The organism is Hymenobacter edaphi, from assembly GCF_003258365.1.
GTDB lineage: Bacteria > Bacteroidota > Bacteroidia > Cytophagales > Hymenobacteraceae > Solirubrum > Solirubrum edaphi.
In genome coordinates this window covers 168,474-224,918 of sequence record NZ_QHKM01000006.1, presented here as the reverse complement: position 1 = coordinate 224,918, position 56,445 = coordinate 168,474, and the positions used below count along the sequence as shown (strand labels likewise).

Below are 56,445 nucleotides of genomic sequence, written 5' to 3'. Positions count from 1 at the left end.
GCACCTTTACCGGCCGCTCGTTGCCGCCCCGGCCCCAAAAAAGCCGCCCCGACCTGGAGTCGGGGCGGCTTTTTTGGGGCCGGGGCGCAGGCTGACTCGATGGCTGCAACGAGTGGGCCGCCGCAATTAGGGCGTTGGGGCGGCCGTCCACTCCAGCTTGTAGGAGTCGCAGTTCAGGGCGTTGATATTCATGCGAAACGTGCCTTTGGCGGCCTTCCTGCCAATGTCGCCGTCGAACTCGAAGCGCCAGGCGGTGGCTCCGCCGTTGGGCGGGTCCACGACTACGCCGCTGGCCCGGCCGTTCTGAATCGGGAAGCGGTGCGTGGGGCCGGCGGTGGTTAGCTCCAGTTTGCCGGCGCAGCGCCAGTACCCCTGAAACGTCAGATCGGACAGGCTCTTGCCGTCGGGGGACACGTCGAAGCTGATTTTGGCGCCTTTCATGCCGTTGCTGAACGTGCCGGTCCAGCGGGTAGGTTTGGGCGGGGCGGTTACCACGGCTACGCCGAGCAGCAGGGGAAATACAAGAACTTTCATGAACGGTGGGCGGGTAGGCAGAGAACGAAGCGCCCAAAATAAGAAGCTCGACCATTCGGGGCAATAAAAAAACGCCACCAGTTACCGCGCGGTAGCTGGTGGCGTTTGTCGGGGCCGAAGGGCCACCGCCGTTACGCGGCCTGGTCTTCGCCGTTGTCCTTGCCGGTTTCCCCGGGCTTCTCCACGGCGTACTTGCTGACTTTCAGTTCCTCGGCCAGGAAGCGGGCCGTGTGGCTTTTCTTCACCTTGGCCACCTGCTCGGGCGTGCCCTGGGCCACGATGGTGCCGCCACCCGCCCCGCCCTCGGGCCCGAGGTCGATGATGTGGTCGGCCACTTTGATCAGGTCCAGGTTGTGCTCGATGATGAGCACCGAGTTGCCCTTGTCGGCCAGCTTCTGCAGCACGTTGGAGAGGTGGCGGATATCCTCGAAGTGCAGGCCGGTGGTGGGCTCGTCGAGGATGTAGAAGGTCTGGCCGGTGTCCTTCTTGCTTAGCTCGGTGGCCAGCTTCACGCGCTGCGCCTCCCCGCCCGACAGCGTGGTAGCCTGCTGCCCGAGCGTGATGTAGCCCAGCCCCACGTCGTCCAGGGTCTTGATCTTGCGCAGGATACGCGGCTGATTCTCAAAGAACTCCACCGCCTTCTCGATGGTCATATCGAGCACGTCGGTGATGCTCTTGCCCTTGAACCGCACTTCCAGCGTTTCGCGGTTGTAGCGGCGGCCCTTGCAGGTTTCGCACTGCACGTGCACGTCGGGCAGGAAGTTCATTTCGATGGTGCGGATGCCGGCGCCCTCGCAGGTTTCGCAGCGGCCGCCCTTCACGTTAAAGGAGAAGCGCCCCGGCCCGTACCCGCGGATTTTGGCCTCGGGCAGGTTGGAGTACAGCTGCCGGATTTCGGTGAACACGCCGGTGTAGGTGGCCGGGTTGGAGCGCGGCGTGCGCCCGATGGGCGACTGGTCCACCTCAATCACCTTGTCCAGGTGCTCCAGCCCTTCGATGGTCTGGAACTGCAGCGGCTCCTTCTTGGCGTTGAAGAAGTGCTTGTTCAGAATCGGGTACAGCGTGTCGTGGATGAGCGAGGATTTGCCCGAACCCGACACGCCCGTCACGGCCACGAGCTTACCCAGCGGCACTTTCAGGGTCACGTTCTTGAGGTTGTGGCCCTTCGCGCCTTTCAGCAGCAGCTCGGTGCCGTGGCCTTCGCGCTTTTTCTTGCGCAGCTCGATGTGCTTTTCGCCGCTCAGGTACTGGGCCGTGAGCGAGCCGCTGCGCAGGAAGGTGTCCGGGTCGCCCTCGGCCACCACGTGCCCGCCGTGGATACCCGCGCCGGGCCCGATGTCGAGCACGTGGTCGGCGTGGATGATCATGTCCTTGTCGTGCTCCACCACGATGACCGAGTTGCCCAGGTCGCGCAGGTGCTTCAGGGCGTTGATCAGCCGCTCGTTGTCGCGCTGGTGCAGGCCGATGCTGGGCTCGTCCATGATGTAGAGCACGCCCACCAGCTGGGTACCGATCTGCGTGGCCAGGCGGATGCGCTGCGACTCACCGCCCGAGAGGGTGCGCACCGAGCGGTGCAGGTTCAGGTATTCCAGGCCCACTTCCAGCAGAAAGCCGATGCGCTTGCGGATTTCCTTGAGCAGCTCGCGGGCAATCAGGTTCTGGCGGTCGGTCAGGCGCTCCTCCAGCCCTTCAAACCAGCGGCTTAGCTCGCCAATGTCCATCACCGACAGCTCGCCGATGTGCCGCTGGTCGATTTTGAAGTGCAGCGACTCTTTCTTCAGGCGGAATCCGTGGCACTCAGGGCACTCGGTGGCCTGGGTGTACTGCTGAATCCACTCGCGGATGTTATCCGATTCGGACTCCATCTGCCGCCGCAGGAACGGGATGATGCCCTCAAACGGCTCGGAGTAGGCGGCTTTTTTCTTGTCGTCCTCGTCCTCCGGCTCGGGCACACCGTTCAGGAGCCGCTCCACCAATTCGCGCGGCAGCTTCTCGATGGGCGTGGTCAATGACACCTTGTTCTTCTTCAGAATCAGGTTCATCTGCTGAAAAATCCAGATGTCGCGGTACTCGCCCAAGGGGGCAATGCCACCGCGGCTGATGCTCAGCTTGGGGTCGGGAATGACGGATTCCTCGGTAATCTGCTGAATCTCGCCCAGGCCGTTGCACACCGGGCAGGCGCCGTAGGGCGAGTTGAAGGAGAAAGTGTTCGGGGCCGGGTCGTCGTAGGCAATGCCGGTCGACGGATCCATGAGGAAGCGCGAGAAAAACTGCGTCTTATTCGCGTCCGGATCGAGTACCAGCGCGGTACCCTTGCCGTGCGTCAGCGCCGACTGCATGGAGCCCGAGAGGCGAAACCGGTCGTCCTCCTTCACCACCAGCCGGTCGATGACGATTTCGATGTCGTGGATTTTGTAGCGGTCCACCTGCATCTTGCTGGTGATATCCAGCAGCTCCCCGTCGACGCGCACCTTGGTGAAGCCCAGCTTAGCCACTTGCTGAAACAGCTCGCGGTAGTGGCCCTTGCGGCCCTTCACCACCGGCGCCAGCACCACCAGCTTGCGGCCTTCGAAGTGCTTGAGGATGTAATTGATGATCTGGTCGTCGCTCTGCCGGATCATCTTCTTGCCCGTCACGTAGCTGAAGGCCTCGGCGGTGCGGGCGTAGAACAGGCGCAGGAAGTCGTAAATCTCGGTAATGGTGCCCACCGTGGAACGCGGGTTGCGCGAGGTCGTCTTCTGCTCGATGCTGATAACCGGCGAGAGGCCCTCAATCTTGTCCACGTCCGGCCGCTCCAGGCCGCCCATAAATGAGCGGGCGTAGGCCGAAAACGTCTCCATGTAGCGGCGCTGCCCCTCGGCGTAGATGGTATCGAAGGCCAACGAGGATTTGCCCGAGCCGCTGATACCCGTGAAAACCACCAGCTTGCCGCGCGGAATCTGCACCGACACGTTCTTCAGGTTGTGCTCCCGGGCCCCGTACACCTCAATGAACGGCGCCTCGATGGTGGCCGCCGAGGAGTGCGTGGCCGAGGTGGCCGGCGCCGCCACGGCCGTGGGCGCCGGCACGTGGCCGTTGCCGCCGGGCGCGGGTTCCTCCGTCAGCGCGGCCACCGGGGTGTCGGCTTTGGGGGCGGCCGCCTTGCGGGGCTTGGCGGCAGCGGTGGACGTTTTGGGCGCCTTGGCCGGAGCTTCGGCTGCGGCCGGAGCCGCTGGTTTTTTCTTAGCCATGCAGTGCGTAGCAGATAAGCCCGCGAAAGTACGTTAAAAGCCTCCCGCATGCCAGCCGCAACAAGTTATTTGCTAGCGGAATTAGCCAGGTTGGCTAAGCGGGTTGCAGAAGGATTTAACCCTGTTGCCGGGATTTTCGTTCGGGCTTTCCGAGTTGCTTCCCAGCGGTTTCAGCCGCCGGACGTTAGAGCTACGTACCCGTTGCTGTCTGGTTTGGCGCTGTTCTTGTCAACTGCTCCCCAGCTTCGTTTTCTCTACCCCACTCATTTCCCATGAAACGCACTTCCCAAGGTTTTTTGGCCGCCCTGCTGCTTGCCGGCGCGCTAGCCGCCGGCACCCCGGCGCAGGCCCAGGTCAACGTGAACATCAACGTGCCGAGTTGGGGCGTGGCCGCCCCGGCCGGCACCCAGTACTACTACGTGCCCGAGTACGGCGGCTACTACGACCTGCGCGCCCAGCAGTACATCGTTCAGCGCAACGGGCAGTGGGCCCGCGTGGCTTCCGTCAACGGCTACGACCCGCGTGGCTTCCACCCCGTCGTCATCGACTACGTGGGGGCGCAGCCGTGGGTGTACGTGACCCAGCACAAGGCCAAGTACGGCCACCCGCACGGCATGCCTCCCGGCCAGGCCAAGAAAATGAAAGGCGCCTACGTGGTGCCCGCCGGCGGCAACGTTATCGTGGTGGACGACCACGGCGGCAAGGGCAAAGGCAATGGGAACGGCAAGGGCAAAGGCCACGGCAAGCACTAAGCCCTGCGGTTCCTGCTCCTTGGCTGATAATCAAACCGGCGCTGCCTGCTCAGGTAGCGCCGGTTTTTTTATTGCCCCGAACAAGGGCCGTTCCGGTTTGCATCAACCTCGGCCACGTAGCCGGGGGCAGCCCGGCCGGGCACCTCGATTTCCGTCCAGCCCTTGCCCGCTGCGCTGGCCTGCGGCCGGATGCGGGCGTAGCTACCGGTCGGTATCATGCTTATCTGCGGGGAGTTACCCGCCGGGCGGGCATGCACCGGGACCGGGTGCGTAGCCATCAGCAGGCACCCAGCGGGCGGAGCCTGCACCAGCGGCAGGTCGGCGCAGGCCTGGTCGGCGGCTCCGAAGGCCTCGGCGGCCCGCACCCAGCGCAGGCGGAAAATGCCCACGTTGGCGGCCTGGGCCGTGGCCGGGTCGAAGCCCACCCAGCCATCGGCAGTGCGGGCGGTCAGCGTCAGTTTCTCGCCGCTCGTCACCTGGCCAAACTTTGGGGCTTTCATCCCGGGCCGCTGGTAAATGGTAACGGCCCGCGTGGCCACCCGCTGGCATTGGCTACCAGCAGCGAGCTGAAACGGAGCGGGCCACGCAACGGCCGCCGCGGAGTCGGCGGTGCCGCTGCTGATGGCGGGCGGCACCGGCGCAACCGGCGAATCGGGGGCGGAAACCGCGGAATCGGCGGGTACGGGCGGCGGGCCGCTATCGACGACGGAATCAGCGGGCTTTTCCGGGGAGCAGGCCAGCAGCAGGCAGCTGCTCAGCCGGAGCAGGTATGAGCGAAACATGGTTGATTATCAGCAATAAGTAGCATGACCCGGCGCACGGCGGCCGGTCCGAGCGAGTCTTCATACGAAAGCCAACGGCAGGGTGGTATCTTGCTTTGAACGCTCCATTCGCGGGTGGAAAATTGTGGTGCCGTTTTTGCGTTGACGGTGAACAACTTCTTTGTTTTCTCAGCTCATGAAACCATTGCTCAAATCAGCCCTGCCGCTGTTTCTGCTGGCGCTGCTCTACGGCGGCCCTGCGCAGGCCCAGGTGCAGGTCAACGTGAACGTAGGCGCACCCGCCTGGGGCCCGCCCATCGGCCCCGGGGTGCAGTACTACTACATTCCCGAAATCGACGGCTACTACGACCTCTACACCCAGTCGTACGTGTACTTCGACCCCTACTACAACACCTGGGTCAGCGCCCCGGCCCTGCCGGCCGCCTACTACGCCGGCTACGACCCGCGCTATTTCCATCCGGTGGTGGTGCAGTACGTGGGCCGACAGCCCTGGGGCCGGATCTACGACCACCGCTCCTACTGCAACACGCGCGGCTGGCGCCCCGGCTACTACCGCTCGGCACCCGGCCCGCGCTGGCAGGGCGGCTACGGCGGCAACGGCTACCGCAGTCAGGGAGACGGCCGCTACGACAACCAGCCCTACGCCCAAAACGGGCCCGGCCGCGGCGGCTACCAGGGCGGCAACGCGCCGGGCGGCCGCGGCGGCTACCAGGGCGGCAACGCGCCGGGCGGCCGCTACGACAACGATGACCGCCGCGGCGGGGGCTACGACGGCCGCCGCGACCAGCCCAACGGCGGTGGCCGCCCCGACTACGGGCAGGGCCAACCCGGCCGGGGCCAGGGCGGCTTCGGCGGCAACAGCAACGGTGGCAACGGCCCCGGGGGTGGTCGGGGCCGCGTGCGCTAAGTCCGCCACGTACTCCGCGTAAGAAAAGCCGCTTCGGCCATTTGGCCGGGGCGGCTTTTTTATGGTCCCTGCTCAAACCGTCGAACGATGCAGAAACGCCCACCCACGGCCCACCGGCTGTGCCAGCGAGGCAGTTCCAGCTTGGGGGCTGGCCGCGCGGCAGCGTAGTGCCCCAACGGCCAATCATCACCCAAATAGCTATGCACAAGCAGATTATGTATCCGTCGTACTCCTCCAGGCTCCGCACCCCGGAAGCCCGCGCTACTGCGCCTGCGCCGCCTTCAGCCGCCCGGCCCAGTCGACCTCGTGGCGGGCTTCGGCGGGCGCGGGCATGCGGTCCAGTGCCAGCAGCGCTTCGATGCAAATCAGGTCCGGGTCACGGTTCATGCCGGCGGCGGCCAGAATGCGGCCTTCGCCCACGTACAGGGCCAGGAAGTTCTGTTGCTCGACCGGGCCGTGGTAGATGATGTCGTCCCAGTGCTTGGCATGGCCGGCGTAGCGCAGGCTTTTGCCGAACTGCTGCGTCCAGAAAAAGGGCACCTTGTCGAACCGGACGCCCCGGCCCAGCATGTTCAGCGCGGCCACGCGGCCCTGCTGCTGCGCCACGCGCCAGTGTTCGATGCGCGTGCGGCCGCCGGCCGGGTGCAGCTCGAACGTGGCCACGTCGCCGGCGGCCCAGATGGCGTCGCCAACGCGCAACTGCTCGTCGACGGCCAAGCCGCCGTCGGGTTCCAGCGGCAGCACCTCGCGCAGAAAATCGGTGGCGGGGCGTACGCCGATGCCTAGCACGACCACATCGGCCGGCAGCGAGTCGCCCGATTTCAGCACCACCGTGCCCAACTGCCCGCCCGGCGCGGTGCGCAGCTCCGCCAGCCCGTCGCCCCCGCGAAACGATACGCCCTTCTGCTGATGCAGCTGGCGGAACATGGCCCCGATGCGCGGCCCCAGCACCTTTTCGAACGGCTCGGCTTCCTGGGCCACCACCGTCACGGTGCGCCCTGGCTGCCCGGCCAGGCTGGCCGCTGCTTCCATGCCGATGAAGCTGCCACCGACTACCACCACGTGCCGGGCGTCTTTGGCCGCGTCGCGCAGCCGTTGCGCGTCGGCATGGCTGCGGAGCACGAACAGGCCCGGCAGGTCGTGACCGGACACGGCGGCGGGCAGGGTGCGCGGCGTGCTGCCGGGGCTCAGCAGCAGCGCGTCGTAATGGAGCGGCGCCCGGCCATCGGCGAAGTGCAGCTCGCGTCTGGCCGCATCCAGCCCGCTGATGGATGCCTCAGTGAGGCGCTCGATGTGGTAGTCGCGGTAAAACGAATCGTAGCGCAGCGGCAGGTGCGCGTCGTCGGTCTTGCCGGCGAGGTAGGCTTTGCTGAGCTTGGTGCGGTCGTAGGGCGCACTGGCCTCGGCCCCGACGAGCACCACGCGCCCGGCGAAGCCCTCGGTGCGCAGCGTCTGGGCGGCCATTTGCCCAGCAGCCCCGGCTCCCACGATGACGAACACGCTGGCGTCGGTGGGGCGGCCCTGGCGCAAGGCGGGTGCGGCTCCGCCGGTTTCGGCCGTTGGCGTGGCGTCGGGCGACTCGGGCACGCGGGGCGCGGCGGCGGGCAGCGTCACCCACAGGCGGCCATCGGCTTCGCGCAGCGGGTAGCGGGGCAAATCGTCCAGAGCCGGCGGTTCGCAGAGCTTGCCATCGGCCGCGCGGAAGCAGGCGTGGTGCCAGGGGCAGACTAGCTGCTCGCCCACCAGCCGACCCTTTTCCAGCGGGGCGCCGTAGTGCGGGCAGTGCGCGGCGAAGGCGTGGTACTGCCCGTGGTGGCGCAGCAGCAGCACCTGGGTGTCGGCGGCAGGAAAGGCTTTCAGCTCCCCGTCGCGCAGGGCGTCGGCGGGGGCCAGATCAAACTCCGGGGAATCGGCCATGAGAACGGGGCGGCAGGGGTGACAACTGCTACTCCCAACGTTTTCCGGCCCGCCCGGGTTAAGCAGCTAAATAGCTACCGCCATGAGCGACTACCGCCCCATCAGCTGCTCCTTCTACGACGAGCTGGAAGCCCGCGCCACCACCCGGCAGCCCTGCGTCCTGCACTACCGCGAGACGCCCGATGCCCCGCTCAGCACCCGCGAAGGCGTCATTCAGGACCTCTACATCCGCGCCAAAGTGGAGTACCTGCGCCTGACCGACGGTTTCGAGTTGCGCCTCGACAAGCTGGCGGCCGTCGACGACCGGGAGCTGCGCAACTACTGCTAGCTTTGGCGGCATGGCCCCCAGCCCCACTCCTCCCGCCGGCCGCCCCCACGCGGCGCACTACATTGCCTCCTTGGTGGCGGCGGGGTTCTGCGTGGTGCTGCTCTATCTGGCGGCGCGGGAGGCCCGGGGCGTGCTGGTCCGGCGCACCGAGGGAGTACCGCTCATCGGCACCGTTACGCAACGGCGCGTAATTCCCCCTGCTCCCGATAAAAACGGCAAGCGCGCCACCACCCGCAAGCCCGGCGACGCCACCATTGAATACACCGTCGCGGCTAGCTACCAAGGGCAGGAGGTGCGGCTGGTCAACCGCTTCCACCATTCCTCGGCGACTTACCAGGTAGGCGACAAAGTGCCCATTATATATGTACAGACTCAGCCCGAGCACAGCCGCCTGGCCACCACCACCGAGCAGTACGGGCAGCTGCTGCAGCTCACGGGCTTTGGCCTGCTGAGCGGCTTTGCGGCGGCGCTGCTGTGGCTGCGCCGGGTTACTGCCGGGGCGCTGTTTGCCGACTCGCCTAAGCGGCCAGGTAGTACGCGCTGACAGTCGGTGTTGCATTATTCAAGCCACTAACCTACAGACTGTTCCACATTAGCTTTAATGCTCTAGTTACGCTCGTTATGTCTGGCTCTACACATTCCGCCGAAACAAACCACACCGGCCGATACTACATGTACGCCTTTATTGCATTTTGGGAAATCATTGTGCTCTGCGCTGCCGGCTGCGAAGGCCACCATTCCTACCGCCGCTACTCCCGTGGCGTTGTTGCGCCGGCCGTAGTGGTCAACGACTCCATGACCGAAGGCGACACCCGACTGTACGTGGTGCAGTTCAGGGCTCAGGACCAGCAGACTTATACCGTGCAGAGCCACTTCAACACTCTGGGCCACCGATACTACCGAGGACAGATGGCTCGGGTCGTGTACCTGCCCGAGGACCCGGCCGACGGGCGCATCGACGACAATGCGGAGAAGTATGGCGTGGCGGGCGGCTGCTTGCTGATGGCCGTGTTCGGGCTACTGTTCGGCGGAGCCGTGTACTACTTCTTCGACCGGCCACAGCGCCTAAGCGCATGACCCGCAGCGCAGACTTCAACCTGCGTGTGAACAGCAACGCCCGGCTATCATAGCTTGTCCTTACCCAAAACTTAAGCCACGTCGGCCTACCGGCCGGCGCTGCCTATTTACATGGTTACGTCGGCGCGCAAATGGGCCCCGGGCTGCCGCACCCAGCCCGCTGCCAGCCGCACCACCCGCCGCGTGCGTCGCACGTCGCCCAACGACGCCCCACCAACATGCGTCTGCGCCCGCTGCTGCGCTGCGCCAAAACCTGCTGATATGCTCATCCTGCAAGCTACCCATGACCAACAAAAAGCGCTGGCCCGTGGGCCAGCGCTTTTCGCCTTTGGGGTAAGAACAAGGCCGGTTGGTCGGCGCTTTATATCGGCGGGTAGTAGAACGGTTATTGCCGGCTGATAATCCACCAGTTGGTGCCGTCACTTTGCACGACGATGCCCCGGGCACCGGCACTGTTGTTCAGTCCGTAGGTGCCAAAGGCGCCGCTCGCGTCGCGGAAGACCCCTGTTACCACATAGCCGCCGCCCGTGGTCAACAGATTGTGGATCCGGCCAGTGTTAGCAGCACTCGGAGCAGGTAGGGCAATGCTGCCGCCCACCAGCACGGTATAGTCATTGTCGGCCACCGAGCCGCTGCTGAGGGTGCGAATGCGGGCGGCCACCGAGCCGGCCACCTGCAACGTGCTGGTGGGGCCGGCAGCGCCGATGCCCACGTTGCCGGTGTTGCTGATGGCAATGCCCGCGCTGCCGCCGTTGCCCACCAGGGAGTACGAGCCCAAGTTGAAGTTGCCCCCGGCCGTCGTGGGGGCGGGCACCGGCTGCCAGGTACCGTAGCCGCTGCCGTCCGACATCAGCACCTTGCCCGCGCCCTGGGTGCCATCGACGATGCGAATGGCCGAGCCGGTGCCGTTGTAGCCCGGGTTCTGGCAGATGCCCACCCAGCGCAGCGGCGTGGTGGTGCTGCCCGCGGAGAAAAAGCCGGCCCAGCCCCCACCGCGGTAGGCAGTGGCCCAGATGCCGTAGTCGTTAGCGGTGCTGGTGCCCTCGGGCAGCTTGCCGTAGCCCGAGAGTATAACGCGGGAGTAGCGGGCCCCGAAACTGCTGCGGGTGATGAGCGCCGTGCTCTGCGTGCCCACGCTGGCGTTCAGCTCCACCTGGGCGGTAGAGTCGCCCAGGGAGGTGCCCACGGTGCCCAGCAGGCGCTGCTCGTTCAGGTTGAGGGTCTGGGTAGCCGAGTGGTTGCCCAGGTTGTCGCCAGTACTGCTGCCGGCGCTGAGGGAAGTCCAGCCGGCAGTGGCTTCGTAGTACCAGAAGCCGGGCGTGCCATCAGTCTGGTACACCAGCAGGCCCACGGGCACGGGTGCGGCAATGGCGGTGCGCTGGGCCTGGGTCAGGCGCGGCACCAGCACGCCCTTGTCGGTGGCCGTTACGTCGAGGGCGGCTTTGGCATTGGGAGTGGCCGTGCCAATGCCCACCGAGCCGGTGGTCTGGGCCAGCGCGGCGGGCGCGGCAGCCGTCAGCAGCAGGGCTGCTAGCAGGTACTTATGAATCATGGCAAGAGGTGTGGAGGTAGAGCGTGATGGTGACCCCGATACACGGGCACGATAAAGGTAAAGCGGATAAGAGGGCGGTTTTGTCGCATGTTGATGCGACAAAACCGCCCGCCCTAGGTGCAGCAGGACGGGCTTGGGCGGGCACGGCGGGCGGACTTCCGGTAAAGCCCGCGCGGCGGGGCCGCTCGTTACGCAGCAGCGGGCACGGGTTCGGTGGCCTGAGCTTTCTTAGCCAGCCAGGACGCATGCAGCGGGGGTATCACCCAGTCGTTTATCTTCCCTTCTTGAAAACACACTATATCCTCCGCTCCCGCTGGCCCGGCTGCTCCGCGGCTGCGGCGACGGGTCGCTAAGGCATGGATTGGGACGGCTTGGTTCAACTTTCCAGCAGCGTAGAACAGCACCTGGTCTTGTGGTTTGACCACTACCACTAGTGTGTCTTGCCGCTCCTGTCGCCCGTCGGGTTCAGGCAAACGGGCAGTTAGGTAAGCTCACCAAGACTTTTCTATGCGGATAGTATTTAAAAAGAGGTATATCCCGACAAAGAACACGGCCAGTATCTCGAAACCAATCCGATGCCCGTCACGGGTAGCAGGATCATGAGCGGCATCAAGGCCGCATAGCGACCCAACATAACGGCCACGGCCAGCCCGTCCACGAGCCGGAGGCCCCACACGATGCCGTTGAAACGCCATGCTCCGGCGCGGATTCTGGCAGGAAACTCGGCAGTATGCCTTAAGGACATACCGAGCAGCAAGTAAAGCTCAAGCGTCCAATATACATTCATCCATGGCCAGTCATCCTGGCTGCCGCGCCCAGCCGGCGGCCAAGCGGTAGACGCGGCGCGTACGACGAACGTCTCCCAACTGCACGGCGCCGAAATGCCGCTGCGCCCAGATTAGGGCATCCCAAAATCAGTTGATACCCTCATGCCCACAACATGCAAAAAAGCCGCTCCGGTCAAGTGACCGGGCGGCTTTGAGTGTTGGCTAAGGATAAGCTATCATAGCCGGGCGTTGTTGTTTAGCGCCTGAGCGCTTAAAACTCCGCGTTCTTGGGGAAGCGCGGGAAGGGAATTACGTCGCGGATGTTGGTCATGCCGGTCACGAAGAGCACCAGGCGCTCGAAGCCCAGGCCGAAGCCCGAGTGCGGGGCCGTGCCAAAGCGGCGCGTATCGAGGTACCACCACAGTTCCTCGGCGGGCACGTGCATTTCCTGCATCCGCTGCTCCAGCTTCTCCAGGTCTTCCTCGCGCTGCGAGCCGCCGATGATTTCGCCGATGCCGGGGAAGAGCACGTCCATGGCGCGCACGGTGCGACCGTCCTCGTCGAGCTTCATGTAGAAGGCCTTGATGTCCTTCGGGTAGTTCGTCAGGATAACCGGCTTCTTGAAGTGCTTCTCCACCAGGTACCGCTCGTGCTCCGACTGCAGGTCGGTGCCCCAGTCCACCGGGAATTCAAACTTCTGCTTGGCCGTTTTCAGGATGTCCACCGCCTCGGTGTAGGTCAGGCGCTGGAAGTCGTTGTCGATAACGAAGCGCAGGCGCGTGAGCAGCTCCTTGTCGTACTGGTCGTTGAGGAATTGCAGATCGGCCGGGCACTTCTCCAGGGCGTAGCGCACGAGGTAGCGCAGGAAATCCTCCGCCAGGTCCATGTTGTCCTGCAGGTCGTAGAAGGCCATTTCCGGCTCGATCATCCAGAACTCGGCCAAATGGCGGGCCGTGTTGGAGTTTTCGGCGCGGAAAGTCGGCCCGAAGGTATACACCTGGCCCAGGGCCATGGCGGCCAGCTCGCCCTCCAGCTGCCCCGAAACGGTCAGGTTGGTGGCTTTGCCGAAGAAGTCCTCCGAGTAATCCACCTGCCCGGCTTCGGTGAGGGGCGGGTTCTGGTCGGGCAGGGTGGTCACGCGGAACATCTGGCCGGCGCCCTCGGCGTCGGAGCCGGTGATGATGGGCGTGTGCACGTAGAAGAAGCCCCGGTCGTTGAAGTACTGGTGCACGGCAAAGGCCAGCGCGTGGCGCAGGCGCAGCACCGCCCCGAAGGTGTTGGTGCGGGGGCGCAGGTGGGCAATTTCGCGCAAGAACTCCAGCGAGTGGCCTTTTTTCTGCAGCGGGTAGGTTTCGGGGTCGGCCTTGCCCAGCACCTCGATTTCGAGAGCCTGCACTTCGGTGGCCTGGCCCTTGCCCTGCGAGGCCACCAGCTTGCCGCGCACGGCGATGCACGAACCGGTGGTGACGTCCTTGAGCGTCTCTTCCGGAAACTTCTCAGCGTCGGCTACTACCTGCAGATTATTGATGGTCGAGCCGTCGTTGACGGCAATAAACTGCACGTATTTGTTGCCGCGGCGGGTTCGCACCCAGCCTTTTACGAGCACTTCGCGGTCCAGCTCCTGGCTGGTCAGCAGCGCCTCTACGCTTGATCTTCTGACGGACATCGTCTTAGCAATGAAGTTGAGCCGGCAAAAATACGCGGCTTGCATGTCATTCCCGCCTCCCCCGCCGGTCATTCCGAGCAAATCAGACCGTTATGTCGAGCTTGTCGAGACATCTCGCGTGCTGACGGCTTGTGGTATTGTCATGTCGAGCGAAGCGAGACATCTGGGTGAACGACATTGACATTGCCCCAGATGTCTCGCTTCGCTCGACATGACAGCCCTACCAACCTTTCCGCCCCAACTCAAGTACACAGTAGGCTATATTTGGCAGGGCTGCGCCTGCTACTTTTGGCGCCCCGCACCGCTTACCGCTGCCATGCAAAGACTGGACATGAAGCAGCTTCTCTCGCAGAAGCTGTCCCCCCAACAGATCCAATTCATCAAGCTCCTCCAAATTCCTACGGCGGAGCTGGAAATGCGCATCAAGGAAGAGCTGGAAATGAATCCGGCGCTGGAAGAAGGCGACGCGGAGGAAGCCGACCTGGCCGACGAGGACGCGGACGACGAGTTCGGCGACGACGACGCGGACGACGATACCCCCGACGAGCCGGCCGAGGGCGAAGAGTACGACAACGAGGAAAACATTCTCGACGAGGATTTTGACGAGGTGCCGGAGCCCGAAATCGAGCTGCCCAAGGACGAGGATACCAGTGAAACCAAGGACTCCGACGACCTCGACATCGACGACTACCTCAACGACGACGAAATAGCCGGCTACAAGATGCAGGGCGACAACGGCGGCGACGAGGAGGAGCGCGACATGCCCCTGGCCGATACCAGCAGCACGCTCACCGACTCGCTGTTCGAGCAGCTGCGCTTCATGGACCTCGACGACAAGGAAGAGGCCATCGGGCGGCAGCTCATCGGCTCCATCGACGCCGACGGCTACATCCGCCGCGACCTGGGCGCCATCGTCAACGACCTGGCCTTCTCGCAGAACATCGACGCCTCGGAGGCCGAAATCGAGCTGGTGCTGCGCCTGATTCAGACCTTCGACCCGCCTGGCATCGGCGCCCGCGACCTGCGCGAGTGCCTGCTGCTGCAGCTGGACCGCCGCCCCCACGACGACGTGGTGGACCACGCCCAGCACATTCTGATGGACACGTTCGACGAGTTCACCAAGAAGCACTACCAGCGCATTCAGCAGAAGCTGGACCTGGAAGACGACGAGCTGAAAGACGCCATCAGCCTGATTCTGAAGCTCAATCCCAAGCCTGGCGGCTCGGGCCCCACCGGCGGCGGCCGGGTGCAGTACATCATCCCCGACTTCATCCTGACCAACGACAACGGCGACCTGAACCTGACGCTGAACGCGCGCAACGCCCCCGACCTGCGCGTGAGCCGCGACTACCAGGAGATGTTTCAGGCCTACGACAAGGGCGCCCGCAAGGACAAGAAGCTTAAGGAAGCCGTGACTTTCGTGAAGCAGAAGCTGGACGCGGCCAAGTGGTTTATCGACGCCATCAAGCAGCGCCAGAACACCCTGCTGCGCACCATGGACTCCATCGTACGCTACCAGCGCGAGTTTTTCCTCGACGGCGACGAAAGCAAGCTGCGCCCGATGATTCTGAAGGACATAGCCACCGAAATCGGCATGGACATCAGCACCGTGAGCCGGGTGGCCAACTCCAAGGCCGTGCAGACCGAATTCGGCATCTACCCGCTGAAGTACTTCTTCTCCGAAGGCATTGCCACCGACTCGGGGGAGGACGCCAGCTCGCGCGAGGTGAAGCACATCCTGAAGGAAATCATCGAAGCCGAGGACAAGCGCCGCCCGCTCTCGGACGACAAGCTGGAAAAGATGCTCAACACCCGCGGCTACAACATTGCCCGGCGCACCGTGGCCAAGTACCGCGAGCAGTTGAACATTCCGGTGGCGCGGCTGCGCAAGGAGCTGTAGTCGGCCCCAATAGATTGGCGCATCAGCCCCGCATCTATGCCACTCCTCTGCGCAAAAGCAGCCTTCTTTCGGCCTATAACTGGGCTTCTACTGATACCAACAGCAATGGGATGCGAGCAGACTGCTCCGTCCCATTTTGCTTTTACCTCTAATTCGGTTTCGCCTCCCCCACCGCCGTTGCGTGGGTGTGCATTTGCGGGGTACTTGCCCACCGCGGACGGCGACAGTACCCAGACCGATGTCGATTTTGTATCTGCTACCGAGTATTTGTATTCTCCCCGTGTTCAGCAACGACCGGGAGTCGCACCATCCCCATCCGGCACCTGGTCGGCCGATACCACCGCACCGTTCTTCTGGACCGGGCAGCCCCTGCTCATCAGCTTGGTCGATTATACCTCACAAGACACGCTGCGTTTTCACTTGCAATACCGCCCGGCAAGTGCGGGCTGGCGCACTCGCCTCTTTTTAACTCCCGCTTACCGGCTGGGTGTTAGCAATGCCGATTCCCGCTTCCGGCTACGCCTCTTGCCAGGAATGTAATGGACTGACGCAGCGGCCCGCGGCAACGTCTATTTTTGCCGCTGTGTCCCACCGTTTGGCCCAGCTGCTCTCCATCGTCTTCCACCCGCTGCTGGTGCCCACGTACCTGGTGCTGCTGCTCTGCTACGGCTGGCCTAGCCGGCTGCCGGTGCCTGGCGTGGCCCCGGTACCGGCCACACTGCTGCTGCAGGCCTGGGCGCTGAGTTTCTGGCTGCCCAGCCTGCTGATTGGCCTGATGGCCCGCTTCGGCCTCATCAGTTCGGTGGAGCTGCCCGACCGGCGCCAACGCACCGCGCCGCTGCTGCTGGCCGCCGGCGGCTTTGCGGCCGCCGCCGTGCTGCTGGCCAGCTACGCCCCGCAGGCCGAGTTGCTGAGTCGGCTGTTCGCCGGCATCACCGTATCGGTGCTGCTGACTACGCTTATTACGCTATGGTGGAAAATCAGCGCGCACGGCGTGGGCATGGGGGGGGCCGTCGGGCTAGGCCTGTGGCTGCTGACGGCCCCGGGAAGGGGCAGCGCCGCCCCGCTCACCTTGCTGGCCGTACTACTGCTGGCTGCGGCCGTGGGCTGGGCCCGGCTGCAGCTGCGCGCCCACACCCGCGCGCAAGTGCTGGCCGGGCTGATGCTGGGCACCGTGATATGGCTGGCGTTCAGCGCGTTTTAACGCCCTGTTACCCAGCCCGCTCCAGCTCTTTTCCCACCATTGCCTGCACCTCGGGCCGGTCGTAGTCGGCTTCGGTATCGATGTGCTTCATCAGGCGGGCCATGATGGCGTCCTGGCGCTGGCCGTTGGCCCAGGCCTCGGCGTAGGGGCGGTGCGAGAACGTGACCTGGGAGTAGAGCGAGGTCCACTGCCCGGGGTACTGCGCCGAGATTTTGCCCTCAATTTTCTTTTGCAGCAGGAAGCGCGGGTCGGCCACCTTGTCGCGCATTTCCACGAAGTTGTACACGGCCAGGTCGGCCACGGCGTCGGTGTTGGGCTTGCGCAGCTGCTGAAACTCGCGGAACACCGTCTGCCAGTCGGCGCCGTGCCGCTCCATCAGCTCGTCGAGCACGGTGCAGTCCTCGAAGCCGGCGTTCATGCCCTGCCCGTAGAAGGGCACGATGGCGTGGGCCGCGTCGCCGAGCAGCAGCGCCTCGCCTTCGAGCGACCAGGGAAAGCACTTCACCGTCACCAGCGAGGAAGTGGGGTTGTGGAAGAAGTCGTCGGTCAGCTCCGGCATCAGCGGCAGCGCGTCGGGGAAGACGCGCCCGAAAAACTCCGTCACGTCGGCGGGCGTCTGCAGCGAGGCAAACGAGTCGGCGCCCTCGAAGGGGAAAAACAGCGTGCAGGTGAAGGTGCCGTCGAGGTTGGGCAGGGCAATCATCATGTAGCTGCCGCGCGGCCAGATATGCAGCGCGTGCTTTTCCAGCACCCAGCCGCCGTCGGGCGCCGCCGCAATGGTCAGCTCCTTGTAGCCGTATTCGAGGTAAGACTGCGAGTAGTCGAACCGCTCGGTCCGCTGCAAGGCACTGCGCACGGCCGAGAAGGCGCCGTCGGTGCCGAACAGGTGCTGGTAGGGCTGGTGCAGTTCCTGGCCGGTTTCGATGTCGCGCAGGTGCAGCTCCTGCTGGCGCAGGTTCACATCGAGGCACTGCTGGCCGAAGAACAGCCGCACGCCGGCTTCGGCTTCGGCCAGCTCCAGCAGGCGGCGGTTCAGCCCGCCCCGCGACACGGAGTAGATACCCTGCCCAGGCTGGCCGTAGGGCTGCTGGCTGAGGTTGCCGTGCGCGTCGTGCATCACCCGCCCGTACATCGGAATGGCCACCTCGCGCACCGCCTCGGCAATGCCCACGCCCTCCAGGGCCCGCCAGCCGCGGTCCGACAGGGCGAGGTTGATGGAGCGGCCGGAATCGGCGCCGGCGCGGCGCGGGTCGGGGCGCCGCTCGTACACATCCACCGAGTAGCCGCGGCGGGCCAGGTACAGGGCAAGCAGGGAGCCGACCAGTCCGGCGCCGGTAATGGTGAGGCGGTTGGGGGCGGCGGCCGGAGTCGGGAGCCCCGGCGCGGGGGAGGCGGAAGTCGTCATACAGGGAATGGGTGGGTCCGAAAGTAAGGCATTCCGCTTACAAGCGCGCATTTCGCCGCCGCCCCGAAAGGCGAGCCGGCCGGGCGGTTTACCAAAAAATGCACAAGTATTATTGCCTTAATACAGCAAACCCCGTATGATTGCCTACCTTACCATTAATTCTGCCTTAAGTACCAAACCACCTCCGCCCAACATGCTTGCCTTTACCACTCCGCTGATTACCGCCTTCAATCCTGTGTTCAAGGCTGTATCTCAAGAAATTACCGCGCCGGCTCCATCTCCCGAAGCAGCTCAGCCAGCGCAGCCGGCCGATGCGGGGCAGGGCCAGCTGCAGATTGGTGATTTTACCCTGGGCGACCTGGATTGCCCCAGCCTGACGGGGCACCCGGACATTCGCTATTAGTGGCCCGATTGGTCCAGAACTGCATTTATTTCTACCCCAGCAGGATTTGGCTAGCATTATATTAATCAGCGTATTATAAATCCGGAAAGATTACGGAAATTTGTCGGCATGCAGCATATACCCGGAACGTTATGCTGCGTCTTTTTTTCCTCTTTCTTCTCTTTTTATGCGGCAACTGTACCCCTGCCTTCTGGCATTGGGCGGCGCTGTGCTGGCCCTGCCGGCCCTGGCGCAATCAGAAGCCGGTGTGGGTGGCGTCGTGCGCAATGATGCCGGTCAGCCCATTCCCGGCGCTACGGTATTTTTAAAAGGCACCCTGATCGGCACCGGCACCAACCGGGAAGGGCAATTCTCGCTGCCCGCCGATTTCAGCGACGGGCCGGTGGTCATTTCCGTGTCCTTTGTGGGCTACGAAACCCGCGAGCTGGAGCTGAGTAAGCCCACCCCCGACGTGGTGGTGACCCTGAACGAGGCGGTGACGCTCAACGAAGTGGTGGTGGCGGCTTCCCGCGTGGAAGAAGCCCTGCAGCAGGCCCCGGTGACGGTGGAAAAAGTAGGCGCCGCCCAGGTGCAGCGCCTGCCCCCGCCCGACGTGCTGGCCGGCCTCAACCAGTTCAAGGGCATCGACGTGAACTCGTCGAGCATGGTGATGAGCAGCCTCAGCACCCGCGGGTTCAACTCGCCCAAATCGGAGCGGGTGATTCAGCTGGTCGACTACTTCGACACCCAGTCGCCCTCGCTCAACATCAACTCGGGCAACCTGACCGGCCTGCCGGAGCTGGACATTGCCAGCATCGAAGTGATTCACGGGCCGGCCTCGGCGCTGTACGGGGCCAACGCCTTCAACGGGGTGGTGCTGCTCAACTCCAAGGACCCGTTCGTGACGGAGGGCTTCTCGGCGCGGGTGCGCGGCGGGCAGCGCAGCTACTTCGACGGGCAGTTGCGCTACGCCCACAAAATCGGTAAGCGCTTCGCCTTTAAGGTGCTCGGCAGCTACCTGACGGCCGACGACTGGCTGGCCAGCAACTACGGCCCGGCCAGCCTGCGCGTGACGCCGGCCAACAACCCGGCCGGTTCGCCGCTGGGCTACGACGCGGTGAACCGCTACGGCGACGTGTCGAACACCTTCAGCCCGGCGCAGCAGCTGCCGGGCGGCACCAGCCCCGAGCTGTACGGCAAAACCGTGTTTATGCCCGGCTTCGCGGAGCCGACTCTGGTGGCCGACGACAACAAGGCCAAGGCCTTCAAGGTGGTGCCGACGGTGTCGTACCTGCTCACCGACAAGGTGAAGGCCACCGTGGCGGCCAGCATCAACCGGGGCACGGCCAGCTACCAGAGCTCCAGCCGCTACCGCCTGCGCAACTTCGGCACCAACCAGTACCGCGGCGAATTGCGCGGGGAGCGGTGGTTTTTGCGCGGCTCCTCCACCCAGGACTTCGGCAACAACTCCTACGACCTGGGCTTCCTGGGCGCGTTCATTCAGAACTCGCCGGTAGCCGAGGGCACCGCGACGACTTACGCCCAGCAGTTCTTTGGCACCTACAACGGCGCCTACAAGCAGGCTCGCGCGGCCGGCCTGCCAGCAGAGCAAGCCCTGGCAGCGGCCCAAACGGCCGCCAATGCCACCCAGCTCGACCCCAACAATACCCGGTTCGGGGAGTTGCGCTCGGCCATTATCAAGGATAGCCGGCCAGGCAAGGGGGCGCGCCTGAACCCCAGCTCCCTGCTCAACGAGGGCAACGCCCAGTACGACTTCCGCTTCGGCAAGAGCACCAGCCTGATCCTGGGCGCCTCGTACCGCAAGTTCCGCCTGGGCTCGAACGGACAGTTCTTTTCCGACGACGACCAGCGCATCCAGAACCACGAGGTGGGCGGCTACACCCAGCTTAGCCAGCAGCTGCTCGACGAGCGGCTGAAGCTGGCCCTGGCCGTGCGCGTCGACGGGTTCAAGAACTTCGACCCGGCCGTGTCGCCGCGGGCCTCGGCGGTGTACTCGGTGGGTGCCAACCGCCAGCACAGCTTCCGCGCCAGCTACGGCCGCGCCTTCCGCTCCCCCACCCAGCTCGACCAGTACATCCGCCTCGACGTGGGCCCGGTGCTGCTGCTCGGCAACGTGGGCAAGGGCTTCCAGGGCCAGGCCCTACCCGGCACTACCCCGTTGCCAACGGTGTTCAACATTGCCCCGCTGAAGCTGGAGCGCCTGAGCACGTACGAAGTGGGTTACCGCGGCACGCTCAGCAACAAGCTGTACATCGACCTGAACTATTACCTCAGCCACTACAACGACTTTATCGGGGCGCAGCGCTTCATCGGTAATCCCGACGGCACGCTCACCGCACCCACCCGCCTGCTGCAGGTGTGGACCAATGCCGGCCAGGAAGTGGAAACGCAGGGCGGCTCGGCCGGCGTGAACTACACCGTGGACAAACCACTGACGCTGAGCGCCAACTACAGCCTGAACGTGCTGGACCGCTCGCGCATCTCGGATGAGAACTTCCAGACGTTCTTCAACACGCCCAAGCACAAGTTCAACCTGGGCGCCAGCGGCACGGCCGGGCAGTTGAGCTACTCCGCCAACTACCGCTGGGCCGAAGGCCACCTCTACGAAACGCCGTTTGCGGTGGGCGAGCTGAGCAACTACAGCTCCCTGGATGCCTACGTGGGCTACACCCTTCCGCGCCTGGCCACCACAGTGCAGGCCGGCGGCGCCAACCTGCTGGACAGCAACAACGTGCAGGTGTACGGCGGCCCCAACATCGGGCGTCTGGCCTACGTGGGTCTGCTGGTCGACATCAAGTAAGCGGCTGGCCCCGGGTGGTTTGTCGTCTACCCGGACAGCTAATCGGCCCCTGAGCAAGAACGGCCCGCTGAGTTATCAGCGGGCCGTTTTGCGTGTCAACGAGGGTACGCTCAGCTACTGACTATCCGCCCCGAGCACGCGGCGAAACGTCAGGTTCAGGCGCGGGCCGATGGCCTGGGCGGTTTTGGGCACCGCGTGCTGCCAGTAGCGCTGCGTGGGGCCCTGCATCAGCAGCAGGCTGCCGCTGCCCAGCTCCAGGCCGACGGGGGCGTGCGGCGGGCCGCTGCCGGGCCGGGGGCGCAGCCGAAACCGCCGCGTGGCTCCCAGGCTGACGGAGGCAATGACGGGCGCCGGGCCCAGCTCGGGCTCGTCGTCGGCGTGCCAGCCCATGCTGTCCTGCCCGTGGCGGTAGAGGTTGAGCAGCACGCTGTTGAAACGGGCGCCGGTGGCCGCTTCCACCTGCTCGCGCAGGGCCTGCAGGGCGGGCGTCCAGGGCTCGGGCGTCAGCAGCAGGCCGGAGTAGCGGTAGCGGGCGCCGGCGTCGCCGTGCCAGGCGGTGAGGCGGGGCTGCAGCACCGGCTTGCCGAAAAGCGTGATGGACTCGTGGCGCCAGGCGGCGGTGGCCGTCAGCGCCTGCAGCAGCGCGGCGGCCGCGGCGGGCGCGAGAAACTGCTCGTCGAGGCGTACATCGGCCTGGGGCAACGCCAACAACCGGAGGGCCATACGCTACTTCAGCCCCGGCATGGGCACGCCCATCGACTGGGCCAGCATCATCAGCAGCAGCACCAGGGCGAAGGTGATGATGAGCGGGGGCAGCCAGCTGCGCGCCTGGTAGGTGCGGGCCCCGATAAAGTAGGGCCAGAGCACGAACACGTAGATCAGCGCGGCGGCGATGTTGCTGCACAGGCCCACCACGTTGGGATTCAGCCCGAGGTTGAACAGCAGCCAGAGGTGGGCCGAGAACATAACCACGGACAGCGCCAGCAGCAGGGCCGCGCCGCCGTAGCGGCGCAGGCGCAGCAGGTTCAGCAGCATCAGCACGGCCCCGACCGGGTACGACAGCACCGAAAGGATGGCAATGGTGCCGGGCGAGTAGAGGGCGGGGCCGTTGTCGGCCGCTTCGGGCTCCTCGGGTTCTTCGGCCCGGGCCCACGACGGGGCGGCGGGCGGCGCGGCGGAGGCCGCCACCCGGGCGGCGGCCTCCAGCTCGGGGCGCAGGGCGGCCACCCCGGGCACGACGTGGCCGCGCCGCTCCAGCTCCGTCAGGGCGGCCAGCACCGCTTCTTCGCGGTACTCGGCGCGGCGGTCCAGGTAGCGTTGCAGCTCCGCGTCGGGTTTGCCGGCCATTTTGGCCGCGTAGTCTTCCATTCCAGTCAGGCAAGCGGAGCGCAGGGCCGCGCCTGGCCCCCTGGCCGGCGCGCGTGCTCCATCATCAGCAATACGAAAAACAGCGCGGGGCGGCTATTGGTTGGCCGGGGCGGCCGCCAGTTCCGCGCTCCACGCGGCCACGCCCTGCCCGATGCGCCATACGTCCTCGAAAGAATTGTAGAGCGGTACCGGCGCGAGGCGAATGACGTTGGGCTCACGCCAATCGGCCATGATGCCGCGCTCGGCCAGAAACTCGAACAGCTGCCGACCCTGGCGGTGCACCAGCAAGGACAGCTGGCAGCCGCGCTGGGCGGGGTCGGCGGGCGTGATGATTTCGAGCACTTCGGCGGGCAGCCCGGCCTGCTGCAGCACAAATTCCAGGTAGCCGGTCAACTGCTCGCTCTTGCGGCGCAGCGCGGCCATGCCGCCGGCCTCGTCGACCAGGGCCAGGGCGGCGCGGTGAATGGCCATCGGAAAAATCTGGGCATTCGAGAGCTGCCAGCCGGCGGCGCCGGGCATGGGCCGGAAGCCCTTCTGCATCTGGAAGCGCACCGAGGCATCGTGGCCCCACCAACCGGCGAGGCGCGGCAGGTCGGGGCGCTCGGCAAACCGCTCGTGCACAAACACGCCCGAGGTGCCGCCGGGGCCGGAGTTGAGGTACTTGTAGGTGCACCAGCAGGCGAAATCCACGTCCCAGTCGTGCAGCTGCAGCGCGAGGTTGCCGGCGGCGTGGGCCAGGTCGAAGCCCACGGTGGCGCCCACGGCGTGGCCGGCGCGGGTGATGGCGGCCAGGTCGAAGGCCTGACCGGTGTAGTAGTTGACGCCGCCGAGGATGACCAGGGCCAGCTCCTCGCCCAGTGCCTGAATCCGGGCTTCGATGTCCTGGGTGCGCAGGGTATGCTCGCCGGGGCGGGGCACGAGCTCCACGATGGTGTCGTCGGGCTGGTAGCCGTGCAGCTTCACCTGGCTTTCCAGCGCGTACTGGTCGGAGGGAAACGCGCCGCCTTCCATCAGCACCTTGTAGCGGCGGCCTTCGGGGCGGTAGAAGCTGATGAGCAGCAGGTGCAGGTTGACGGTGAGGTTGTTCATCACCACCACCTCCACGGGCCGGGCGCCCACCAGCCGGGCCGAGGCCTCGGTGAGCGTTTCGTGGTAGTGCATCCAGCAGGAAGGCTCGCGGAAGTGGCCTTCCACGGCGTGTTCCTGCCAGCTTTGGAACTCGGCTTCGACGGCGGCGCGGGCGGCCCGGGGCTGCAGGCCCAGGGAGTTGCCGCAGCAGTACACGGCCTCGCGGCCATCGGGGGCCAGCGGCAGGTGAAACCGGTCGCGGAACGCGCGCAGCGGGTCCTGCGCGTCGAGCTGGCGGGCGAAGTCGGGGGTATTCTGGAAGCTCATCGGCGGCAACGGGAAAGGCTGGGTGGGCACGGCGCGAAGGTACGCAGCGGCATCAGACCAGCTGGCGCCGGAACTGGCTTACCGGCACGCCCATCCAGTCCAGGGCGTTTTGGCCGAGCATGCGGGCCTTCACCTCGTCGGGGTAGGCCATGCTGCGGATCAGCTGCCCGGGCTCCAGCTCGCCGAGCGGGAAGGGGTAATCGGTGCCGAGCGTGATTTTGTCGGCACCGAGGGTTTTCACCAGGTAGTCGAGCATCAGCGGGTCGTGCACCAGCGAGTCGACCCAGAACCTGCCCAGGTACTCGCGCGGGTTCACCGGGTTGTCGACGGCGCAGAGGTCGGGGCGCACCTGGAAGCCGTGCTCGATGCGGCCGATGGTGCTGGCGAAGGTGCCCCCGCCGTGGGCCACGGCCACGCGCAGCCTGGGTAGGCGCTCCAGCACCCCACCGAAGATGAGCGAGCAAAGCGCCAGGGTACTTTCGGCGGGCATGCCTACCAGCCAGGGCAGCCAGTACTTGGGCATTTTCTGCTGGGCCATCATGTCCCAGGGGTGCACGAACACGGCCGCGCCCAGCTCCTCGGCGGCCTGAAACACCTCGAACAGTTCCGGGGCGTCGAGGTTCCAGTCGTTGACGTGGGAGCCGATCTGCACCCCGATCAGGCCCAGCTCCTTCACGCAGCGCTCCAGCTCCCGCACGGCCAGGTCGGGGGCCTGCAGCGGGATGGTGCCCAAGCCGGCAAAGCGGTCGGGGTAGTCGGCCACCACGCCGGCAATGTGGTCGTTGAGCAGCATGCTCAGGTCCAGCGCGTCGTGGGGCTTGGCCCAGTAGCTGAACATGACGGGCACCGTGCTCAGCACCTGCACGTCGACGCCGAAGTGCCCGCACTCGTGCAGGCGCACGGCGGGGTCCCAGCAGTTGTCCTGGATTTCGCGGAAGAACTTGTCGTCCTGCATCATGCGGGCGCAGCAGGGCTTGTGGTGCTCCAGCCGGATGAAGCCGCCGTAGCCGTACCGCTCGCGCAGGTCGGGCCACTGTTTGGGCAGGATGTGGGTGTGAATGTCGACGGTCAGCAAGGCGGGGGTGGGCGTCGGGAGGCCGTGGGTGGCGGCCGGTGGAGGGAAAGGAATGAACCGCCGCGGCTTAGAACTTGCGGCGGAAAAAGTTACGAAAATACATGTCGCGCGTCATGCCGTCCCAGTGCAGCACGCTGGCCGCGTACTGCCAGCTCTGCCAGATGTTCAGCAGGATGAAGGTCACCACCACCGTGCGCAGGGTTCGGCGCCAGCGGGCGTGGGCCAGCAGGCTGGCCAGTGGCAGGGCCAGCACCGGATAGAGGCTCACCAGCGGCCGGCAGCTGAAGCTGCCGCCGTAGGTCCAGGTGCGCCAGCTGAAGGTCACGTAGATGGCCACCGGCACCATCAGCAGCACCATCAGCCAGGCGGCGGGCACGTCGCGGCGCAGCCACCACAGGCCGCCCAGGCTGAGCAGGGCCATCGGGGTGTAGAGCCACCAGCCCTTGCGGAAGCTGATCAGGCCTTCGACGAGGTGGGGGTGCAGGAAATCGAACTTCTCGCCGGTGTAGGAATACACCACCCAGTGCCCGCTGACGGCGTGCCAGAACAGCATCTGCAGGCTGCACACGGCCAGTAGCAGCACCGCCGCCAGCAGCAGCTGCCCGCGCCGCTCCCACCACCACCGGGCCCGCTGCCGCAGGACCGGCGCAGCCAGGGTGAGGCCCCAGGTGAGCGGCACCAGCCCGTACATGGCTTCGGAAGGGCGGGTGAGAATGGCCAGACCCAGAAACAGGCCGATGCCGGCGGCAAAACCGGGGCGGCCGGTTTCGTACCAGCGCGCCGAGCAGTAGAGCAGCGCCGCCTGCCAGAGAAAGAGCACGGCGTGGGCCATGTTGGCGTCGTAGCTGGCGTAGCAGAACAGATTGGTGCCGAGGCCGATGCCGGCCAGCGCCCAGGCCGTGGTGCCGTCGTCGTAGTAGCGGCGCAGCAGCTTGCGCAGGATCCAGAGGCCCAGAATGCCGTGAAACAAGCCCGCAATCATGATGATTTGCTGGTAGGGCCGGCTGAAGCCGTCGGCTTTGTACTTGGTGCTAGCGCCGGCCCAGGCGTGGGCGCCGAGAAACCAGGGCAGGTCGGCCAGGGCCTTGCCGAGGGTGTACTTGCTCATGAACCGCTTGCCGGGCAGGGGCTTGAGCCCGATTTCGGCCGGGGCCTCCGCGGGACGGTAGAGCTGGCGCAGGGCGCTGAGCGAATCGGGGCGGCCCAGGTCGCCGTAGATAAAGGCCGAGGGCAGGTACACGTAATAGCCGCCGGGGTCGGAGTCGAGGACTTCCATGGCCTTCCAGCGCTTATCCTGAAACATGGCCAGGGTCAGCAGCGCCGCCGCCAGCCAGAATACGACGTTAGATTTCATTAACAGCAGGCCACTTAGCAGGATTCAGGGCACAAAGAAAGCCGGTCGGCGCGCACAGGCCATGCGCGCCGACCGGCTGGCGGCGAAAATCCGGGGGCGAGGCTTACTGCACCGGGGCGGGCGGCTGCATCACGGTGCCGCAGTTTTTGCAGGTGCGGCGCTCCTCGCTCTGCCAGAAGTTGCCCATGATGACGGGCAGCTGCTTCACGATGTCGGTGACTTCGGCAAACTCCTCGTAGAGCTTGGTGCCGCAGTTTTCGCAGTACCACTGAAAGCCGTCCAGCTCGCCGGGCTTGCGGTAGCGCTCCACCACCAGGCCCACGGTGCCGGCCGGGCGCTGCGGGGAGTGGGGCACGCCCGCGGGCAGCAGAAATATCTCGCCGGCCCGGATGGGTAAATCCACCGGCTTGCCGTCCTCGATGATTTTCAGCGTCATGTCGCCTTCCAGCTGGAAGAAAAACTCCTCGCTGTCGTCGACGTGGTAGTCCTTGCGGGCGTTGGGGCCGCCCACCACCATGACGATGAAGTCGTCGTTGCCTTTGAACACCTGTTGGTTGCCGACGGGCGGCTTGAGCAAGTGGCGGTGTTCGTCAATCCACTGCTGGAAGTTGAAAGGGCGCGTGACGGGCATATTGGGGGTGACGGGTAACAAGTGCCGGGTGACACGTGGTGGGTGGATAGGTTTGGGGTGACACGTGATGCGTGCCCGGGGACAAGTTATAAACTGCCACCGGAACCGCCGGATTTCCAGCGGCCGGGCCGAAGTCAAGCTGCGTCTGCACTGCTCTCCTCTTCCCTGCCACGTGTCACGTGTTACCCGTCACCCTCCCCGTGTTACCTGTCACCTAACTACCTTTCGGCCATGCTTACCGACCAACTCACCGACCGCCGCGCCGTGGTGTGCGGCAGCACCCAGGGCATCGGGCGGGCCGCCGCCGAGGCGCTGGCCGCCCGCGGCGCCCACGTCACGCTCATTGCCCGCAACGAAGACGCCCTGCGCGAAGCCGCCGCCGCCCTGCCCGCCGAGCACGGCCAGCAGCACGATTACCTGGTGGCCGATTTCAGCCGGCCCGCCGAGCTAGCCGAGCGCCTGGCCGAATATGTGGCCAAGAACCCGGCCACCCACATCCTGGTGAACAACACCGGCGGCCCGGCCGGCGGCCCTTTGCTCGCGGCCTCCATCGACGACCTGCGGGCGGCGTTCGAGCAGCACGTCGTCTGCAACCATTTGCTGGCCCAGGCCCTGGTGCCGGGCATGAAGGCGGCCGGCTACGGGCGCATCATCAACGTCATCAGCACCTCGGTGAAGCAGCCGCTGCCCAACCTGGGTGTGTCGAACACCACGCGCGGGGCGGTGGCCAGCTGGGCCAAAACGCTGGCCAACGAGCTGGGCCCCTCGGGCATTACCGTCAACAATGTGCTGCCCGGCGCCACGCTCACCCAGCGCCACCACAGCCTGGTGGAAGCCCGCTCGGCCAGCACTGGCACGCCCGTGCAGGAGCTGGAAGCCCAGATGCAGCGGCTGATTCCGGCCGGGCGCTTCGGCGAGGCCGAAGAAGTGGCGGCGGCCATTGCGTTTCTGGCCTCGCCGCTGGCCGGCTACATCAACGGCATCAACGTGCCGGTGGACGGCGGGCGCACCGGCAGCCTGTAGGACGGCGGGCGGCCCCGCGCCGGCCCCGGGCCGCCCGCCGCGCCCTACCAGGTGGGCAGGGTCGGGTTGGGCTCGGGCTGCAGGTCGCGCAGCTCGGCCGGGGTGGGCGGCTCCAGGCGCTGCAGGGTTTTGGGCTTGGCTTCCTGGAAGGTCTGCACGTTGGCCGACAGCGTCAGGCACAGCAGCACCCACACCACTCCGCTGATGGTCAGCGCCGAGCGCAGCCCGGGGTCGGTGCGGCGCCACGTCCAGTCGGCGGGCCAGCCGAAGCAGACCACCGCGTAGAAGAGCAGCGCCAGCGGCAGGAAAAAGCGGGGCTCCACGACCAGGGGCACCGAGCCCGCGCAGGTGGCCAGGATGGCGGCCACGACCACCCACTGCCAGGCCCGTAGGCGGCCCATGCGCCCGATGATGACCACCAGCGCCAGAAACAGCACCAGGTAGTTGGGCACGGCCAGTGGCAGCGTCGGGATGAACACTTCCTCGATGTAGGGGCCGGGGTAAAGCACGTCCAGGCCGTTGAAGACGTGGCGCGTGTAGAGCGCGGCCATGTCGAAGGGGTGGCGCGCCACGAAGCGGAAGTACTTGCCGTAGGTGTCGAACATGGGCTTGCCCGTCTGCTCGAACAGGGCCAGCCCCGACGGGTCGCGGTAGAATACCTGCAGCTTCTCGTAGTCGTGGCCCACGTTCGACTCGTACTTCTGCATCCGGATACCCTCGTTGAGGTGAAACAGGTACAGGTTGTCGACGCCGTTGATTTTGAATTCGTCCCCGTCGCCAAGGCCGAGCACGAACGGGCTGCTGGCCTGGAAGTTATTGCGGTTGATCAGCCACTGCGGCAGGGCCACCAGGGCAAACGCCACGGCGAAGCAGCCGAACGTCGTGGCCAGGGAGCGGAAGGCCAGCGGCCCGGCCGTGCGCCGTGCCTGCCAGCCCAGCAGCACGAGCAGCAGCGGCAGGGCTATCAGGTTCAGCGGCCGGATGTAGAGCGCGGCGGCAATGCAGGCCCCGGCTACGGCACCGGCCCAGGCCCGCGGGGCGTAGGTGGCGGCCAGCAGGGCACTGGCCAGCATCAGCACGCTGGGAAAATCCGAGAGCAGGAAGTTGAAATGCTCGCGCCAGAACCAGAAGCCCAGCAGGATAAACGCCAGCCGGCGCCCCGTGCCCAGCGACGTGCCCGCCACCCGCTCCCAGAGCTTGGGCGCCACCACCCCGAACAGCCCCGCCGCCCAGGCCGCGCCCAGCAGCTTGATGATGTCGTTGGAGTAGGTCGCCGAGGTGGCGCGTTCCAGCCAGGCCAGCGGGTAGTAGAGCAGCGGCAGCAGGTACCCCCGGAAGGCGCTCTTGAAGTGCAACAGGGAGAAGAAGTCGTACTTGTAATAGTTCTGCGCCAGCATCCAGTAGTACCCGGAGTCGTAGTGCTGAATCTGGAAATGCGACGTCAGCAAGTACACGGCGTAGAGCAGGAACGTGGCAACGAAATACCACTTGCTGCGGTACCTGCGGGTCCAGAAACCGGCGCGGATGCTATTCATGTGCGGAGGGAAAGTTGCCGTGAAGCAGCCGGGGCACGGCGGCGGGTGCGGCCAGTGGGCCGGGGCACCCGGGCCAGCCCCGTCTACTCTTCGCTGAAGAGCGCCACGTCGTCGAGGTAAATGTTGTTGAGCGCGTTCGGATACCAGAGGTAAATCTTCAGCTGGCTTTCGGGCCGGGCATCGGCGGGCAGCTGGGTCGAAATGGCCACCGGCGTCCACTCCCCGGACTTGGTGACGTAGCGTCCCAGCTCGATTTTCTCGTACACCAGGCTGCGGCCTTCCTGGGCCGGGTCGAGCAGCTGCAGCACCAGCATAGCGTCGGTAGGGCGCTCGGTGTAGGCCCAGGCCGTCAGGCGCAGGCGGCGGGTGCCGGCGGGCACCACCGCGCCCAGGGCGGCGCCGTAGCTCAAGCTGTATTCCAGGCCGCGGCCCGCCTTCAGGGAATAGCGCCCGGTGCGCGCGTGCTCCAAACTGAGCAGCGGCAGGTTGGCCGGCGCGCTCCAGCCGGCCACGCCTTCGAAGCTGCTGCTCATCAGCGGCTGCCGGTCGGGGGGCAAGGGCGGCAGCTCGGGCTGCTGCGGGGCGCAGCCGATGAGCAGTGACGAGCAGACCCCGCCCAGCATCCGCCCCCGTGTCAGCCGGCTGAATGAAAACGCAATCAAGGACAGAAAAGGGCGGCGCATGACGATGTTGACTGCAGCAACGCTACGGCAAAACGGAAGCAATAAAGAAGGAAAGCAGCGACGCAGCGAGGGCTCCCGCTGCCCCGCCAACGCGCCGGGGTGCCGCCAACAGCGCATGGCGCGGGCGGCCATAACCGGCTTCCCACGCCATGCACTTCGGCCGCAAAGGCATGTTTACCGAACGATGCTCAGCTCAATGTCGTCCATATAGACGGGCTCGCCGCTGCCGACGCGCCACAGGTACACGCGCATCTCGTCGGTAAAGGTGGCTTTTTCGGGCACGGCAAACTCCATCTCCACTTTCTCCCACTCCCCCGGCTTCTTTATCTTCTCCTTGACGTGCATCTGCTCGTTCATCAGCGAAGTCCCGTCCTTGGGGTTAAGCATCTGCACCGTCAGCACGGCATCCGCTTCCTTGCTGGCGCCCATGACCCAGGCGGTCAGGTGCAGCTTATTGGGTTTGGACGGCATCACCTTGCCCATCACGTTGATGTAGGTCATGCTGTATTCAATGGTCGGATCGACTTTGATGGCATATTTGCCGGAGTGAGCCTTTTCCTTGGTCAGGGAGGGGGACGGCGGCACCCAGCCTTCCAGGTCCTCGAAACCCGTGGACATAATTTGATCCGCCGAGTCAGCAGACTTGTCGGATGAGCAGGCAGCCAGCAGCGCAACTAGGGCGGCACCAAGCAAAGGAGTACGCATAAAGGGGCGAATGTAAATTCTGGAAGGGGCAAATATAGCACGCGCCTGACTCGCTGCCAGCATGTTTGGCGGCGTCGGCGCGTAGTTTTCCCCGCGGTCCGGGCCGGGCCCTCGGCCGGCCCCGCCCCACCGGCCCGTTGCCCCGGCCAGACCCGAATCTGCGCCAAACCGTGTAGTTTTGGCTTTATGTGGGCCGCGCAACCCTGGCGGTGGCGGCGGCCATAATGCAATCTGGCACTTATGACTTTATCTGGCCCGTTGCGGCATTGGTTGGGCCTGGGCGTGGTGGCCCTGGTAGCGGCCCTCGTGCTCTTCCTGGGGTACTCCTTCATTTTCGAGCACCCCGATGAGTACTTCATGCAGCCTGGCGGCGACGGCCTGCAGGCTTACTACGCCACCTCGTTTTACGCGCACTACGACCACGGCGCGCATTTTTCGGGCATGAACTATCCCTACGGGGAAAACTTCACCTACCCCAACCTGCAGCCCGCCGTGGCCTGGACCATGGGCCTGCTCGAGCGCATGGGTATCCCGGCGGCGGCGCACGCGGTGGGCATCACCAACCTGCTGGCGCTGCTGGGCGTGTGGCTCACGCCGCTGATCATGTACGTGATTCTGCGGCGGCTGCGGCTGCCGGCGTGGTACGCCGTGCTGCTGGCCCTGCTTATCGGCTTTCTGGCCCCGCAGATTCAGCGCCTGGGCGACCATATGTCCCTGAGCTACCCGTGCTTCGTGCCTTGGCTGTGGTACTGCATCCTGCGCATGCTGGAGGCGCCGCGCCGCTGGCGCTGGTACGTCATCTTCGGGGTGAGCAGCCTGGTGATGGGCTTTTTCATGGCCTACTTCCTGGCCTGCGCCAGCTTTTTCCTGCTGGGCCACGTGCTGGTGCTGGCGGTGCGCCGCCAGCGCAGCGGCTACACCTGGCGCGAGCTGGGCTACATGGTGGCCGCGGCCCTGCTGCCGCTGCTGGTGTTTCGCACCTGGCTGTGGCTGACGGACCCCACCACCGACCGCCCGCCCAACCCCTACGGCTTCCTCGTGTACGTGACCACGCCCGAGGGCGTGTTTACGCCCTACCTGGAGCCGCTGCGCCCGCTCTGGAACCAGATTTTCGGCACCGACAGCCAGGGGTTCGAGTTTGAATCGATGGCCTACGTGGGACTGGTGGCGGGCGGCGTGCTGCTGGCCACGCTGCTGCGGGTGCTCACCCACGTGGTGCGGCGCCACCGGCAGCCGCTGGCGCTGCGCCGCATCGTGCCCGTAAACCTGAGTACCAGCCTCTGGGCCGCGGGCCTGCTGCTGCTGTTTGCGGCGGGCGTGCCGTTTATCTTCCCGCCCCTCGACAAGCTGGTGGAGCACCTCGGGCCGCTGCGGCAGTTCCGCGCCCTAGGCCGCTTTGCCTGGCCGTTCTATTTCGTATACACCACCTACGTGGCCTACTACCTGCACGGGGTGTGGCGCCACCAGCACCGGCAGCGCGTGGCCCTGCGCACGCTGCCCTGGCTGCCGCTGCTGCTGCTCATCTGGGCCGGGGAGTGCTGGATCAACCTCAGCTCCCGGGCCAAGGTGGCCGCCGGCGGCGCGGGCGCCGTGGAGTACATGCAGGGCACCCACCCGCTGATTCACCAGCTGTCGTGGGCCAACCGCAAGCCGTCCGACTTCCAGGCCATTCTACCCCTGCCCTACTTCAACCTGGGCAGCGACCGGTTTCTGCTGGAAGGCAGCGCCCAGTCCATCCGCGAGATTCACCGCCTCTCGCTGGCCACGGGCCTGCCCGAGCTGTCGGCCTACGTGTCGCGCCCCTCCATCGGGCAGGTGATGCGCCACGTGCAACTGCTGAGCGGCCCGCTGCTGCCCAAGACGCTGCTGCAGGATTTTCCGAACCAGAAGCCCATTCTGATCCTGACCACGCCACAGTCGCTGACCCTGGCCGAGCAGCGCGTGCTCAGCCTGGCCAAGCGGCTGGTGACCACGCCCACGGTGTCGCTCTACGAGCTGCCGCTGGCGGCGCTGGCGGCCACCACCACCGCGCAGGAGCGCGCCAAGGCCGCGGCCCTGCTGCCCACCCTGCCCGAGCGCCCCGGTGGCCTGCGTGCCACCACGGCCAAGGGCGTGTTCTACGACGATTTTGCCAAGAGCCCCGACCGCCGCGGCCGCCTGGGTGCCGGCGCCGTGCACCAGCGCAAGGAGGCCCAGATAACCCTTTACAACGGCCCGATTCCGGCGCCGGCCGACACCGGCCGCTACGAAATCAGCGTGTGGGTCAACGGCAAGACCGACTTCGGCTACGGTGCCATCTTGGTGCGGCAGTACGACGCGGCCGGCGCCGAGCTGGACTACCAGTACACCGACGGCCGCATCTGCACCGACGTCGACGGCGACTGGCTGCGGGTGCCGGTGCAGGTGCGCATCCGGCCCAATGCCGCCCGCCTGGAGGTGCGCTACGCCTGCCAGGACCAGCTCATCGACGACCTGCTCATCCGCCCGCTCGATACCGACGTGTACTGGTCCGACGAGCAGCGCCGCCCCGTGCTCAACGGCTACCGCCTCGCCCCCTGACCCCTTCCCACTCCCTTGCCACCCGCCCGTGGACCTCTCCGTCGTCATTCCCATCTACAACGAGGCAGCGAACATCCCGGCGCTGTACCAGCGCCTGCGCGGCGTCATCGACCCGATGGGCGTCCGGTGCGAGTTCATCTTTATCAACGACGGCTCGCGCGACAACTCGCTGGCACTGATTCTGGCGCTGGCCGCGCAGCACCCGGACGTGCGCTTTATCGACCTGAGCCGCAACTTCGGCCACCAGATTGCCGTGACGGCCGGCCTCGACCTCTCGCAGGGGCAGGCCGTGGCCATCATCGACGCCGACCTGCAGGACCCGCCGGAGCTGATTCCGGAGCTGTACCGCAAGATGCGCGAGGGCTACGAGGTGGTGTACGCCAAGCGCCGCCGCCGCGAGGGCGAAAGCGCCATGAAGCTGTTCACGGCCAAGCTGTTCTACCGCATTCTGGCCAAAATCACCAACGTTTCCATCCCGGTTGATACCGGCGACTTCCGCATCATTTCGCGCAAGGTGGTGCAGGCCCTAAAGCAGATGCCGGAGCAGAACAAGTTTCTGCGCGGGCAGATTTCGTGGATCGGCTACCGGCAGACCTACGTGGAATACGACCGGGCCCAGCGCGCCGGCGGCGAAACCGGCTACACCTACCGCAAGATGCTGCGCCTGGCCCTGGACGGCATCACCGCCTTCAGCGACGTGCCGCTGAAGGCCGCCACGCTCATGGGCTTCGGCGCCACCGGCATTGCCTTCCTGGTGCTGCTCTACACGCTTTACGAGCGGTTCATCACCCGCGACTACCAGCCGGGCTGGGCCTCGCTGATGGTGAGCATCCTGTTCTTGGGCGGGGTGCAGCTGATTGCCGTCGGCGTCATTGGCGAGTACCTGGCCCGGCTGGGCGCCAACGTGCGCCACCGCCCGCTCTACATCATTTCGGATACCAACATCACCGAGCCGGCCCCCGCCGGCCGGGGCTAAACGCACAACGTGGTGAATCGGCACAGCACACTGACGAAGGCAGCGCCGGGCACGGCCCGGCAGCGCAACGGGGCCCGGGGCCTGCTGCTCGGTTTCGGGCTGATTTACGCCCTGGTGTCGCTGGTGAACCACTACCTGATGCGCACGGCGGCCTTCGACCTGGGCATTGCCACCCACGCGCTGCGCAGCTACGCCCACCTGCGGGCCCACTACGTGACGGAGCTGCTCGATACGCCGGCCACCAACTTTCTCTCCTCCAACCTGCACTTCGCGCTGGTGCCCCTGCTGGTGTCGCCGCTGTACTGGCTGCTGGGCTCCTGGACGCTGCTGGTGGTGCAGATTGCCGCCGTGCTGTGGGGCGGCTGGGGCGTGCACGTCTTTGCCCGCGCCCGCGGCGCCAGCTACGGGCAGGCCAACGTGCTAATGGCCTTCTTCTTCAGCAGCTGGGGCATTTACTCGGCCCTGGGCTACGACTACCACGACAACGTGGTGGGCGCCATGGCCGTGCCGTGGCTGGTGCACTGGTTTGAGCAGCGCCGCTGGGGCCGGGCCCTGCTGGCCTTCGGGCTGCTGCTGGTGAGCAAGGAAAACCTGGCGCTGTGGGCCGCCGCCATCATGCTGGGCCTGGCCTGGAAGCACTGGCGCACCCGTCCGCTGCTGCTGGTGGCAGTGTTGGGCGCCGTGGCCGCGCTGGCCTACTTCGCGGTGATTACCAAGCTGGTGATGCCCGGGCTGTCGGCCACGCACCAGCAGCTGACGCAGATTCAGCGCTACCAGCACCTGGGCGGCTCGCTGGAAGCGGCCGTGCTGAACGTGGCCACCCACCCCACGCTGCTGTGGCAGTGCCTGTTCGAAAACATTACCGCCGACCCGAACTACAACTACATCAAGGCCGAGCTGTGGGCCGTGCTGCTGCTCTCGGGCGGCCTGGCCTTGGCGCTGCGCCCCTGGTACGCGCTGATGCTGGCGCCCATCCTGGCCCAGAAGCTGCTGGCCAACGACTACGGCCTGTGGGGCATCAACGCGCAGTATTCCATCGAGTTTGCGCCGGTGCTGGCCCTGGCCGTCACGGAGCTGGGGCTGCAGCTGCGCCAGGGCCCGCCGCGCCAGCGCTACTACGCCGCCTCGCTGGCCCTGGCGGGGCTGGCTACCGTTGTCACGCTCTACACGCGCCAGAGCAAGTGGTACCAGCGCGAAACCACCAACTTCCTGCTGGCCAAGCACTACCGCTCCACCCAGGGCCTCGACGTGCGCCGCCTGCGCCGCGCCCTGGACGAACTGCCCGCCGAGGTGCCGCTGAGCGCCCAGGCCAACCTGGCGCCCTGGCTGATCAACCGCGACAGGCTGTACCACTTCCCGGTGCTGCGCGACGCCCAGCTGGTGGCCCTGCTCAAAACCGACAAGCTGCCCTGGCCCCTGGCGCCCGAAGCCTACTTACAGGCCCAGCAGCAGCTGCGCACCCGCGGCGACTTCCGCGTGCGCTACGAGGACGACCAGCTGCTGGTGCTGGAGCGCACCCGCCCACCGGCCCAGCCCGACGAGGTGCTGCCCTTCAAGCTGTAGCGCGAACTTTCAGCTCGTGTGCTCTGGACAAATAGCCGCGGCACGGCTCACCGATTGTCGCTCTGGAAAACGCGAACTAAAAGTTCGCGCTACTGCCGGCGCAGCAGTACATACTCCCCAATTTGCTCTTCGCGGTAGCCCTGCGCCGGCATGGCTTCCCGCAGGTACCGGTGCACCGCCGAGCCCCGGAACTGCGGTGCTACGATAAACGCCGCCGGGTGGTACACGCGCAGAAATTCGCGTACCGCCGCCGCCGAGGGACGCTGTAGGGTGGTATCGGGGTGCTCCTGCAGCGTCAGCAGGGTGTGCATTACGGAGTCTTGGTCGAAGCTGGCAAACACCTCGGCGGGCACGCGCGAGATGTAAGCGCCGGGCAGCTTTTTGTGGTGGCGCGTCTGGTAGAACAGGTCGTCGCCGTCCATCTGGCCCACTTTGCGGTAGCCGTCGAGCAGGCCGAAGGGCACGGGAAACAGCACGTCGCCGGGTAGCTGCGCGGCGGCGAGGTAGGCGGCGGGCACGTCGGCGAGCTTCAGCAGGGGCTGTTCTTTGGGCTGCAGCTCCAGCAGCACCAGCCCCAGCAGCCCCACCGATACGCCCAGCCGGGCCGCCGGGCGCAGGCGGGCGCGCAGCCAGGGGTCGAGGGCGGCAAACACCACGATGGGCAGCAGCAGCGAGAGGTAGGCTACGTGGCGCGTGGGGCAGCGGATGTTGTTGAAGAACGGGACGTAGTGCAGCAGGCCGGTGGGCAAGCGCAGCACTTCCTTGCCGAACACCCGCACGGCCGGCAGCGTCAGCATAAAAAACAGCAGGGCCAACCCGGGCAGGGCCCGGCCGCCGCGGTCCTCGTCGCGGCGCAAAGTGGAGTAGCCGCGCAGCCCCACGAGCGTGAACAGGGCCAGCAGCGGCAGCACGTAGCCCAGGAACATGATGTTTTCGACCGAGCCGGGTGAGTTGAACCTGCTGCTGTTGAGCAGGCGCTCGGTGGCGGTGGTGCTCAGCCAGCGGCTGTGCGGGGGCGGCAGCAGGTAGCCGGCCAGGTCGCCGCCCCACCAGAAGCCGCTGTTGTCGGGCACGCCGGCCAGCTTCAGCATCCTGGAGCCGATGTGGCAACCCACCAGCACCACGACCAGCACAATCCAGGGCCGCGGCCGGCGCCAGTTGATGCTGCCCAGGCGCAGCGCGTAGTACAGCGCGTAGCCCAGCGAGAAGTACAGCAGCCCGAACAGGGTGTAATAGTCGCTGAGCAGGGTGATGATGCCCAGCGCGGCGCACAGCGCTACCTGCCCCCAGCGGCGCACCTGCGGCACGAAGCGGCCCTCGCGGAAGCGGAAAGCTTCGAGGAAAGCATAGATATAAAACGGCGCCGGGGCGGTGAGCAGCAGGTGGTAGTGGTCGGGCAGGTGGGCCAGCTTGTAGCCCGAAAACGCGAAGAGCACGCCCGCCAGCAGGCACAGCACGGGGTTGTCGACCCAACGGCGGCACAGCCGGTAGGCGCCCACGCCCGAGAGGGTGAAGCTCAGCAGCAGAGCCACGTTGACGGCCAGGATTTCGTGGCCGAGCGGCACGTTGAGCAGGCCGATGACGGGCGTGTAAGTGTGCATCACCAGCGAAGTGCCCCGCGGGTAGAGCAGCAGGTCGGTGAAGAACGGATTGTGGCCGGCCAGCACCTGCCGGTGAAAATTATAGGCGTTCCATACGTACTGGTTGGCGTCGTTGCCGGGCCGGCCCAGGTAGGCGGTGCTGAAGTGCGCGGCCAGCGGCCAGCTGAACAGCACGAACAGAACAGCGTAGAATAGCAGACTCAGCAGCAGCTCGCGCCAGCGTAATGGCTTCATAGGTACGGTATCAGGCCCGGCCGGAGGTATTCCGACAAATCCGGGGCTTAAAGATACTTCCGGATGCGGGCTGCCTCGGGGCGGCCCGCGCCGATTCCGTAGTTTTGGGGTTCCGTCGGCGTTGCCGCGCCGGTACGGCGGCCGCATCGGCCCAGGCCGTTTTCAGCCCCAACTACTTCGCGGGCAGCCCCTGCCGGCTGTTTTTCTCGCCCCGCACGCTCCCTCCTGCCCATCCATGTCCGCCGCGCTTGCCCTCGTTCTGCCCTGCTACAACCCGCCCGCTGAGTGGGCCGCCAATGTTCTGAGCAGCCTGCAGCGCCTGCAGCAGACGCTGCCCGCGGGCACCACGGTCCACCTGTACCTGGTCAACGACGGCTCGACGCGGGGCGTGAGTGACGCGGACCTGCAGCTGCTGCGCGCGGCGCTGCCCGCTGAAGCCTTTACCTACCTCAGCTACCCCGCCAACCGCGGCAAGGGCCACGCCCTGCGCACCGGCGTGCAGCAGGTGCAGGAGCCGTTGTGCCTCTTCACCGACATCGACTTTCCCTACGAGGAAACCAGCATGGCCACGCTCTACCAGGCCCTGCACAGCCAGCGCTGCGACCTGGCCGTGGGCGTGCGCGACGACGCCTACTACGCCCAGGTGCCCGCCGCCCGTCGGCGGGTGTCGCGTCTGCTGCGCCGCCTCACCCGCACCCTGCTGCGCCTACCCATCGACGACACCCAGTGCGGGCTGAAGGGCTTCAACGCCAAGGGCCGGGCGCTGTTTCTACAAACCACCACCGACCGCTACCTCTTCGACCTGGAGCTGCTGCTGCTGGCCTCTCGCCAGCCCGCGGTGCGCACCGAGCCAGTGCCCGTCGCGCTGAAACCGGGCGTGGTTCTTTCCCCGCTCAACGTGCGCGTGCTGCTCACCGAAAGCCGCAACCTGCTGCGCCTGCTGGGGCGCTAGGCCGCCACGGCCCGACAAAGACGGCTGCTCCTCTCCTACTCCAACTCCCAGCGGTACAGCCGCAGGGTGCCGGCCTGCGCCAGCAGCGGCATGCGGTGCCGCGCGATGAAAGCCGCCCCGTCGCGCACAATGCGGCGCGGCTCCGGCCCGGGCTGATTGACGGCCAGCGTCGAGTCGCCGCGGTAAAAGGCGTCGTCGTAGAGCACCAGGATGGGGCGGCCCGCCAGCCGGGCCCGGAGCGCGGGCCCCGGGCCGCCGGGCTGCAGCAAACGCAGCAGCTGCCGGGCGTGCTCGGGCGGCGTGCGCGACATCTTGCTGGCCAGCAGCGGCAGCCCCGTACGCAGCGAGAGGTGAAACGCGTGCCGGCTCTGCGCGTCGGCGTCGTCGATGGTCAGCCCCTCGCCCTCACTGCCCACATGGAAGTACGGAATCGGCAGGATAGCCTGATAATCAGCCGGATTTACCTGACGCAGCAGCTGCGTCAGCTCGGGCTGAAACCGGAGGTTGCCGATGGTATTGGGCACGTAGGCGTGCCGGTAGTGCTTGAGCGCGTCGCGGGTATCGAGCCAGGCCAGCAGCACCAGCGCGGGCACCGCGGCCCAGCGCCAGGTGCTGCGGCCGGTGCGCAGCCAGTAGTCGAGCCCGACGAGCAGCAGCAGGTGCAGGGCCCAGAAAAACGGCCAGCTGAAGCGCGCCACCGCCCGAAACTGGGTGGCCTTGGGCACCAGCCGGTCGAGGTGGTAAAACACGCTCAGGTAGTTGTTGAGCACCAGCGTACCGTCGGCGTTGAGGCCGATGCGGGTGCCCAAAGCCGCCAGCAGGCCCACCGTGGCAGCTGCCAGCAGCAGCAGGGCAAAGCGGGCTTCGGCGGTTAGCCGCCAGCCGCGCCACCACGCCCGCCACTGCGGCCGGCGCAGCAGGTACAGCCCGGCCACCAGCAGCAGGCCCCAGAGCGCAAACAGGCCCAGGTAGGCCGTCGATTCGTCGTAGGGCCGGGTGGTCGATTCCAGCGGGAAGTGCTGGCGGTTGTACTCATAAGGATGCACCAGCGCGGCGGGCGCCAGCTTCAGCGGCGGCGCGTCGTAGCTGTTCTGCTTGGGCAGGGCGGCGCGCAGGGGGTAGTAGCCGTCGAGGCCGCGCAGCACCGCAAAGCTGAGGAGCAGCGGCAGCAGCACCATGGCGCCCCCGGCCAGCACCAGCCGCAGCTGCCGCCACCGCCCGCTGCCCAGCAGCCAGAACGCGAGGAAGCTCCCCACGCACAAGCCCACGATGGGCAGATAATACAGGTGCAGAAACGCGGCGGCCGTCTGGCCCGCTACCACCAGCGGCACGGTGGCCCCGAGCGGGCGGCCCTTCTCGCCGTGCTCATAGAGGCGCAGCAGCCCCCAGATGCCCAGCAGCACCACCCAGCTCAGCGAAAGATTGAGGTGGCCCACCGTCAGGCGCTCCAGCTGCGGGCTCAGCCAGGGCAGCAGCACGCTCAGCGTCAGCACCAGCACCCAGGAGTGCAGCAGCCGGCGCAGGATGCTTACCAGCAGCACGGTACTCAGCAGCAGCATGCTCACCAGCAGGCCGTTGTACACGTCGAGCCCCCGCGGGGTGAGGTCGTAGACGTAGTGCGAAAACAGCTTGGTACCGACGGCCAGCAAGGGCGAGTTGTCGGTGTAGAAGATGTAGTCGCCGAACGGATAGTTCATCTGCCCGAACCACAGCAGGCCGCGCTCGAAGGGCTGCTGCAGGTAGGCCTGAAACGTGAAGTAGTTTTTGGCCCCGTCGTGCTGGTCGGTGAACAGGTGCTGATTGGGCTCGGTGACGAGCGCGGCAAACGTGCGCCCCAGCAGCAGCCCCTGCCATATTACCGCCGCCGCCAGCACCATCCAGGGTGCGGGCTTGCGGCGCAACCACTCGCGCATACAGTCTGACTCAGGTAAGAAGCGCCAAAAATAGGCGCTGGCCGCCACTCGGGCTTATTGCTCGATCTGCACCCGCTGCGAGCGGAGCACCGAACCGGCCTGCAGGCGGCACAGGTACACGCCGGTAGCCGGAAACTGATTCACGTCGAGCCACACCTCGTAGTGCCCGGCTTGCTGCTGGGCCTGCACCAGGGTTTTGATCAGCCGCCCCTGCAGGTCGTACAGGCTCAGGTTGACGGCTGCGGCGGCGGGCAGCTCATAGGTCACCACGCTGGAGGCGGTGCAGGGGTTAGGAGCGGGCACGCCCAGCGCCACCTGCGCCGGCGCCGTCAGCAGGCTGTCGGTGCGCATGCGGGCGGCCGTGGCGGCGGAGGGGTTCGGGGTGGTCGAGGAATGCACCAGCGTGCTGTACTGCCGGCCCAGCCAGCAGAGGTGGTCGGGCTGCCAGCCGCTGGGCTGCCCGCGCTCCGTCATGGCCTGGCAGTAGGCGGCAAACATGGCGGTTTGCTTGGCTTTCTGCGCCTCGTTCAGGTTCGCGGCGCGGTTGCGGATATCGTAGCCGCAGTAGAGCAGGCGGCGGCAATCCATGCCCTGGGTGGCCGTACCCGCAATCAGGCCGGCCGACACGTGGTCGGCGTGGTCGTTGGGATTTGCGCGGGCGTCCGGGTTGGGGCTGTGCACCCACAGCGTCCAGCTGGGCCGGATTTCGCGGCGAATGATGTCGCGCACCGTGCCGGTCAGGTCGCTCCAGGAGTTGTACTGCGTGCTGCCGTCCAGGGCTTTCAGCGGGCCGCCCTGGCCTTCGCGCAGCTTGGTCAGGGTCTGGAAGTTGCAAAAGCTAAAGCCCTGCCCCCGGCCGCCCCCGTCGGGCACGCGCAGGAAGTACACCACCGTGTTGCGGTAGTAGGAAACCGTCAGGCCGTGGCCCCGAATGGTTACTTTGGAAAACACCGGCGGCGGCAGCTTGCCCGCGTTCGGGTCGCAGGCGGTGCGGGCCGAATTCAGGCAGCCCTGCTCACGGGCTTTCCAGAACGCGTCGGCCGGCTGGTCGCCCTGCCCGGCGGTGATGATGATGAACACCACTTTGCGGTGCCGCTGCACGTTGTCGTAGGCGCGGCTGCCCATGAACAGCTGCCAGTCGTCCTGGTGGGCGGTGATGAACACCGACGCGCTGGGCGGCGGCGGCGGGGTGCTCTGCGCCTGGGCCTTGCCGGTCAGCAAGGCGCACAACAGCCCGTAAAAACAGAAACAGCGGAGTAACAGTTGGCCCATAGGCGCCGGGGAAGCGGATCGGAGGAGCAAGAGATGTGCGCGTTTCGGAGGTGGTGGACCCGGGAAAAGTACTCGTCAGCAGCTGCTACCCGGGGAAAAACCGAGCATCCGTGCGAGGAATTATCCCGGAAACTAATCCAACAGCTCCAGAAGTGCCACTAATATAACTTAATTGTGGCAAATCGTATCTAAACAGCTGCTTTTCCTCTCTTAACTGCCGATTTTCAGCGGTTTGACCGCTTTTACTGCAAATAGCAACATTCCCGAAAACTTGGACTTGTGGGGCCGGGTTGGACGACTGCGGCCCGGCCTAGTAGCTTTGCGGCCCACCCCCACCCGGCCCGATGGCAGCTAACTGCCTAGTGACCAACTCCTGAGCTCTGTATGCTACACCTGCAAAATTATATTAATGGCGCGCTGGCGGCTCCGGCAGGCGGCCGCTACTTGCCCAACGTGGAGCCCGCCACCGGCCGCGTGTTCAGCCACATTCCCGATTCGGATGCTCAGGACGTGGCCCGGGCCGTGCAGGCCGCCGAAGCCGCCCTGCCCGCTTGGCGCCGCTTGCCGGCCGAGGAGCGCGGCCGGCTGCTGGTGCGCATCAGCGAGCTGATCGAGCGCGACCTGGAGCGGCTGGCCCAGGCCGAAAGCCAGGACAACGGCAAGCCGGTGAGTTTGGCGCGTGTGGTCGACATTCCGCGGGCGGCCAGCAACTTTGCCTTCTTCGGCACGGCCGCCCAGCACTTTGCCTCCGAAACGCACTTTCAGGAGGGCGTGGCGCTGAACTATACCGTGCGCCACCCGCTGGGCGTGGTCGGCTGCATCTCGCCCTGGAACCTGCCGCTGTACCTCTTCACCTGGAAGATTGCGCCGGCGCTGGCGGCGGGCTGCTGCGTGGTGGCCAAGCCTTCGGAAATCACGCCCTACACGGCCTTTCTGCTGAGCGAGCTATGCATCGAAGCAGGGCTGCCGGCGGGGGTGCTCAACATCGTGCACGGCACCGGGCCGGGCGCGGGGCAGGCCATCATCGAGCACCCGGCCATCAAGGCCATCAGCTTCACGGGCGGCACCAAGACGGGCGAGCATATTGCCCGCACGGCCGCGCCCATGTTCAAGAAACTGTCGCTGGAGCTGGGTGGCAAGAACCCCAACCTCATCTTTGCCGACTGCGACCTGCAAGAGGCCGTACAGACCAGCCTGCGCAGCTCCTTCGCCAACCAGGGCCAGATCTGCCTGTGCGGCTCGCGCCTCTTCGTGGAGCGTCCGGTTTACGAGCAGTTCCGGGAGCAGTTTCTGGCCGGCGTGGCCCAGCTCACCGTGGGCGACCCGCAGGACGCCGGCAGCCGGCAGGGCGCGCTGGTGAGCGAGGCTCATTTACAGAAAGTCCTGGGCTACATAGCGCTGGCTCACGAGGAAGGCGGCCGGCTGCTGGCCGGCGGGCAGCGGGTGCAGCTGCCGGGCCGCTGCGCCGAGGGCTATTTCCTGCAGCCCACGGTGTTCGAAGGCCTGGCGCCCGACTGCCGCGTCAACCGCGAGGAAATCTTTGGGCCGGTCGTCACGCTCACGCCCTTCGACACCGAGGAGGAAGTGCTGGCCTGGGCCAACGGCACCGAGTACGGCCTGGCTGCCACCATCTGGACGCGCGACCTGCACCGGGCCCACCGCGTGGCCCACGAGCTGCAGTCGGGCATCGTGTGGGTGAATACCTGGCTGCACCGCGACCTGCGCACGCCCTTCGGCGGCATGAAAAGCTCGGGCGTGGGGCGCGAGGGCGGGCTGGAGGCGCTGCGCTTCTTCACCGAGCCGCAAAGCATTACGGTGAAGCTGTGAGCGGCCCTGTGCCACTGGCAACCGAGCATAGTTGGAAGCATTTCTGGCTGAGCGCGGGGGCCGTGGTGGGCGGTACGCTTCTGTGGCAGGCGCTGCTATTTGTGGCCGCCATTGAAGTAAGTACCAATCACCTGCTGAGCACCCATACCCGTCACCAGACCTTGCTGGCCACCGGGCTGGTTCTCGGCGGCGAAGTGCTGAACCTAGTGGCGCTGGCTCGGCTGATTCGTCACCCCAAACCATCGGTGGTCAACGGCGCTTGGACGGGAGTGGCAGTACTTGCGCTTTTGCTCGGGCTGCTGCTCTACCTCATCAATGCGCTGCGGGATTATGCCCAGGCGCTGCGGGACTGATAACAGGTCAGTCTGTAGCTAACGGCCGGCGCAGCTCCAGCACCCGAAACTCCCCTACCCGCTTGATTTCGCGGCCCAGGTACGGCCGCACCCGTGCGTTGCCGAGCGCGGTGGAGTCGTTGGTGTAGAGGTAGCGGGCGCCGTTGCGCACGGCGCTGTCGAGCAGGGTGCTGCCGTCGGGCTTGGCATTCCATAGGTCCTCAGGGGCGCCGAAGCCGAAGCCCTTTTTGTGCAGGAAGTAGAAGTACTTGCAGCCGGATATATCGGGGCCGACGAGGCAGAGTGCGTCGTTGGGCACGGCGGTTTCCAGGGCGGCGCGGGATTCGGGGTAGTACAGCTCGGCCGGTATTTCGCGCGGGCCGCCGCCCCAGCGGCTGGGAATCACCCGGATGGCGGCGGCCACGGGCTGCAGCCCCAGCAGCAATGCCAGCCAGAGGGCGCCCCGGTGCCGGGGCTGCAGCCAGGCGGCGCCCAAGGCCACCGTCAGCATCAGCAGCGGCAGGTAGGGCAGCATGTAGTACTGGTGCACGTCCATCTGGCTCAGCTCGATCAGGTGATAGGCCAGCAGCACCACCGCCCAGGCCAGCATCGGCAGAAACCAGAACCGCCGGACGTAGCCCGCGCGCACCAGAGCCACCAAGCCCACCACCAGCAGCACGAAGCCGGGAAAGCCGACGAGCAGTTCCGGCAAATCGGAAAGCAGGTTTTCGCGCAGGATGCGCACGGCGGTGCTTAGGCTGTCGGCCGGGCGCAGCTCCAGCCCGAAATCAGCTAAGCCCGATTCCTTGATCAGTCGCACGGCACGGGCGTACCAGGCCAGCGGCACTCCTACGGCCACGGCCGCGAAAAGCCCCAGCGCGGGCAGGCGCCGCCACGGCAGGCGGCGCAGCCACAGGTCGCGCAGGATGAGCACGGCAATGGGCGCGCCGATGGCCAGGTATTGCAGCTTGGTGAGGCCGGCCAGCGTGGTCAGCAGCAGGGCCAGCGCGTAGCTACCGGGGTGAGCGTCTTCAGCTTGGTACCAACGCAGGAAGTAGTACAGCCCGCCGATGGAGGCCGAGAGGGCCAGCACGTCGGGCAGGGCGTTGATGCTGTGGTAGAACAACTCGGGGCTCCAGGCCAGGGCCCAGGTGCCCACCGCCGCTGCCCAGCCCGAGCCGCTCAGCCGTCGGGCCAGGGCGTAGAAGGTGGCCAGCCCAGCGGCGAAAATCAGCCAGTTGACCACCCGCGGAATGCTCTCGTGGAAGCCCAGCACCTGGTAGCCAGCGGCCACGGCCCACTCGTAGGCCGGGAATTGCATCCCCGTCACGCCATCGGAGGCGCCGCGCCGGTCTACGCGGGGGCGCAGGGGGTTCATGCCCTCCTCGTAGAGGTTGCGGGCCACGGCCATGGTGTTGCACTGCCGCCAGGAGTGCGCGCCCTTGGGTGGCAGGCCGAAAAACGGCAGGTGCACCAGGAAATTCAGCCCCAGCAGCACGGGCCAGAACCAGCGCGGCACCGTGCGCGTGGCCAGAAAAGACAAGTTCATACCCGGGATAAGCGGCCACAGCTGATGGCCGCGCCGCCGCAAAGGTAGCGCCCCCACTCCCGAATCGGGGCGGGCCATGAGCCCGGGCGGTTAGCGCAGCTCCTGCAGCCGCTGCTCGATGTCGGCGAGGCTGACTTCGCGGAATTCCAGCGGCGCGGCCGTGTCGCCGGGGGCCAGGGACTGCACGGCCAGAAAGGCGTTGCCGCCCTCGTAGCGCAGGCCCACCAGCACCGCCCGCTGCTGGGTGGGCAGGCCCTGGAAAGCGTAACCCGCGGCCTGCGGCTGCCCGGCCAGGATAACGCCGGCTTCGGGGTACACCAGGCGCACGACGGTGTGGTCATCGGCCTCGGTGGGCACCAGCAGCTGATTGCCGCCCTCGGTGTGCCAGCCGCGCAGGCAGCTCAGCCAGCCTAGCTCGGGGCTACGCAGCCAGTCGGCACCGGGCTCTGCCAGGGCCGCCAGCGGCTCGGGGTTGCTGCTGGCGCTGCTTTCGGCGGGCGTATCGAGGATGCTGCTGCCGGCGGTGGAGGACGCCTGGGCGTAGGCCGGGCCGCTTTCCGGAGCCACATCGTTGGGCAGGGCGGCCCAGTGCTGGCGGTCGGGGCTGTGGTAGAGCTGGCGGCCGGCGTGCAGCTCGGCGGGCAGGCTCAGCTCGATGGCGGCGCCGGGCGCCAGGTGCAGGGCCTGACCCTTGCTGGTCACGGCGCGCACCAGCACCATGCCGCCGGCCTGCATGGGCGTGCCGTCGGGGCCGGTGCTGACGTGGTCGGAGAGCAGCAGGTCCGCCAAAGCCAGGCACTCCTTCAGCTCCAGCCACACCGGTTCCTGCGCGGGCTGCTGGCGGGCGTCGAGCAGGGCGCCGGCGGGCAGGCGCACCGTTGTGCCCTCGCGGCCGCGCACTTCGGCGGGCTGGGTGGGGTCGATGCGAAAAAACTCGCTGGGCTTAAGCGTGAGGTCGAACAGGCGGGCCTCGGTGGGCAGCGCGGGCGCGGGCAGGCTGGCCGGGCGGCGCACGGCGGCGTAGCGAATCAGTGGGGCGCGCGGGTTGGTGCGCCGGGTGAGGCGGTGCCAGTCGCGGCGCGTGGCTATGGGAGCCTCGGCGGGCAGGGCAGTATCAGCGGCGGCTACCTCAGTGGCCGGGTTCGGCTTTTCGGTGCGAGCAGCAGTTTCGCGCTGGCAGGCGGCCGCGCCCAGCAGCAGTGCGCCCAGCAGCACAGGATTCAGTCGGGACGTGCGCATATCGACGAGGCTTTACGCAGAAACAGCGCCGCAGGAACGACGCGCCGCGCATTTTCTTACCCTTCCAACGCCAAAAGCCCGTCTTCCGACTGGCCACCGCCGGCCTTCCCGCGGGAAGGCGCAGCCACGAAGCTCAGACCGAAAAACGGGCTTTTTTCTGACTTATAACGTTTTAGCCGTCTTGCGGCGGCAAAAAACGCTCGATTCCGACGGCCATTAGCCGGACGGCAGCCGCCGTGCGGCCAGCCGGGCCTACAGGTTCTGCAGCAGGAAGTTGGTCATCTGCCGGAACAGGTGCAGGCGGGTGTTGCCGCCGTAGATGCCGTGGTTGCGGTTAGGATAATATAGCTGCTCGAAGTCCTTGTTGGCCTTCACCAGCGCGTCGGTAAAGGCCACCGAGTTCTGGAAGTGCACGTTGTCGTCGCCGGTGCCGTGCACCAGCAGGTACTTGCCCTTCAGCAGGTTGGCAAACTGCACCGGCGAGTTGTCGTCGTAGCCGGCGGCATTGTCCTGCGGAGTTTTCAGGTACCGCTCGCTGTAAATGGTGTCGTAGTAGCGCCAGTTCGTCACCGGGGCCACCGAAATACCGGCTTTGTAGAGGTCGGCGTTTTTGGTCATGGCCAGGGCCGCCAGGTAGCCGCCGTAGCTCCAGCCGAAGATGCCGATGCGGCCCTTATCGGCCCAGGGCTGGGCGCCGAGGTACTTCACGGCCTCGCCCTGGTCGATGGTTTCGAGCTTGCCCATCTGCGCGTAGGTGCACTTCTTGAACTCCGCGCCGCGCCCGCCGGTACCGCGGTTGTCCACGATGGCCACCACGTAGCCCTGCTGAGCCAGCATCTGGAACCAGGTGTAGTAGTCCACACTGTTCCACTTGTCGAGCACTTTCTGCGAGCCGGGCCCGCCGTAGAGGAAGGTCAGCACCGGGTATTTTTTGCCGGCTTCCATGGTGGCCGGCTTGATGGTGCAGCCGTTGAGCGTGACGCCCTCCGAGGTCTTGAACGAGAAGGTTTCCTGGGGCACGAAGCCGTACTCCTGCATGCGCTGCTTGAGCTTGGCGTTGTCTTCGAGCACTTTCACCAGCTTGCCGTCCTGCCCGTTGCGCAGGCTCACCGTCTGCGGCTCGTCGGCGGCCGAGTGGTAGTTGAGGTAGTAGCGGAAGTCGGGGCTCATGTTCACCACGTCGGTGCCGTTGCCGGCTTCGCCCAGGCGGGTTTTGTTTTTGCCCTTCAGGTCGACGCGGTAGAGGTGGCGCTGCAGCGGCGAGGCCTCGGCCGAGAGGTAGTAGGCCTGGCCCTTGGCTTCGTCCACGCCCACAAACTCCGACACTTCCCATGCGCCTTTGGTGAGCTGCTGCACCAGCTTGCCCTTCATGTCGAAGAGGTAGATGTGGCGGTACCCGTCGCGCTCCGACGTCACCACGAACTGCTTGCCGTTTTTCAGGTAACGCAAATCGTCGGTCACGTCCACGTAGGCCTTGTCGGTATCGGTCCACACCACGTCGGTTTTGCCGGTGGCGGTGTTGCCGTGCAGCAGCTCCAGCTTGTTCTGCAGGCGGTTGGTGCGCTGAATGCTCAGCAGGCCGGGCGTCTGCGTCCACATCAGCCGCGGAATGTACTGATCCGTCTCGCTGCCGATATCCATCTTGGTCGTGCGCTTGCCCTCCACGTCGTACACCGACACGGTCACGATGGAGTTCGGCTCGCCGGCCTTGGGGTACTTGTAGCGGTAGTCCTTGGGGTAGAGCGGGCCCCACTCCTGCAGGTTGTACTCGGGCACCCGGCTTTCATCGAAGCTGATGTAGGCCAGCTGTTTCGAGTCGGGCGACCATTTAAACGCCCGCGACACCTCGAACTCCTCCTCGTACACCCAGTCGCCGCCGCCGTGGATGAGCTTGTTGATCTGTCCGTCGGTGGTAATGGGCGTTTCCTGCATGGTCTGCAGGTCGACCACGTACATGTTGTTCTGGCGCATGAAGGCCACGCGGCGGCCGTCGGGCGAGAAGGTGGCGTAGCTCTGCTTGCCGCCGCTGCTCAGCGGCAGCAGCTTTTGGGCGGCGCGGTCGTACACGAAGTAGTTGGCGCGCGTCGAGCGGCGGTAGATGGGCTCGGTGGCGGTGCTGAAGAGCATTTTCTGCTCGTCGGCGTTGAACTCGTAGCCGTCCACGCTGATGGGCTGCTCGGCACCCGCGGGGCGCAGCTGCTGGCTGCTTACCAGCGTCTGGGTAGCCTGGCCGGTCGTCACGTCGTGCTGCACCACCTCGCCCTTGTCGAGGGCGGAATAGTAGCGGCCGTCGCGCATCCAGTTGAAGCCCTGCACCGAGCGGGCGGCGAAGGTGCCTTTCACCCACAGGTCTTCGAGGGTAATGTTTTGGCGCTGCTGAGCCACGGCGGGCGCGGCGGGCAGCAATACGGCCGCCGGGGCGGCGCTAAACAACAGGCCCGCAGCCAGGCCGAAGGTTTGAAACGTCTTGAACGGGTGGATCATGTAAGAAAACTCAGTGGCAGCGTTAAAGGTACTACACCGGCGGCAGCCGACGTTGGCTCCGGCGGGCGCGCCAACGTCGGCCGCGGGCGGCGCATGGTTGCGTGCTCGCGCATCCTGCGCTTTTCCCGACCTTTGCTTTTACCTATGCGTCTGCTTCGCCTTCTTCTGCTGCTGCTCCCCGTTGCCCTGTTCACCGCCGGCTGCGAGCAAGATACCAGCGCCCCGCTGCTCGACTTCATTTCCGACGGCACCTCGCTGACGGCCGACCGCACGGCCAACGCCGCCGACACCTTCCAGGTACGCGTGTTTGCCGAAGTCCGGGAAGGCGGGAGCGGCCTGCAGCGGCTGACCATCACCACGCAGGAGCGGTTCTACCGCAACCTCACCCAGGCCCGGTTTGCCGACTCCCTGCCCCTGGTGTATTTCGATACGGTCTTTGCCCAGCCCACCCCGCCCAAAACCTTCCTGTTTACCAACCGCTTCGGCGCCAGCACCAACGCCGGCCGCCAGGATTGGAAATACACCATCACCGACGTCGACGGCAACAAAGCCACCCGCGGCTACCGCATCGAGGTACGCCCGGCCGACTCCATCAATCCCCTGCATACCTACTCGGTGCGGCTGCAGGCCCCGCGCACCAATGCCAGCCGTGCCATCCTGGCGGCCGAGCGCGGCTTCGTGCTGCCCGCCTACGCCACCCACCACCCCGGCGAGCTGCCCGGCTACCAGGATTGGGCCGACCTGCTCTACGTGCCCACCGCCACGGGTGCCACCCTGGCTGCCCCCTCGGCCAGCACCGCGCTCAGCGCCCCGGTGCTGCGCGTCAGCCGGTGGCAGCGGCGCCGCGCCACCTTGCTGGGCGCCAGCACGCTCACGCTGGCCGAGTTCAACGCGATTACCACCGCCAGCGCCATTTCCAACGCCGTCACGGCCGCCAACGTCACCGCCGGAGCGGCCGTGCCCGTCGGGCTGAACAAAGCCGTGGCCTTTCGCACCGTCGAGGGCAACGAAGGCGTGCTCTTCGTCACAGCCCTGGGCACCACCGCCCCCGTCGATCTGGTAATGACCGTCAAAATCCTGCGCTGATCGAGTGTACCAGGTAGCCCCAAACGCCACGGGCGGCCCCGAACCGGAGCCGCCCGTGGCGTTTGGCCCGTTCGCCGCTGCTAGAACTGGTAACCCAGCGTGAAGGTGGTGGTGAAGCGGGTGGCGTTCATTTTCACTTCCGGCTGACTGCCATCGAGCAGGGTGTAAGGCGAGTATACGCGGTTGTAGGTGGTATACACGCCGGCCAAGTCGGCCGTGATGTTGCCCTGCCGGACGCCCAGGCCGCCGGTGTAGTAGGCCTGGCTGCGGTCGAAGCGGCTGTCCTGGAACGGGTCCCCGTAGTGGGCATAGCCGGCGCGCACCCGGAAGATGTTCAGCCGGGCTTCGGCGCCCACGCGCAGGTTCAGGGCCGAATTGTAGACCTGGCTGATGCGGCTGTTTTCCCCCCGGAACGAGTAATTGTCGCCGTTCTGCAGGTCGGGGGCGTTGCGGAAGCGGGCCTGGCGGTAGTCCACCAGCTCCGCATCGGCCGACACGAACCCGTACTTGCCCAGAATAAACGACGCGCCGCCGTTCAGGCGCCAGGGCGAGGTCATGCGGTAAGCCAGCTTCAGCTCCTGGGTGTTGGCGCTGGCCGACGAAATCAGCGTCCCGTCAACGCTCACCGGCTGCCGGAACTGCGTGTTCAGCGACGAGTTGTAGGTATCGTCGAACTGAAAGCTGGTGGGCGTCTGGGCCGAAAGGCCCACGCGCAGCCAATCCAGCGGGCGGTAAATCAGGCCCAGCCGGGCGTTGTAGCCGGTGCCGCGGGTGCGCAGCTCGTCGCGGAAGGTCAGGCTGCCAAACGAGCTGGTGCCGGTGGTGGCGTCGTTGGTTTCACGCAGCTCGCTGGTCGAGTTGAAACGGGTGCCCACGATGCCGATGGCGCCCCCGATGTAGAGCCGGTCGCGGTAGCTGGCGCCGTAGCCGATGTCGAACTGGGTTTGCGAACCGGTGGTCAGCACCGTTTCCTCCTGCGTCACGCTGGTGCGCTGCAGCGACGCGGGCGTCGTCACCACCTCGTTGCCGCTGCCCGCCGGCACCTCGTCGTAGTTGGTGAGATAGTTGCCGTAGGCCAGCCCGTCGAGCCCCGAGTAGTTGCCGGTGATAAACTCCTCGTCCAGCTGCTTGCGCAGCCCCGCCACCGACTGCCCCGACTCCAGCCGCGGCTCGCGCAGGCGCTGAAACAGCGAGCGGGCATCGGGCACGGTGCTGCGGTACGAGAAGCTGGTATTGAAATCGTTTACGCGGGTAAAGCCGAAGGCCAGCGTGCCGCCGCGCCAGTCATCGTTGTCGCTGTCGGGCCGGCGCGAGGCGAAGGCGGCGGCCAGGCTGCCCACGTGCAGGCTGTTGCGCGAGTCCTTCAGCGAGGCAGAGCCGGCCACGTTGCCGGCGCGGGCTTCGGCGTTGCCCAGCCCGAAGCCGGGCGAAAAGCTCACCTCGGAGCGTTGGAACAGGCCCAGCCCGGCGGGGTTGCTGCTGAGCGTGCCAAGGTCGGCGCCCACCGCCACGCTGGCCCCGCCGATGCCGAGGGTGCGCGCCGTGCCCCCGAACTGCAGCCGCGAGTAGCGCAGCGCATCGTCTTCGTTTTGGGCAAAAAGGGGACTGGCCAAGCCCAGCAGGGCCAGCCCCAACACATATTGTTTCATAGCCTAGGAGAAGGGAAAACGGCGAATCACCGTCGGAAACTCAAGAAATTGGCGGCTTAGCGTACCCGCCCGCGGCCACCACCGCTGCTGCTGCCCCCACTGCTGCTCCCGCTATTGCTGTTGCCGCCCCCGTCGTAGGAGCGCGTGGGCTGGTCGTAGGAGCGCGTCGGGGTCGGCATCGACTCGTAGGCCCGCTCGCGACGGATCGGCTCCGCCTGGCGCTGGGGCTGGCTGCCGTAGTCCACCTTTTCGCGGCGGCGCTGGGGCTGGTATACCTGCTGGGCATCCCCCGATTGGGGCGCGGCCTGGCTCGGCTGGCCGGCTTCGCCGAAGCGGCTGCGGCCGCGCTGGTAGCGCGTCTGCTGCTCCGGCATATCGACGGCGCTCTGCGGCTTCTCCGCGTCAACCGCGTTGGGCTGCAGGCCCACGCTGCCGGCTTCCTGGATGCGGTACAGACGGCCCCGGCCCGGCTGCGCCTGCCCGGCCGATACCTGGCCCGGCTGGGCCGCCGCTTCTTCTACGCGGCCGCGGTAACGCCCCGGGCTGGCCGCGGCGCCGTTGGCGGCCCGCCCGCCGGTAGCCTCCGCTACCCGGGGGCGTCCGCCGCCGCTGGCCCCGGCCCCGACCACTTCCACCGAGCGGCCGTTGCGGTGTCCCACGCGGTAGTTCACCGCGCGGCTCCCGCCGCGGTACCCATCCCAATACCCGTAGTTGCCGTAGTAACCGCCGCCGTAAGCGCCGGAGTAAAAGCCGTCCCAGTAGCCGCGGTTGTAGCCGCCCCAGCCGCCGTAGCCCCAGGGCCGGCCGAAGCCGCCGCCGTACGGGCCCCAGGGCCCCCAGCCGCCCATGCCCCAGCCGATGTTGATGCTCAGGCCCGCGCCGCCGTACCAGCTCGGCCCCCAGAAGGGGTCGTACCAGGGCGAGTAGCTGTAGCCGTAGCCGTAGGGGCTGTAGAAGAACGGGTCGTTGTAGACGAAGGTGGGCCGGTACCAGTACGGGTCGGCGTAGCTCAGGCTGTAGCCCATGCCCAGGCCGTTGTAGCGGCGGTTGCGCGCGTAGTACCCGTAGTCGAAGTCCTCGTCGTAGTATTCATCCGAGCCGGTGCCGCGCGCCTGGCTGCCGCCGTTCTGGTAGTCGGGGTTGGCTACGGCGTTGGGGTCGTCGGTAGCGGCATAATCGGCTGATTGATCGACCGATGCCACCGGCGCCACCTCGGTGGTGCGGTCCTTGGAAGAATAATACACGCCATCGGGCTCGGTCGTGGTGAGGCCGTTGGAGGTTGCGCAGCCGCCGAGCGTGAGCAGGGCCAGAGCAGGCAACAGGTGGGTGGGAATATGTTTCATGGCTGGGTGCGCGAAGAAGGTACGGCCGCTGTTGATAAGAACGAGTATTGGCCAGAGCTTGTTCAGCCTCACTTGGTTGGCTGCGGGCGGAATGCTCCGGTTTAATAACGTACTTTGGGGCCCGATCAGTGCCCGGGCAAGGCTAGGCAAATCCTGTACCAAGCTCGGGAACTTTTTCCTTTTTCCAAGAGACCCTCCCATGAGCAAACAGTTGCCGAAGCGCAGCGAGGATTATTCCCTGTGGTACAACGAGTTAGTTAAGCGCGCCGGGCTGGCCGAAAACTCCGCCGTGCGCGGCTGCATGGTCATCAAGCCCTACGGCTACGCCATCTGGGAAAAGATGCAGCGGACGCTGGACGACATGTTCAAGCGCACCGGCCACCAGAATGCCTACTTCCCGCTCTTCGTGCCCAAAAGCCTGTTTGAAGCCGAAGAGAAGAACGCCGAAGGCTTCGCTAAGGAGTGCGCCGTGGTGACGCACTACCGCCTGCAGACCGACCCCGACAAGCCCGGCAAGCTGCGCGTGGACCCCAACGCCAAGCTGGAAGAAGAGCTGGTGGTGCGCCCCACCTCGGAGGCCATCATCTGGAGCACCTACAAAGGCTGGATTCAGAGCTACCGCGACCTGCCGCTGCTTATCAACCAGTGGGCCAACGTGGTGCGCTGGGAAATGCGCACCCGCCTGTTCCTGCGCACGGCCGAGTTCCTCTGGCAGGAAGGCCACACCGCCCACGCCACCGACTCGGAAGCCCTGGCCGAAACCCGGCAGATGCTCGACGTGTACGCCGAGTTTGCCGAAGAGCACCTCGCGCTGCCGGTGGTGAAGGGCGTCAAGACCGAGAACGAGCGGTTTGCCGGCGCCGTCGAGACGTACTGCATCGAAGGGATGATGCAGGACGGCAAGGCCCTGCAGGCCGGCACCTCGCACTTCCTGGGCCAGAACTTCGCCAAGGCCTTCGACGTGCAATTCACCAACAAGGAAGGCCAGCTGGAGCACGTGTGGGGCACCAGCTGGGGCGTGAGCACCCGCCTGATGGGCGCCCTCGTCATGGCCCACTCCGACGACGAAGGCCTGGTGCTGCCGCCCAAGCTGGCCCCGATTCAGGTGGTCATCGTGCCGATTTACAAAACCGGCCAGCTCGACGAGCTGCTGGAGCGCATCCGTCCCATTCAGATGGGCCTGATTGCGCGCGGCATTTCGGTGAAGATTGACGACCGCGACACCGAGCGCCCCGGCTTCAAGTTTGCCGAGTGGGAGCTGAAGGGCGTACCCGTGCGCCTGGCCATCGGGGCCCGCGACCTGGACAACGGCACCATCGAAGTGGCCCGCCGCGACACCAAGCAGAAGCTGAACCTGCCGCTGGCCGACATCGTGCAGAGCATCGACGAGCTGCTGCAGGACATTCAGAAGAACATCTACCAGAAGGCCCTGGACTTCCGCGAGTCGCACACCACCCGCGTCGACTCGTACGAGGAGTTCAAGCAGGTGCTCGACGAGAAGGGCGGCTTCGTGGTGGCCCACTGGGACGGCACCGGCGAGACGGAGGAGCGCATCAAGGAGGAAACCAAGGCGACCATCCGCTGCGTGGCCCTGAACGAGCCCGACGAGGACGGCGTCTGCATCCTGACGGGCAAGCCCTCGAAGCGCCGCGTGTACTTCGCCCGGGCGTACTAGGACCACGGATTGGCTGCCCCGACCGGCGGTTCGGATTCTGCAGATTTTGTGGACGATTGTCCATCTACCACAAACGCCCCGCTACCATGCTGGTAGCGGGGCGTTTGTCTTTGCATACGCTTGATTATTGCGCCGCTTGGATGGCCTGGGCCAGCTCTTCGTCCGGCAGGTTGGCGAACCAGTCTTTGGGCAGCTCCAGGCGCACCGTCTGGGCGCCGCCGCTGGGCGTGCACACGACCGGCACGTTGCCTTCGTCGGTTTCGCTTTTAGCTACTGCTTCTTTGGTGGCGGCGCTTTCCACGGCGGCGTAGGCCTGGGCGCAGGTCCAGGTGGTATTGTGCTTGTCGGTTACTTCGCGTTGCTTCATCATGGCCGCTGATACGTAGCCGGCGGCCGAAAGTCAGCCGCGGGCCGGTACTTACACGGCCAGCACCGGCGCGCTGGCCTGGGCCAGCTGCGCTACGCGCTGGGCCTGCTGCAGGTGCCGCTCCTCGTGGCGCACCACGAATTCCAGCGTTTCGCCGGTGCGCAGCTTCAGCAGACGGAAGAACTCCACCGGCACGGCCCGCCGGTTCAGGTCGGTGGCGCGGGCGGCGGTGAGCAGGTGCAGCAGCTCGGCCTGGTGCCCGAGGAACTCGGTGAGCACGGCGCGGCTGAGCTGGCTGCCCGCCGGGTTCATGTGCTTCACGGTCTTGTGCTGCTGGCCGTTGTCGGGGCGCACGATGTCCAGGGACTTGCGGCCCAGCCAGCTGTAGCGCACGTCGTCGGCCGAGGCGCCGGGCTTGGCCAGGGCCTTGGTCAGGGCCGGGTGGTAGTAGCGGCAGTAGCGGTTCAGGTGCTCCAGGCATTCGAGCACGCTCCAGCTGTCGGGGCGGGGCTTGAAGTTCAGCACCGCGTCGGGCAGCGGGGTCAGCTCGGTTTCGACGGTGGCCCGCAGCTGGCGGACGGTGGCGTGCAGGGCTTGGAGGAAGGCGGTGGGTTGCATAAGCTGTTTTCAGAAGTGGTTGACGAACAGCTCAAAGGTCGGCACCGGCCGGCCCTGGCTCCCTTGATTACGCTCAAGATTTTACGGCGCCCAGGCGGCTGAGCGTCTCGGGCGTCATGCGCAGGTAGGCGGCAATGTGGCGCTTGGGAATCAGCTGAAACAGGTGCGGGCTGCGCTTGAGCACCCGTTCCAGGCGCTGCTGCGGCTCGGGCA

General features: G+C 66.2%; 46 protein-coding genes (1 of these 46 cut by a window edge). 18 read left to right on the top strand and 28 right to left on the bottom strand.

Annotated elements, in window-relative coordinates; genetic code table 11:
* Positions 1 to 126: 126 nt before the first annotated feature.
* Together DLM85_RS18460 and uvrA are read right to left on the bottom strand one after the other, a co-directional pair.
* Positions 127 to 534, bottom strand: coding sequence for a hypothetical protein (locus DLM85_RS18460; protein WP_111479640.1), 408 nt, complete (start codon positions 532 to 534; stop codon positions 127 to 129).
* 131 nt (positions 535 to 665) lie between these two features.
* Positions 666 to 3,764 carry an excinuclease ABC subunit UvrA gene (gene uvrA, locus DLM85_RS18455; protein ID WP_243636033.1) on the bottom strand — a complete coding sequence of 1,033 codons (3,099 nt, stop codon included), beginning with the start codon at positions 3,762 to 3,764 and terminating at the stop codon, positions 666 to 668.
* A 272-nt stretch (positions 3,765 to 4,036) separates the two neighbouring features.
* Between uvrA and DLM85_RS18450 the strand changes: the two genes are divergently transcribed.
* Positions 4,037 to 4,516 carry a hypothetical protein gene (locus DLM85_RS18450; protein ID WP_133257140.1) on the top strand — a complete coding sequence of 160 codons (480 nt, stop codon included), beginning with the start codon at positions 4,037 to 4,039 and terminating at the stop codon, positions 4,514 to 4,516.
* 68 nt (positions 4,517 to 4,584) lie between these two features.
* On the opposite strand, the gene DLM85_RS18445 is transcribed toward DLM85_RS18450, so the two are convergent.
* The gene (locus tag DLM85_RS18445) at positions 4,585 to 5,298 is read right to left on the bottom strand and encodes an SH3 domain-containing protein (RefSeq protein ID WP_111479638.1); all 714 of its coding nucleotides are present in this window, start codon (positions 5,296 to 5,298) and stop codon (positions 4,585 to 4,587) included.
* 175 nt (positions 5,299 to 5,473) lie between these two features.
* On the opposite strand from DLM85_RS18445, the gene DLM85_RS18440 reads away from it, so the two are divergent.
* Positions 5,474 to 6,205: a hypothetical protein gene (locus DLM85_RS18440; protein ID WP_133257139.1), complete on the top strand. Its 732-nt coding sequence runs from the start codon at positions 5,474 to 5,476 to the stop codon at positions 6,203 to 6,205.
* A 261-nt stretch (positions 6,206 to 6,466) separates the two neighbouring features.
* On the opposite strand, the gene DLM85_RS18435 is transcribed toward DLM85_RS18440, so the two are convergent.
* Positions 6,467 to 8,122 (bottom strand): FAD-dependent oxidoreductase, encoded by a 1,656-nt coding sequence (locus tag DLM85_RS18435; protein WP_111479636.1) that lies wholly within the window; start codon positions 8,120 to 8,122, stop codon positions 6,467 to 6,469.
* An 82-nt stretch (positions 8,123 to 8,204) separates the two neighbouring features.
* Between DLM85_RS18435 and DLM85_RS18430 the strand changes: the two genes are divergently transcribed.
* From DLM85_RS18430 to DLM85_RS18420, 3 genes are all read left to right on the top strand, one after another.
* On the top strand, positions 8,205 to 8,450 hold the full coding sequence (locus tag DLM85_RS18430) for a hypothetical protein (RefSeq protein WP_111479635.1): 246 nt from the start codon (positions 8,205 to 8,207) through the stop codon (positions 8,448 to 8,450).
* 10 nt (positions 8,451 to 8,460) lie between these two features.
* Positions 8,461 to 8,994 carry a DUF3592 domain-containing protein gene (locus tag DLM85_RS18425; RefSeq protein WP_111479634.1) on the top strand — a complete coding sequence of 178 codons (534 nt, stop codon included), beginning with the start codon at positions 8,461 to 8,463 and terminating at the stop codon, positions 8,992 to 8,994.
* A 77-nt stretch (positions 8,995 to 9,071) separates the two neighbouring features.
* Complete coding sequence (locus DLM85_RS18420) at positions 9,072 to 9,527, top strand: DUF3592 domain-containing protein (protein ID WP_111479633.1); 456 nt, start codon at positions 9,072 to 9,074, stop codon at positions 9,525 to 9,527.
* A gap of 385 nt (positions 9,528 to 9,912) precedes the next feature.
* Here the strand turns inward: DLM85_RS18420 and DLM85_RS18415 are convergent, their stop codons facing one another.
* The 3 genes from DLM85_RS18415 to asnS form a co-directional block, all read right to left on the bottom strand.
* Positions 9,913 to 11,079 (bottom strand): hypothetical protein, encoded by a 1,167-nt coding sequence (locus DLM85_RS18415; RefSeq protein ID WP_111479632.1) that lies wholly within the window; start codon positions 11,077 to 11,079, stop codon positions 9,913 to 9,915.
* A gap of 797 nt (positions 11,080 to 11,876) precedes the next feature.
* Complete coding sequence (locus tag DLM85_RS26350) at positions 11,877 to 11,978, bottom strand: IS4/Tn5 family transposase DNA-binding protein (RefSeq protein WP_111479701.1); 102 nt, start codon at positions 11,976 to 11,978, stop codon at positions 11,877 to 11,879.
* A 139-nt stretch (positions 11,979 to 12,117) separates the two neighbouring features.
* Positions 12,118 to 13,512, bottom strand: a complete 1,395-nt coding sequence (asnS, locus tag DLM85_RS18400; protein WP_111479700.1) for an asparagine--tRNA ligase — start codon at positions 13,510 to 13,512, stop codon at positions 12,118 to 12,120.
* Between the two features lie 316 nt (positions 13,513 to 13,828).
* Here asnS and rpoN point away from each other — a divergent pair, with 316 nt between their 5' ends.
* Entirely contained in the window at positions 13,829 to 15,412 is a 1,584-nt protein-coding gene (gene rpoN / locus DLM85_RS18395; RefSeq protein WP_111479630.1) for an RNA polymerase factor sigma-54, read from the top strand.
* A gap of 583 nt (positions 15,413 to 15,995) precedes the next feature.
* Positions 15,996 to 16,616 carry a hypothetical protein gene (locus DLM85_RS18390; RefSeq protein ID WP_133257138.1) on the top strand — a complete coding sequence of 207 codons (621 nt, stop codon included), beginning with the start codon at positions 15,996 to 15,998 and terminating at the stop codon, positions 16,614 to 16,616.
* Between the two features lie 7 nt (positions 16,617 to 16,623).
* Here DLM85_RS18390 and DLM85_RS18385 read toward each other — a convergent pair whose 3' ends face one another.
* On the bottom strand, positions 16,624 to 18,021 hold the full coding sequence (locus DLM85_RS18385) for an FAD-dependent oxidoreductase (RefSeq protein ID WP_111479628.1): 1,398 nt from the start codon (positions 18,019 to 18,021) through the stop codon (positions 16,624 to 16,626).
* Positions 18,022 to 18,214: 193 nt separating this feature from the next.
* Between DLM85_RS18385 and DLM85_RS25140 the strand changes: the two genes are divergently transcribed.
* Positions 18,215 to 18,424 (top strand): hypothetical protein, encoded by a 210-nt coding sequence (locus DLM85_RS25140; protein WP_133257137.1) that lies wholly within the window; start codon positions 18,215 to 18,217, stop codon positions 18,422 to 18,424.
* A 166-nt stretch (positions 18,425 to 18,590) separates the two neighbouring features.
* Positions 18,591 to 21,224: a TonB-dependent receptor gene (locus DLM85_RS18380; RefSeq protein WP_111479627.1), complete on the top strand. Its 2,634-nt coding sequence runs from the start codon at positions 18,591 to 18,593 to the stop codon at positions 21,222 to 21,224.
* A gap of 114 nt (positions 21,225 to 21,338) precedes the next feature.
* Here DLM85_RS18380 and DLM85_RS18375 read toward each other — a convergent pair whose 3' ends face one another.
* From DLM85_RS18375 to DLM85_RS18350, 6 genes are all read right to left on the bottom strand, one after another.
* Positions 21,339 to 21,947: an alpha-ketoglutarate-dependent dioxygenase AlkB family protein gene (locus DLM85_RS18375; protein ID WP_111479626.1), complete on the bottom strand. Its 609-nt coding sequence runs from the start codon at positions 21,945 to 21,947 to the stop codon at positions 21,339 to 21,341.
* A 3-nt stretch (positions 21,948 to 21,950) separates the two neighbouring features.
* The gene (locus DLM85_RS18370) at positions 21,951 to 22,592 is read right to left on the bottom strand and encodes a hypothetical protein (protein WP_111479625.1); all 642 of its coding nucleotides are present in this window, start codon (positions 22,590 to 22,592) and stop codon (positions 21,951 to 21,953) included.
* Positions 22,593 to 22,685: 93 nt separating this feature from the next.
* Entirely contained in the window at positions 22,686 to 23,987 is a 1,302-nt protein-coding gene (gene kynU, locus DLM85_RS18365; protein ID WP_111479624.1) for a kynureninase, read from the bottom strand.
* A 52-nt stretch (positions 23,988 to 24,039) separates the two neighbouring features.
* Positions 24,040 to 25,062 (bottom strand): amidohydrolase family protein, encoded by a 1,023-nt coding sequence (locus tag DLM85_RS18360; protein WP_243636032.1) that lies wholly within the window; start codon positions 25,060 to 25,062, stop codon positions 24,040 to 24,042.
* 67 nt (positions 25,063 to 25,129) lie between these two features.
* A complete protein-coding gene (locus tag DLM85_RS18355) occupies positions 25,130 to 26,416 on the bottom strand; it encodes a glycosyltransferase family protein (protein WP_111479623.1) in 1,287 nt (428 codons plus the stop codon).
* A gap of 103 nt (positions 26,417 to 26,519) precedes the next feature.
* The gene (locus tag DLM85_RS18350; RefSeq protein ID WP_111479622.1) at positions 26,520 to 27,047 is read right to left on the bottom strand and encodes a 3-hydroxyanthranilate 3,4-dioxygenase; all 528 of its coding nucleotides are present in this window, start codon (positions 27,045 to 27,047) and stop codon (positions 26,520 to 26,522) included.
* Positions 27,048 to 27,278: 231 nt separating this feature from the next.
* On the opposite strand from DLM85_RS18350, the gene DLM85_RS18345 reads away from it, so the two are divergent.
* A complete protein-coding gene (locus DLM85_RS18345) occupies positions 27,279 to 28,070 on the top strand; it encodes an SDR family oxidoreductase (protein ID WP_111479621.1) in 792 nt (263 codons plus the stop codon).
* 44 nt (positions 28,071 to 28,114) lie between these two features.
* Here DLM85_RS18345 and DLM85_RS25560 read toward each other — a convergent pair whose 3' ends face one another.
* The 3 genes from DLM85_RS25560 to DLM85_RS18330 form a co-directional block, all read right to left on the bottom strand.
* Complete coding sequence (locus DLM85_RS25560; protein WP_165822196.1) at positions 28,115 to 29,605, bottom strand: hypothetical protein; 1,491 nt, start codon at positions 29,603 to 29,605, stop codon at positions 28,115 to 28,117.
* 83 nt (positions 29,606 to 29,688) lie between these two features.
* Positions 29,689 to 30,267: a hypothetical protein gene (locus DLM85_RS18335; RefSeq protein WP_133257136.1), complete on the bottom strand. Its 579-nt coding sequence runs from the start codon at positions 30,265 to 30,267 to the stop codon at positions 29,689 to 29,691.
* Positions 30,268 to 30,462: 195 nt separating this feature from the next.
* Positions 30,463 to 30,993 (bottom strand): carbohydrate binding domain-containing protein, encoded by a 531-nt coding sequence (locus DLM85_RS18330; RefSeq protein ID WP_165822195.1) that lies wholly within the window; start codon positions 30,991 to 30,993, stop codon positions 30,463 to 30,465.
* Between the two features lie 240 nt (positions 30,994 to 31,233).
* Here DLM85_RS18330 and DLM85_RS26065 point away from each other — a divergent pair, with 240 nt between their 5' ends.
* The 3 genes from DLM85_RS26065 to DLM85_RS18320 are packed head-to-tail and all read left to right on the top strand — an operon-like array spanning position 31,234 to position 36,091.
* A complete protein-coding gene (locus tag DLM85_RS26065; protein ID WP_243636030.1) occupies positions 31,234 to 33,552 on the top strand; it encodes a DUF6311 domain-containing protein in 2,319 nt (772 codons plus the stop codon).
* 28 nt (positions 33,553 to 33,580) lie between these two features.
* Positions 33,581 to 34,528, top strand: a complete 948-nt coding sequence (locus tag DLM85_RS18325; protein WP_243636029.1) for a glycosyltransferase family 2 protein — start codon at positions 33,581 to 33,583, stop codon at positions 34,526 to 34,528.
* A 12-nt stretch (positions 34,529 to 34,540) separates the two neighbouring features.
* Complete coding sequence (locus DLM85_RS18320) at positions 34,541 to 36,091, top strand: DUF2079 domain-containing protein (RefSeq protein ID WP_133257135.1); 1,551 nt, start codon at positions 34,541 to 34,543, stop codon at positions 36,089 to 36,091.
* An 89-nt stretch (positions 36,092 to 36,180) separates the two neighbouring features.
* Here the strand turns inward: DLM85_RS18320 and DLM85_RS18315 are convergent, their stop codons facing one another.
* The gene (locus DLM85_RS18315) at positions 36,181 to 37,926 is read right to left on the bottom strand and encodes a hypothetical protein (RefSeq protein ID WP_111479616.1); all 1,746 of its coding nucleotides are present in this window, start codon (positions 37,924 to 37,926) and stop codon (positions 36,181 to 36,183) included.
* A gap of 235 nt (positions 37,927 to 38,161) precedes the next feature.
* Here DLM85_RS18315 and DLM85_RS18310 point away from each other — a divergent pair, with 235 nt between their 5' ends.
* Positions 38,162 to 38,878 carry a glycosyltransferase gene (locus DLM85_RS18310; RefSeq protein WP_111479615.1) on the top strand — a complete coding sequence of 239 codons (717 nt, stop codon included), beginning with the start codon at positions 38,162 to 38,164 and terminating at the stop codon, positions 38,876 to 38,878.
* 35 nt (positions 38,879 to 38,913) lie between these two features.
* Here the strand turns inward: DLM85_RS18310 and DLM85_RS18305 are convergent, their stop codons facing one another.
* Positions 38,914 to 40,791 (bottom strand): DUF6311 domain-containing protein, encoded by a 1,878-nt coding sequence (locus DLM85_RS18305; protein ID WP_111479614.1) that lies wholly within the window; start codon positions 40,789 to 40,791, stop codon positions 38,914 to 38,916.
* Between the two features lie 54 nt (positions 40,792 to 40,845).
* Positions 40,846 to 42,063: a T9SS type A sorting domain-containing protein gene (locus DLM85_RS18300; protein ID WP_111479613.1), complete on the bottom strand. Its 1,218-nt coding sequence runs from the start codon at positions 42,061 to 42,063 to the stop codon at positions 40,846 to 40,848.
* Positions 42,064 to 42,447: 384 nt separating this feature from the next.
* On the opposite strand from DLM85_RS18300, the gene DLM85_RS18295 reads away from it, so the two are divergent.
* Both DLM85_RS18295 and DLM85_RS18290 read left to right on the top strand, forming a co-directional pair.
* Positions 42,448 to 43,890: an aldehyde dehydrogenase gene (locus DLM85_RS18295; protein ID WP_111479612.1), complete on the top strand. Its 1,443-nt coding sequence runs from the start codon at positions 42,448 to 42,450 to the stop codon at positions 43,888 to 43,890.
* Positions 43,887 to 44,243, top strand: a complete 357-nt coding sequence (locus DLM85_RS18290) for a hypothetical protein (protein WP_207891057.1) — start codon at positions 43,887 to 43,889, stop codon at positions 44,241 to 44,243. Before DLM85_RS18295 ends, DLM85_RS18290 begins: the two co-directional genes overlap by 4 nt.
* Positions 44,244 to 44,250: 7 nt before the next feature.
* On the opposite strand, the gene DLM85_RS18285 is transcribed toward DLM85_RS18290, so the two are convergent.
* From DLM85_RS18285 to DLM85_RS18275, 3 genes are all read right to left on the bottom strand, one after another.
* The gene (locus DLM85_RS18285; RefSeq protein ID WP_165822194.1) at positions 44,251 to 45,771 is read right to left on the bottom strand and encodes an ArnT family glycosyltransferase; all 1,521 of its coding nucleotides are present in this window, start codon (positions 45,769 to 45,771) and stop codon (positions 44,251 to 44,253) included.
* 90 nt (positions 45,772 to 45,861) lie between these two features.
* Complete coding sequence (locus DLM85_RS18280; RefSeq protein WP_133257133.1) at positions 45,862 to 47,010, bottom strand: hypothetical protein; 1,149 nt, start codon at positions 47,008 to 47,010, stop codon at positions 45,862 to 45,864.
* Between the two features lie 252 nt (positions 47,011 to 47,262).
* Complete coding sequence (locus tag DLM85_RS18275) at positions 47,263 to 49,494, bottom strand: S9 family peptidase (protein WP_111479608.1); 2,232 nt, start codon at positions 49,492 to 49,494, stop codon at positions 47,263 to 47,265.
* 144 nt (positions 49,495 to 49,638) lie between these two features.
* Between DLM85_RS18275 and DLM85_RS18270 the strand changes: the two genes are divergently transcribed.
* Positions 49,639 to 50,580, top strand: a complete 942-nt coding sequence (locus DLM85_RS18270) for a hypothetical protein (RefSeq protein WP_111479607.1) — start codon at positions 49,639 to 49,641, stop codon at positions 50,578 to 50,580.
* 80 nt (positions 50,581 to 50,660) lie between these two features.
* On the opposite strand, the gene DLM85_RS18265 is transcribed toward DLM85_RS18270, so the two are convergent.
* Together DLM85_RS18265 and DLM85_RS18260 are read right to left on the bottom strand one after the other, a co-directional pair.
* On the bottom strand, positions 50,661 to 52,229 hold the full coding sequence (locus DLM85_RS18265) for an OmpP1/FadL family transporter (RefSeq protein ID WP_133257132.1): 1,569 nt from the start codon (positions 52,227 to 52,229) through the stop codon (positions 50,661 to 50,663).
* 56 nt (positions 52,230 to 52,285) lie between these two features.
* Positions 52,286 to 53,572, bottom strand: a complete 1,287-nt coding sequence (locus DLM85_RS18260) for a hypothetical protein (protein ID WP_111479604.1) — start codon at positions 53,570 to 53,572, stop codon at positions 52,286 to 52,288.
* A 199-nt stretch (positions 53,573 to 53,771) separates the two neighbouring features.
* On the opposite strand from DLM85_RS18260, the gene proS reads away from it, so the two are divergent.
* Positions 53,772 to 55,247, top strand: a complete 1,476-nt coding sequence (gene proS, locus DLM85_RS18255) for a proline--tRNA ligase (RefSeq protein ID WP_111479603.1) — start codon at positions 53,772 to 53,774, stop codon at positions 55,245 to 55,247.
* Positions 55,248 to 55,371: 124 nt separating this feature from the next.
* Here proS and DLM85_RS18250 read toward each other — a convergent pair whose 3' ends face one another.
* The 3 genes from DLM85_RS18250 to DLM85_RS18240 form a co-directional block, all read right to left on the bottom strand.
* Positions 55,372 to 55,617, bottom strand: a complete 246-nt coding sequence (locus tag DLM85_RS18250; protein ID WP_243636028.1) for a hypothetical protein — start codon at positions 55,615 to 55,617, stop codon at positions 55,372 to 55,374.
* 48 nt (positions 55,618 to 55,665) lie between these two features.
* Positions 55,666 to 56,232: a DinB family protein gene (locus DLM85_RS18245; RefSeq protein ID WP_111479601.1), complete on the bottom strand. Its 567-nt coding sequence runs from the start codon at positions 56,230 to 56,232 to the stop codon at positions 55,666 to 55,668.
* Between the two features lie 73 nt (positions 56,233 to 56,305).
* Positions 56,306 to 56,445 carry the 3' end of a Crp/Fnr family transcriptional regulator gene (locus DLM85_RS18240; protein ID WP_111479600.1) on the bottom strand. It continues 478 nt past the right edge of the window, so 140 of the gene's 618 nt are visible here — the last part of the coding sequence; its start codon lies off the right edge, out of view; its stop codon occupies positions 56,306 to 56,308.

Bases quoted from the DNA above. Each gene is read 5' to 3' on its own strand.
- DLM85_RS18460 (WP_111479640.1), bottom strand. From the start codon at position 534: ATGAAAGTTCTTGTATTTCCCCTGCTGCTCGGCGTAGCCGTGGTAACC.
- uvrA (WP_243636033.1), bottom strand. From the start codon at position 3,764: ATGGCTAAGAAAAAACCAGCGGCTCCGGCCGCAGCCGAAGCTCCGGCC.
- DLM85_RS18450 (WP_133257140.1), top strand. From the start codon at position 4,037: ATGAAACGCACTTCCCAAGGTTTTTTGGCCGCCCTGCTGCTTGCCGGC.
- DLM85_RS18445 (WP_111479638.1), bottom strand. From the start codon at position 5,298: ATGTTTCGCTCATACCTGCTCCGGCTGAGCAGCTGCCTGCTGCTGGCC.
- DLM85_RS18440 (WP_133257139.1), top strand. From the start codon at position 5,474: ATGAAACCATTGCTCAAATCAGCCCTGCCGCTGTTTCTGCTGGCGCTG.
- DLM85_RS18435 (WP_111479636.1), bottom strand. From the start codon at position 8,122: ATGGCCGATTCCCCGGAGTTTGATCTGGCCCCCGCCGACGCCCTGCGC.
- DLM85_RS18430 (WP_111479635.1), top strand. From the start codon at position 8,205: ATGAGCGACTACCGCCCCATCAGCTGCTCCTTCTACGACGAGCTGGAA.
- DLM85_RS18425 (WP_111479634.1), top strand. From the start codon at position 8,461: ATGGCCCCCAGCCCCACTCCTCCCGCCGGCCGCCCCCACGCGGCGCAC.
- DLM85_RS18420 (WP_111479633.1), top strand. From the start codon at position 9,072: ATGTCTGGCTCTACACATTCCGCCGAAACAAACCACACCGGCCGATAC.
- DLM85_RS18415 (WP_111479632.1), bottom strand. From the start codon at position 11,079: ATGATTCATAAGTACCTGCTAGCAGCCCTGCTGCTGACGGCTGCCGCG.
- asnS (WP_111479700.1), bottom strand. From the start codon at position 13,512: ATGTCCGTCAGAAGATCAAGCGTAGAGGCGCTGCTGACCAGCCAGGAG.
- rpoN (WP_111479630.1), top strand. From the start codon at position 13,829: ATGCAAAGACTGGACATGAAGCAGCTTCTCTCGCAGAAGCTGTCCCCC.
- DLM85_RS18385 (WP_111479628.1), bottom strand. From the start codon at position 18,021: ATGACGACTTCCGCCTCCCCCGCGCCGGGGCTCCCGACTCCGGCCGCC.
- DLM85_RS25140 (WP_133257137.1), top strand. From the start codon at position 18,215: ATGCTTGCCTTTACCACTCCGCTGATTACCGCCTTCAATCCTGTGTTC.
- DLM85_RS18380 (WP_111479627.1), top strand. From the start codon at position 18,591: ATGCGGCAACTGTACCCCTGCCTTCTGGCATTGGGCGGCGCTGTGCTG.
- DLM85_RS18375 (WP_111479626.1), bottom strand. From the start codon at position 21,947: ATGGCCCTCCGGTTGTTGGCGTTGCCCCAGGCCGATGTACGCCTCGAC.
- DLM85_RS18370 (WP_111479625.1), bottom strand. From the start codon at position 22,592: ATGGAAGACTACGCGGCCAAAATGGCCGGCAAACCCGACGCGGAGCTG.
- kynU (WP_111479624.1), bottom strand. From the start codon at position 23,987: ATGAGCTTCCAGAATACCCCCGACTTCGCCCGCCAGCTCGACGCGCAG.
- DLM85_RS18355 (WP_111479623.1), bottom strand. From the start codon at position 26,416: ATGAAATCTAACGTCGTATTCTGGCTGGCGGCGGCGCTGCTGACCCTG.
- DLM85_RS18350 (WP_111479622.1), bottom strand. From the start codon at position 27,047: ATGCCCGTCACGCGCCCTTTCAACTTCCAGCAGTGGATTGACGAACAC.
- DLM85_RS18345 (WP_111479621.1), top strand. From the start codon at position 27,279: ATGCTTACCGACCAACTCACCGACCGCCGCGCCGTGGTGTGCGGCAGC.
- DLM85_RS25560 (WP_165822196.1), bottom strand. From the start codon at position 29,605: ATGAATAGCATCCGCGCCGGTTTCTGGACCCGCAGGTACCGCAGCAAG.
- DLM85_RS18330 (WP_165822195.1), bottom strand. From the start codon at position 30,993: ATGCGTACTCCTTTGCTTGGTGCCGCCCTAGTTGCGCTGCTGGCTGCC.
- DLM85_RS26065 (WP_243636030.1), top strand. From the start codon at position 31,234: ATGACTTTATCTGGCCCGTTGCGGCATTGGTTGGGCCTGGGCGTGGTG.
- DLM85_RS18315 (WP_111479616.1), bottom strand. From the start codon at position 37,926: ATGAAGCCATTACGCTGGCGCGAGCTGCTGCTGAGTCTGCTATTCTAC.
- DLM85_RS18310 (WP_111479615.1), top strand. From the start codon at position 38,162: ATGTCCGCCGCGCTTGCCCTCGTTCTGCCCTGCTACAACCCGCCCGCT.
- DLM85_RS18305 (WP_111479614.1), bottom strand. From the start codon at position 40,791: ATGCGCGAGTGGTTGCGCCGCAAGCCCGCACCCTGGATGGTGCTGGCG.
- DLM85_RS18300 (WP_111479613.1), bottom strand. From the start codon at position 42,063: ATGGGCCAACTGTTACTCCGCTGTTTCTGTTTTTACGGGCTGTTGTGC.
- DLM85_RS18295 (WP_111479612.1), top strand. From the start codon at position 42,448: ATGCTACACCTGCAAAATTATATTAATGGCGCGCTGGCGGCTCCGGCA.
- DLM85_RS18285 (WP_165822194.1), bottom strand. From the start codon at position 45,771: ATGAACTTGTCTTTTCTGGCCACGCGCACGGTGCCGCGCTGGTTCTGG.
- DLM85_RS18280 (WP_133257133.1), bottom strand. From the start codon at position 47,010: ATGCGCACGTCCCGACTGAATCCTGTGCTGCTGGGCGCACTGCTGCTG.
- DLM85_RS18275 (WP_111479608.1), bottom strand. From the start codon at position 49,494: ATGATCCACCCGTTCAAGACGTTTCAAACCTTCGGCCTGGCTGCGGGC.
- DLM85_RS18270 (WP_111479607.1), top strand. From the start codon at position 49,639: ATGCGTCTGCTTCGCCTTCTTCTGCTGCTGCTCCCCGTTGCCCTGTTC.
- DLM85_RS18265 (WP_133257132.1), bottom strand. From the start codon at position 52,229: ATGAAACAATATGTGTTGGGGCTGGCCCTGCTGGGCTTGGCCAGTCCC.
- DLM85_RS18260 (WP_111479604.1), bottom strand. From the start codon at position 53,572: ATGAAACATATTCCCACCCACCTGTTGCCTGCTCTGGCCCTGCTCACG.
- proS (WP_111479603.1), top strand. From the start codon at position 53,772: ATGAGCAAACAGTTGCCGAAGCGCAGCGAGGATTATTCCCTGTGGTAC.
- DLM85_RS18250 (WP_243636028.1), bottom strand. From the start codon at position 55,617: ATGATGAAGCAACGCGAAGTAACCGACAAGCACAATACCACCTGGACC.
- DLM85_RS18245 (WP_111479601.1), bottom strand. From the start codon at position 56,232: ATGCAACCCACCGCCTTCCTCCAAGCCCTGCACGCCACCGTCCGCCAG.